Annotated in this window: 43 protein-coding genes and 2 riboswitches (1 of these 45 only partly in view); of the genes, 25 read left to right on the top strand and 18 right to left on the bottom strand. The window is 39.3% G+C overall.

Translation table 11 applies throughout. The features are described from left to right. Positions 1 to 43: 43 nt before the first annotated feature. A complete protein-coding gene (ubiK, locus tag DK865_RS16995; protein WP_109392408.1) occupies positions 44 to 364 on the bottom strand; it encodes a ubiquinone biosynthesis accessory factor UbiK in 321 nt (106 codons plus the stop codon). Between the two features lie 202 nt (positions 365 to 566). Further along, positions 567 to 726: riboswitch (FMN riboswitch) on the top strand. 124 nt (positions 727 to 850) lie between these two features. Here ubiK and ribB point away from each other — a divergent pair. The 3 genes from ribB (at position 851) to DK865_RS18980 (ending at position 2,873) form a co-directional block, all read left to right on the top strand. Beyond that, positions 851 to 1,504: a 3,4-dihydroxy-2-butanone-4-phosphate synthase gene (gene ribB, locus DK865_RS16990; RefSeq protein ID WP_023582768.1), complete on the top strand. Its 654-nt coding sequence runs from the start codon at positions 851 to 853 to the stop codon at positions 1,502 to 1,504. Positions 1,505 to 1,680: 176 nt separating this feature from the next. Continuing rightward, positions 1,681 to 2,466, top strand: a complete 786-nt coding sequence (ygiD, locus tag DK865_RS16985) for a 4,5-DOPA-extradiol-dioxygenase (protein WP_023582767.1) — start codon at positions 1,681 to 1,683, stop codon at positions 2,464 to 2,466. A 284-nt stretch (positions 2,467 to 2,750) separates the two neighbouring features. Next, the gene (locus DK865_RS18980) at positions 2,751 to 2,873 is read left to right on the top strand and encodes a hypothetical protein (protein ID WP_267128450.1); all 123 of its coding nucleotides are present in this window, start codon (positions 2,751 to 2,753) and stop codon (positions 2,871 to 2,873) included. Positions 2,874 to 2,970: 97 nt separating this feature from the next. Here the strand turns inward: DK865_RS18980 and DK865_RS16980 are convergent, their stop codons facing one another. From DK865_RS16980 to tolC, 3 genes are all read right to left on the bottom strand, one after another. Beyond that, the gene (locus DK865_RS16980) at positions 2,971 to 4,134 is read right to left on the bottom strand and encodes a glutathionylspermidine synthase family protein (protein ID WP_023582766.1); all 1,164 of its coding nucleotides are present in this window, start codon (positions 4,132 to 4,134) and stop codon (positions 2,971 to 2,973) included. 8 nt (positions 4,135 to 4,142) lie between these two features. Next, on the bottom strand, positions 4,143 to 4,871 hold the full coding sequence (locus DK865_RS16975) for a DUF1190 family protein (RefSeq protein ID WP_036913841.1): 729 nt from the start codon (positions 4,869 to 4,871) through the stop codon (positions 4,143 to 4,145). 330 nt (positions 4,872 to 5,201) lie between these two features. Further along, positions 5,202 to 6,599 carry an outer membrane channel protein TolC gene (gene tolC / locus DK865_RS16970; protein ID WP_023582764.1) on the bottom strand — a complete coding sequence of 466 codons (1,398 nt, stop codon included), beginning with the start codon at positions 6,597 to 6,599 and terminating at the stop codon, positions 5,202 to 5,204. Between the two features lie 213 nt (positions 6,600 to 6,812). Here tolC and nudF point away from each other — a divergent pair, with 213 nt between their 5' ends. From nudF to DK865_RS16925, 9 genes are all read left to right on the top strand, one after another. Further along, the gene (nudF, locus tag DK865_RS16965; RefSeq protein ID WP_023582763.1) at positions 6,813 to 7,448 is read left to right on the top strand and encodes an ADP-ribose diphosphatase; all 636 of its coding nucleotides are present in this window, start codon (positions 6,813 to 6,815) and stop codon (positions 7,446 to 7,448) included. A gap of 226 nt (positions 7,449 to 7,674) precedes the next feature. Then, positions 7,675 to 8,514: a 3',5'-cyclic-AMP phosphodiesterase gene (gene cpdA, locus DK865_RS16960; protein ID WP_109392407.1), complete on the top strand. Its 840-nt coding sequence runs from the start codon at positions 7,675 to 7,677 to the stop codon at positions 8,512 to 8,514. Positions 8,515 to 8,517: 3 nt separating this feature from the next. Further along, complete coding sequence (gene yqiA, locus DK865_RS16955) at positions 8,518 to 9,093, top strand: esterase YqiA (protein ID WP_109392406.1); 576 nt, start codon at positions 8,518 to 8,520, stop codon at positions 9,091 to 9,093. A gap of 124 nt (positions 9,094 to 9,217) precedes the next feature. Then, complete coding sequence (parE, locus tag DK865_RS16950) at positions 9,218 to 11,113, top strand: DNA topoisomerase IV subunit B (protein WP_023582761.1); 1,896 nt, start codon at positions 9,218 to 9,220, stop codon at positions 11,111 to 11,113. 31 nt (positions 11,114 to 11,144) lie between these two features. Beyond that, entirely contained in the window at positions 11,145 to 14,102 is a 2,958-nt protein-coding gene (parC, locus tag DK865_RS16945; RefSeq protein WP_109392405.1) for a DNA topoisomerase IV subunit A, read from the top strand. Between the two features lie 64 nt (positions 14,103 to 14,166). Beyond that, positions 14,167 to 14,916, top strand: a complete 750-nt coding sequence (locus DK865_RS16940; RefSeq protein WP_109392404.1) for a 1-acylglycerol-3-phosphate O-acyltransferase — start codon at positions 14,167 to 14,169, stop codon at positions 14,914 to 14,916. Between the two features lie 384 nt (positions 14,917 to 15,300). After that, on the top strand, positions 15,301 to 16,722 hold the full coding sequence (gene ftsP / locus DK865_RS16935; protein ID WP_109392403.1) for a cell division protein FtsP: 1,422 nt from the start codon (positions 15,301 to 15,303) through the stop codon (positions 16,720 to 16,722). A gap of 453 nt (positions 16,723 to 17,175) precedes the next feature. Further along, on the top strand, positions 17,176 to 20,406 hold the full coding sequence (gene pta, locus DK865_RS16930; protein WP_109392402.1) for an autotransporter Pta: 3,231 nt from the start codon (positions 17,176 to 17,178) through the stop codon (positions 20,404 to 20,406). Between the two features lie 108 nt (positions 20,407 to 20,514). Next, the gene (locus DK865_RS16925; RefSeq protein ID WP_109392401.1) at positions 20,515 to 21,657 is read left to right on the top strand and encodes a hypothetical protein; all 1,143 of its coding nucleotides are present in this window, start codon (positions 20,515 to 20,517) and stop codon (positions 21,655 to 21,657) included. A gap of 44 nt (positions 21,658 to 21,701) precedes the next feature. Here the strand turns inward: DK865_RS16925 and DK865_RS16920 are convergent, their stop codons facing one another. Beyond that, the gene (locus DK865_RS16920; RefSeq protein WP_023582755.1) at positions 21,702 to 22,316 is read right to left on the bottom strand and encodes a LysE family translocator; all 615 of its coding nucleotides are present in this window, start codon (positions 22,314 to 22,316) and stop codon (positions 21,702 to 21,704) included. 174 nt (positions 22,317 to 22,490) lie between these two features. Between DK865_RS16920 and folA the strand changes: the two genes are divergently transcribed. Further along, positions 22,491 to 22,976, top strand: a complete 486-nt coding sequence (gene folA, locus DK865_RS16915) for a type 3 dihydrofolate reductase (RefSeq protein ID WP_023582754.1) — start codon at positions 22,491 to 22,493, stop codon at positions 22,974 to 22,976. A gap of 439 nt (positions 22,977 to 23,415) precedes the next feature. Here the strand turns inward: folA and apaH are convergent, their stop codons facing one another. From apaH to lptD, 6 genes are read right to left on the bottom strand one after another with little or no spacing between them, the layout of a single operon-like run. Continuing rightward, positions 23,416 to 24,237, bottom strand: coding sequence for a bis(5'-nucleosyl)-tetraphosphatase (symmetrical) ApaH (gene apaH, locus DK865_RS16910; RefSeq protein WP_109392400.1), 822 nt, complete (start codon positions 24,235 to 24,237; stop codon positions 23,416 to 23,418). A gap of 2 nt (positions 24,238 to 24,239) precedes the next feature. Further along, entirely contained in the window at positions 24,240 to 24,617 is a 378-nt protein-coding gene (gene apaG / locus DK865_RS16905; protein ID WP_006535978.1) for a Co2+/Mg2+ efflux protein ApaG, read from the bottom strand. Between the two features lie 25 nt (positions 24,618 to 24,642). Next, a complete protein-coding gene (rsmA, locus tag DK865_RS16900; RefSeq protein ID WP_023582752.1) occupies positions 24,643 to 25,461 on the bottom strand; it encodes a 16S rRNA (adenine(1518)-N(6)/adenine(1519)-N(6))-dimethyltransferase RsmA in 819 nt (272 codons plus the stop codon). Further along, complete coding sequence (pdxA, locus tag DK865_RS16895; RefSeq protein WP_109392399.1) at positions 25,454 to 26,452, bottom strand: 4-hydroxythreonine-4-phosphate dehydrogenase PdxA; 999 nt, start codon at positions 26,450 to 26,452, stop codon at positions 25,454 to 25,456. The genes rsmA and pdxA overlap by 8 nt, the downstream gene beginning before the upstream one ends. Beyond that, entirely contained in the window at positions 26,442 to 27,779 is a 1,338-nt protein-coding gene (gene surA / locus DK865_RS16890) for a peptidylprolyl isomerase SurA (RefSeq protein WP_023582750.1), read from the bottom strand. The genes pdxA and surA overlap by 11 nt, the downstream gene beginning before the upstream one ends. A 50-nt stretch (positions 27,780 to 27,829) precedes the next feature. Beyond that, a complete protein-coding gene (lptD, locus tag DK865_RS16885; RefSeq protein WP_023582749.1) occupies positions 27,830 to 30,202 on the bottom strand; it encodes an LPS assembly protein LptD in 2,373 nt (790 codons plus the stop codon). A gap of 8 nt (positions 30,203 to 30,210) precedes the next feature. Between lptD and DK865_RS18685 the strand changes: the two genes are divergently transcribed. Continuing rightward, a complete protein-coding gene (locus tag DK865_RS18685) occupies positions 30,211 to 30,360 on the top strand; it encodes a hypothetical protein (RefSeq protein ID WP_162556638.1) in 150 nt (49 codons plus the stop codon). Between the two features lie 272 nt (positions 30,361 to 30,632). After that, positions 30,633 to 31,433, top strand: coding sequence for a co-chaperone DjlA (gene djlA / locus DK865_RS16880; RefSeq protein ID WP_023582748.1), 801 nt, complete (start codon positions 30,633 to 30,635; stop codon positions 31,431 to 31,433). Between the two features lie 246 nt (positions 31,434 to 31,679). Here the strand turns inward: djlA and rluA are convergent, their stop codons facing one another. The 6 genes from rluA to thiB all read right to left on the bottom strand — a co-directional run bounded on the left by rluA (position 31,680) and on the right by thiB (position 41,157). Further along, positions 31,680 to 32,333, bottom strand: coding sequence for a bifunctional tRNA pseudouridine(32) synthase/23S rRNA pseudouridine(746) synthase RluA (gene rluA, locus DK865_RS16875; protein WP_023582747.1), 654 nt, complete (start codon positions 32,331 to 32,333; stop codon positions 31,680 to 31,682). Positions 32,334 to 32,388: 55 nt separating this feature from the next. Next, on the bottom strand, positions 32,389 to 35,292 hold the full coding sequence (gene rapA, locus DK865_RS16870; RefSeq protein ID WP_109392398.1) for an RNA polymerase-associated protein RapA: 2,904 nt from the start codon (positions 35,290 to 35,292) through the stop codon (positions 32,389 to 32,391). Positions 35,293 to 35,477: 185 nt separating this feature from the next. Further along, positions 35,478 to 37,832, bottom strand: a complete 2,355-nt coding sequence (locus DK865_RS16865; protein WP_109392397.1) for a DNA polymerase II — start codon at positions 37,830 to 37,832, stop codon at positions 35,478 to 35,480. Positions 37,833 to 37,920: 88 nt separating this feature from the next. Further along, entirely contained in the window at positions 37,921 to 38,622 is a 702-nt protein-coding gene (gene thiQ, locus DK865_RS16860; protein ID WP_109392396.1) for a thiamine ABC transporter ATP-binding protein ThiQ, read from the bottom strand. Beyond that, positions 38,615 to 40,195 carry a thiamine/thiamine pyrophosphate ABC transporter permease ThiP gene (gene thiP, locus DK865_RS16855; RefSeq protein WP_109392395.1) on the bottom strand — a complete coding sequence of 527 codons (1,581 nt, stop codon included), beginning with the start codon at positions 40,193 to 40,195 and terminating at the stop codon, positions 38,615 to 38,617. The genes thiQ and thiP overlap by 8 nt, the downstream gene beginning before the upstream one ends. Beyond that, positions 40,195 to 41,157: a thiamine ABC transporter substrate binding subunit gene (gene thiB / locus DK865_RS16850; RefSeq protein ID WP_196727766.1), complete on the bottom strand. Its 963-nt coding sequence runs from the start codon at positions 41,155 to 41,157 to the stop codon at positions 40,195 to 40,197. The genes thiP and thiB overlap by 1 nt, the downstream gene beginning before the upstream one ends. Before the next feature lie 115 nt (positions 41,158 to 41,272). Further along, positions 41,273 to 41,364: riboswitch (TPP riboswitch) on the bottom strand. Positions 41,365 to 41,476: 112 nt separating this feature from the next. On the opposite strand from thiB, the gene rppH reads away from it, so the two are divergent. The 7 genes from rppH (at position 41,477) to DK865_RS16815 (ending at position 47,963) form a co-directional block, all read left to right on the top strand. Next, positions 41,477 to 42,007, top strand: coding sequence for an RNA pyrophosphohydrolase (gene rppH / locus DK865_RS16845; RefSeq protein WP_036913829.1), 531 nt, complete (start codon positions 41,477 to 41,479; stop codon positions 42,005 to 42,007). A gap of 8 nt (positions 42,008 to 42,015) precedes the next feature. Then, the gene (gene ptsP / locus DK865_RS16840; RefSeq protein WP_109392393.1) at positions 42,016 to 44,262 is read left to right on the top strand and encodes a phosphoenolpyruvate--protein phosphotransferase; all 2,247 of its coding nucleotides are present in this window, start codon (positions 42,016 to 42,018) and stop codon (positions 44,260 to 44,262) included. 79 nt (positions 44,263 to 44,341) lie between these two features. Beyond that, positions 44,342 to 45,232: a prolipoprotein diacylglyceryl transferase gene (lgt, locus tag DK865_RS16835; RefSeq protein WP_006535954.1), complete on the top strand. Its 891-nt coding sequence runs from the start codon at positions 44,342 to 44,344 to the stop codon at positions 45,230 to 45,232. Positions 45,233 to 45,278: 46 nt separating this feature from the next. Further along, the gene (locus DK865_RS16830; protein WP_023582741.1) at positions 45,279 to 46,130 is read left to right on the top strand and encodes a thymidylate synthase; all 852 of its coding nucleotides are present in this window, start codon (positions 45,279 to 45,281) and stop codon (positions 46,128 to 46,130) included. Positions 46,131 to 46,357: 227 nt separating this feature from the next. Beyond that, a complete protein-coding gene (locus DK865_RS16825; protein ID WP_228407811.1) occupies positions 46,358 to 46,867 on the top strand; it encodes a potassium:proton antiporter in 510 nt (169 codons plus the stop codon). Further along, entirely contained in the window at positions 46,861 to 47,502 is a 642-nt protein-coding gene (locus tag DK865_RS16820) for a prepilin peptidase-dependent protein (RefSeq protein ID WP_109392392.1), read from the top strand. Before DK865_RS16825 ends, DK865_RS16820 begins: the two co-directional genes overlap by 7 nt. Next, positions 47,499 to 47,963 (top strand): DUF2509 family protein, encoded by a 465-nt coding sequence (locus tag DK865_RS16815; protein ID WP_228407810.1) that lies wholly within the window; start codon positions 47,499 to 47,501, stop codon positions 47,961 to 47,963. Before DK865_RS16820 ends, DK865_RS16815 begins: the two co-directional genes overlap by 4 nt. Positions 47,964 to 48,050: 87 nt before the next feature. On the opposite strand, the gene DK865_RS18975 is transcribed toward DK865_RS16815, so the two are convergent. Beyond that, positions 48,051 to 48,173 (bottom strand): hypothetical protein, encoded by a 123-nt coding sequence (locus DK865_RS18975; RefSeq protein WP_267128449.1) that lies wholly within the window; start codon positions 48,171 to 48,173, stop codon positions 48,051 to 48,053. Between the two features lie 134 nt (positions 48,174 to 48,307). Here DK865_RS18975 and recC point away from each other — a divergent pair, with 134 nt between their 5' ends. The 3 genes in view from recC to recB are tightly spaced (at most 15 nt apart) and all read left to right on the top strand, a layout consistent with a single transcriptional unit that may run on beyond the window. Next, positions 48,308 to 51,691 (top strand): exodeoxyribonuclease V subunit gamma, encoded by a 3,384-nt coding sequence (gene recC / locus DK865_RS16805; RefSeq protein WP_109392391.1) that lies wholly within the window; start codon positions 48,308 to 48,310, stop codon positions 51,689 to 51,691. A 15-nt stretch (positions 51,692 to 51,706) separates the two neighbouring features. After that, entirely contained in the window at positions 51,707 to 54,595 is a 2,889-nt protein-coding gene (ptrA, locus tag DK865_RS16800) for a pitrilysin (protein WP_109392390.1), read from the top strand. Continuing rightward, on the top strand, positions 54,592 to 57,671 hold the 5' portion of the coding sequence (recB, locus tag DK865_RS16795; protein ID WP_109392389.1) for an exodeoxyribonuclease V subunit beta. Its footprint extends 532 nt past the window's final position; 3,080 of the gene's 3,612 nt are visible here — the first part of the coding sequence; its start codon is at positions 54,592 to 54,594; its stop codon lies beyond the right edge, outside the window. The genes ptrA and recB overlap by 4 nt, the downstream gene beginning before the upstream one ends.

Raw genomic sequence — 57,671 nt, 5'->3', positions numbered from 1 at the left:
AGGGTTTTTGCTTTATGGCTTAAATAAGCAATAAAGTCATTGATTAAGCTTTATTTTCTGCTTGAGTTTCTACCACAATTTCAACGTCTTCAATTTGGGTAACTTCTGCTTGAGGTTTTACCTGCAGACCCGCTTCTAGCTCATTTAAACGTTGTTCTAAACGATTAAGTTTTTCACGAGTACGTAATAAGACCTGAGTTTGTACATCAAACTCTTCGCGATTGACTAAATCCAATTTGTTTAATTGAGATTGCAGAACAGTGCGGATTTTTTTATCAATATCATCACCCAAATCCTTAATGCCCTGTGGTAGAACGTTTTGGATTTGGCGCGCAACTTGTTCAAGTTTTTTCGGGTCCAACATGGGAAGTCCTCACAAATAAAATAGAAAGCTGAGGCTAAGTGTAATATGAGGACAGAGGGAATAAAACCAGATATCAAGATTATTGTTACTTTTTTATTATAAATCGTTAAATAACCGTATGTCATAAAATGATTATGTGATGAAACAACGATTGTCGCTGATTGATTATTGCCTCTTATAATTTTAAAGCGTATAGTTTCACTGTTAATCTCAGGGCGGGGTGAAAGTCCCCACCGGCGGTAGATACCTGAATACTTAGGTAAAGCCCGCGAGCGCTTTGTGTTGCCATTGTAATGCAAAGGTCAGCAGATCCAGTGTGATCCTGGAGCCGACAGTTAAAGTCTGGATGGGAGAGAATAAAATAGCATCAGTAGGATCATTGTATCCATTCCTGTTGTTTCTGCTTGTGTATTTGTTAAGCAGAGATCCACTCCTAAGACTGCCCTGATTCTGGTAACTTTCATTAATTATTGAGGTTTTTTTACCATGAATCAGACGCTACTTTCCGAATTTGGTAATCCATTTGAGCGTGTTGAACTTGCTCTAGAAGCCCTTCGTGCTGGTAAAGGCGTGATGGTGCTCGATGACGAGAACCGCGAAAATGAAGGCGATATGGTTTTCGCAGCAGAAACGATGACCACAGAACAAATGGCGATGTCTATTCGTCATGGTAGTGGCATTGTTTGTTTATGCATTACAGAAGAACGACGTCAACAACTTGATTTGCCTATGATGGTGGAAAATAACACCAGTCATTTCCATACGGCATTTACAGTAACCATTGAAGCAGCGCAAGGTGTAACAACAGGTGTTTCAGCATCTGACCGTTTAACGACCGTACGAGCCGCTGCCGCTGACAATGCAAAACCAAGTGATTTAAATCGCCCAGGTCACGTATTCCCATTACGTGCGCAACCTGGTGGTGTGTTAACGCGAGGTGGACACACTGAGGCATCGATTGATTTAGCAACGTTAGCCGGTTTTAAACCTGTTGCCGTGTTATGCGAATTAACGAATGATGATGGTACAATGGCAAGAGCACCCGAAGTGATTACTTTTGCTAAAAAGCACAATATGCCGGTGTTAACTATTGAAGATTTAGTGGCTTATCGTCTTCGTGAGGAGAAAAAAGCTGGCTGAAATTAACATGTTATAAACGACACTGAAAACACACACACACTTATACAAGCCACTTAAGGAAACTTAGGTGGCTTTTTTCATATTTTTTGAATAACTATTTCATGCTTCTTTGACTATATTTTAAGTAAGAAGGCAGTATGCTTATGTGATAAGAACACTTGCCATAAGAGGTGGTTATGGAAACAAAAATGATGCCAGCGCTGTTTATTGGGCATGGTAGTCCAATGAATGTATTAGAAGATAATACATATACTCGCCTCTGGTCAAAATTAGGGGAAACGCTTCCTCAGCCTAAAGCGATTTTAGTCATTTCAGCCCATTGGTATACCGATGGTACTTATGTAACGGCGATGTCGCAACCAAAGACAATTCATGATTTTTATGGATTTCCACCAGAATTGTATGCAATAGAATACCCCGCGCGAGGATCGATAAGTTTAGCTGCGTTGGTTGAAGATCTGATTGATCCGATTAAATTAAAACTCGATATGGATCAATGGGGATTAGATCATGGAAGTTGGGGAATACTTGAAAAAATGTATCCCAATGCGAATATTCCAGTGGTTCAATTAAGCATTGATGCACGTCAATCGGCACAATGGCACTATCAATTAGGGCAAAAGTTGGTTGAATTGCGTAAAGAAGGCGTCTTAATTATTGGTAGCGGTAATATTGTTCATAACTTAAGAATGATGGATTGGCAAAATAGTGATGCAACGCCTTATCCTTGGGCACTTTCATTTAGTGAAGCAATAGAAAGTAGCTTGCAAAGTGACAAAGAGCCAACTGATCTCTTTACGATTTTATCAACGGAAGAAGGGCGATTGTCCCATCCAACCGCAGAGCATTTTTTACCTGCGTTATACCTATTAGGTTTAAAACAAGAAGGTGAAAAAGTGACATTACTGAATAATGACATTGTCAATAAATCACTCAGTATGATGACATTTCAGATTGGATAAGATTGTTCAATAAAGCTAATTTATAATATCTAAAGGTCAAATTCACTTTTGTAGAATTTGACCTTTTTTATATTAAATATAATGTATCGACTCATTATATTTTCCTCATTGTTGCTCTTTCCAATTTTTTATATAGATATAATAAATACACTTAACCTTTTGTTTATATTGATTTTATTTTCATTTGAATAAATCTCTGATAAGTTTCATTACTATTCAATGAATACTTTTTATATTTCATTAAATAAATCGATATTGAAATAGATAATCAGAAATATGTTGTTATGACGAAATCTATAACCGTTGTAGCAAAGAATAAGTTAAGAACCGTTGATATCGTGTGTGTTAAACCTGAGATCCATACTGCGATTGTATCTGCTATGGATATGATTATTTCTGGAATATAGCCATATATTGAAATCATAAAATGAGAAGATTTTTGCAATAAAAAACACCTTACTGCTTATAAACAATAAGGTGCTCAATATAATTTTAAGATTTCTATTAATCTAAAATAATATGTGGATAGAAGCGGGAGAGATCTTGTGTGATTAACTCTCTATCTTCTCTGATACAAATACCCGCAGATTGATCATTCACTAACCAGCTACCGATTAAGGTGTAGCTATCGCCGAATTTTGGCAATGGATGGAAATCCTGAACAATAAAGCCTTCTTCACCATAAGGTCCATCTGCAACAGCAATATCTTTGCCGTTTTCAACAATGCGAATATTTGCACCTTCGCGTGAAAACAGTGGCTTGATAACATAACGTGATAATGAATCCGGCGCTTTGCCATCATAAAAATACGCAGGTAGTAGATTTGGGTGATTAGGGAACATCTCCCAAAGCATTGGCAGTAATGCTTTATTCGAAATAATACTCTTCCAAGAAGGTTCTAACCAACGAATGCCGGCATCAGCCAGCTTAGTTGAGAAGTCTTCACGGAACATAAATTCCCAAGGGTAAAGCTTAAACATATTGCTGATTATCTGATCTTGCAGATCAGTTAATTCACCCCGTTCACCGAGACCCAGATCTTCAATAAAGACAAAGTCAGTCGTGACTTCAGCTTCTTCAGCACAATCTTGTAGATATTGAACTGTACCACGATCTTCTTCCGTATCTTGGCAACAAGATACATGTAGATAACGCATTCCGTATTGATCACGAAGCTCTGCAAAACGATCAATTAACTTCTCTTGAATACTATTAAATTGATCAGAATTTTGTGGTAAACGGCCTGCATTAACTTGATCTTCAAGCCAGATCCATTGGAAAAAAGCAGATTCATACAGTGAAGTTGGCGTATCTGCATTATTTTCTAACAGTTTTGCCGGACTTTTACCGTCATACGCTAAATCAAGACGTGAATAGAGAGAAGGTTGGGAGGATTTCCATGAATCACGTACAAAATCCCAACAGTGACGAGGGATTTGAAAACGCGTCAGCAACTCTTCACTATTAGCCACTTTATCCGCGACTTGTAAGCACATCTGATGCAACTCTTCCGTTGTTTCTTCTAACGTTTCAACCTCTTCCATTGAGAATTGATAGTAAGCATCTTCAGACCAATAAGGCTCGCCATACATTGTATGAAAGTTAAAGCCAAATTCAGTTGCTTTTTCACGCCAATCCGGGCGTTCAATGATATTTTCGCGTTTCATGGTTTTAATTAACCACCTGAACGGTAAGAAGATGAACCGGTTGAGCTACGGTTATTATTCGTTGCACTGGTACGTTGAGCCGCTGCCTGTCTTGAAACCGTATTACCAAAGCCACCACGTGTTATCGTTGAGGTTGTTGATGGTTTTGGTGTCATGGCTGTTTTGGGGACGTTCATTTGACGACCACCCACCGCTGGACCATAGTTACGACCTGTTGCATCCACAAATTTACCATTTGCAGGGCTTGTTGGATTACGTGAACTAAACAGAGGTTGTGCTGGCGCACCGCCGCCCATTAGGCGACCCATCATATAACCCGCCATTAATGGCATAAAGAAGCTACCACCAGAGTTAGCTTGAGCCATTTGTGAGCTGTCTGGGCTTAAATTATTGGCATTTTCAGTACTGACAGGCTGTCCATCAATAGACGCTGTTTGTGTACATTGTGCATCACCGAATTCCGCTACACAGTCTTCTAATGTTGCGTATTTAGGTGCTGTACGCTGCGCTTCTTGCAATGCAGTACGATAAGAGTCTTCACACTGCGCTGCTTGTGAAGGATTTGCTTGAGCACATTCTTGTGCATTCATATACAGTGAAACTGTTTCATCGCTCTCTTCACATCCTGAAAGCGCGAATACAGCAGTGATGGCGATTGCAACAGGCGCCAGACGATAAGGACGAAATGCCTTACGGAAAGCATCACGATTAATCGATTTGGTACGTTTCATTGGCATATTGATAAGATCCATAAAAGGTAAAACGTTCAAAATAAAAGCTAGGATAGGTTAAATAGTCTAGAAAATAAATAAGAAACGCCTAATCATCAGGGATAACCAGAAATTTGTGATCTTTATAAGGTTAAGGGTAATGAAATTAGGTAAATCCTCTCTTTTTAACTTAATTGTAATTAAGGTATTTGTTAATACAAGAATATAGATATTGTTGAGATCTTAATTTAAGTCATAACACAATATCTTATGTGAAGAGGAAGTATAAAAAAAAACCGCTTATCAGTTTATCGCTGAGAGCGGTTTTTTATCAGTGACTAAATTCTTAATTTACGATCAAGGCGCAACGTTAAGAGCCGGGCTTGTTAACGGGCGAATAATACTATCTGGTGAAGTCGAAACTTCTTCGCCCAGTGTATTATTTAACTTAATCAAATCATTTTCATTTAATGTGCCACGGGCATATTCAATATTTAATTGGTTAATTAAATAGTCATAACGCGCGTTGGATAATTTTTGTTTTGCATCATAAAGTGTTGTTGTGGCATTTAACACATCAACAATAGTACGAGTCCCCACTTGATAACCCGCTTCAGTTGCATCTAATGAACTTTGCGCCGAAACTACAACTTGTTGATACGCTTTAATGCTACTGATTGATGCAGAGATATTGTTATAAGAAGAACGCGCTATTTGGACAATAGAACGATAAACCGATTCTAATTGTTCGCTTGCACTAGTAAAACCATATTGTGCTTGTTCAACTTGTGAGCTGGTTTTACCGCCGGTATACAGAGGAATGCTAACAGACAGACCAATACTATTTTGGCCACTGTAACTATTACGACTATTACCTGCTGTTGCTGGTGGTAATGCGCTGCCGTGACTATGGCTATTGGATACGCCAGTTGATGCATTTAAATCGACGGTTGGTAAGTGACCTGATTGCGCTAAACGGATATTCTCTCGCGCTAAATCTTGACCTAAACGTGCACTTAATAAACTTAAGTTACGTTCTTCAGCATCTTTTAGCAGTTTCTCAATAGAGTCGGGTGATGTGGTTGAAAAACGACCAATATTGAGAGATGCAAGATTAATGTAATAGATACCACTTACTTGGCGTAGTTTTTCTAATGCATTATCTAATTGATTTCGACCAGCCACTTCTTGTGCCAGTACGCTATCATAATTTGCACGCGCATTTTGCACGTCAGTAATAGCCACTAAACCTACGTTAAAACGTTGAGTTGTTTGATCTAACTGACGGTAAACTTGTTCTTTTTGCGCTTCAATAAATGATAAGGAGTCGATAGCACGTAAAACATCAAAGTAAGCGGTCGCGGTGTCTAAAATCAACTTTTGCTGACTTGTCTGGTAAGTTACGTCGCTCATACCCGCTGTTTTTTCTTGCATGTTTAATTGGCGCCATAAAGCCATGTTAAACACACTTTGAGTCAGCGTTAAACTTGCACCAATCGAATTGGATTCGGTATCTCTTGCATCACGGTAGCCGCTTTTATAATCTGCAGATGCGCCTAATCCTAATTGGGGTAATAATGAGCCACGAGCTTCATTAATTTTTTCAAAAGCTTGATTTCGTTCAGCTAATGACTTACGTAACTCAGGGTTACTGTCCTTTGCTTTTTGATAAACTTGAAGCAGATCCTCAGCCTGACTTGCAGTGCTGAATCCTGCCAAACTCATCGTGACCAAAAGAGAGAGCAGTTTTTTCATTTTAATTCCTTTTTGCAACAGTTTCGCTGAGTTGCCTCTGTTAATCTTGATTGGGGATAATTCTAGCAGATTGTTTCCCTAAGTAGGGGTAGCCATTTGTGCCATATCCTTTTATTTTAGATTAACTTTACATGAATTGTTGGCAAATTTCTTTAAATCTGTATTAAACGTAAGCAATAAAAAGACTCTTAAATGTAACTTAAGGAACATTGTATGAAGAAAAGGGAAAATACACCATTTTTATATGGTCGTGAAGATGTGAAATTGCTCAATCAAAGAGATTTATACAAAGGCTTTTTTCGCATGACTGAATATCGCTTTAAACATCGCCTTTTTGAAGGTGGATGGAGTGAAGAGGTTAAACGTGAGGTTTTTGAACGAGGTAATGCCGGTGTTTTGCTTGCTTACGATCCTAAACGTGATGAAGTGGTATTAATTGAACAAATTCGTATTCCTGCGTATGAAACCAGTGAGACACCTTGGTTGCTTGAAGTGGTTGCTGGCATGGTCGAACAAGGAGAAAGTCCGGAAGATGTTGTTAGACGTGAAGCTCAAGAAGAAGCGGGTGTGATTGTTGGACGATGTGAACCGATTGTAAGTTATCTTTCAAGCCCCGGTGGCACAAGCGAAAGAATGCATGTTTACGTCGGTGAAGTTGATGCAACAACCGCGAAAGGTATTCATGGACTAGCGTGTGAGAATGAAGATATTCGAGTGCATGTTGTCAGCAGAGAACAAGCCTATCTTTGGGTTGAAGAGGGGGTTATTGACAATGCTGCATCTGTTATCGCACTTCAATGGTTACAACTTCATCATATTGCATTAAGAAAGCGTTGGTCAGTAATTTAATACACTCATCAATCTTTAAAGGATGTTTTTAGTCATATTATCAAGTAGAGTAACTATCTCTAAGTGTACGATATCAAATGAATTAAATTGTAAAGTGAAGTGAAAAAAACGTGATTGAAAGCGAGAATATTTCTCACTAATCTTTTGAAATGTGTATTGGTTGGCAGATCTTTACTACGAAAATACGTTAACATAACGGCTAATAAGAGTGAAACAAGGAAACCTTTTGGAAAGCCAGCTTGAATTATCGGTGAAACACAAAAACACCGTAAGAATATTACAAATCACAGACACCCACCTCTTTGCTAATGTGGAAGATACTCTGCTGGGTATAAATACCTATCGTAGCTATCATGCGGTATTAAATGCGATTAGAGAGCAGGGTCTTGATGTTGACTTGATTGTTGCGACAGGTGATTTAGTTCAAGATCAAACCTTTGAGGCTTATCAGCATTTTGCTGATGGCATTGCGACGCTAACACCTCCTTGTGTGTGGTTGCCGGGTAATCATGACTATCAACCTGCGATGATTGATGCTTTAAATCAGGCAGGAATTTTGTCAGCTAAACAAGTGTTGATTGGTGATAATTGGCAACTGCTGTTATTAGATAGCCAAATTCAAGGCGTTCCTCATGGTGAGTTATCAGACTGTCAGTTAGATTGGCTAACTCGTTGCCTAGAAAGTCAAAAGCACAGAGAGACGATTATCTTGTTGCATCATCATCCTATGCCTTCAGGGTGTACATGGTTAGATCAACACAGTTTAAGAAATTCTCAAGAATTAGCAGAGCGTTTAAGAAATCACTCTCAAGTAAAAATGATGCTTTGTGGTCATATTCACCAAGAAATGGATGAAATGTGGAATGGTATTCGTTTGTTGGCGACGCCTTCTACATGCATTCAGTTTCGTCCTCATTGTACAAATTTTACATTAGATACGGTTTCTCCTGGCTGGCGTTATTTAGAAATGTCACTTTCGTCTGATGAAAAGGGCAAAATTGAAACACACGTTCATCGTTTAGCGGGGACTGAATTTTGTCCTGATCTTGATGCGGATGGTTATTAGGTTATGCCTCGTATTCTTTACTTACATGGCTTTAATAGCTCACCTAAATCAGCAAAGGCACAGGCTTTTCGCCAATGGCTTGAAGTAACACATCCTGAAATTGAATTGTTAGTTCCTCAATTGCCACCTTATCCTCAAGAAGCCGCTCAGCAAATTGAAACGTTAGTTAAAGAAAGTGCTGGTGATAAGCTCGGATTAATTGGTTCATCATTAGGTGGCTATTTATCTATTTGGTTATCTCAACGTTTTAATTTACCCGCTGTTGTTGTTAATCCTGCGATACGTCCTTTCGATCTTTTGCAAGATTTCTTGGGTGAGAATGAAAATCCTTATACACATCAAAAATATAAGTTAGAACCTCATCATATGGATGAGTTGCTTGCTTTGCGTATTCCCACAATCACATCACCGGAACTTATTTGGTTGCTTCAACAAACTGGAGATGAAATACTTGATTATCGTCAAGCTGTCTCATATCTTGGCGCGTGTAGGCAAACCATAGAATCGGATGGAAACCATGCTTTTGTCGGTTTTGAACGTTTTTTTCCGAAAATTATTCAATTTTTAAAGATAATTTAGCCTTTCGGTCGATTAACCTGTAAAACGTAGGTTGATGTATCTAGCCGAAAATTAATATCATATTGCCGCCAACACCTGTTATTATAAACAGTATTTTTCTAACAGCGAACCGCAGATTAAAACAATGACTCAATCAAGTTATAACGCAAAGGATATTGAGGTTCTTAATGGTCTAGAGCCTGTACGTCGCCGTCCGGGGATGTATACAGATACAACAAGACCGAACCATTTGGCACAGGAAGTGATAGATAATAGCGTGGACGAGGCGCTTGCGGGACACGCATCAAAGGTCGATGTTATTTTATACGCAGACCAATCTATCGAAGTTATCGATAATGGGCGAGGAATGCCTGTCGATATTCACCCTGAACTTAACGTTTCTGCTATCGAGTTAATCCTTGCTCACCTCCACGCCGGAGGAAAATTCTCTAATAAAAACTATCAATTTTCTGGCGGGTTGCATGGTGTGGGGATCTCGGTTGTTAACGCCCTCTCAAAGCGTATTGAAGTGACTGTTCGTCGTGAGGGTAAAATTTACCAAATTGCCTTTGAAAATGGCGATAAAGTTGAAGAGTTACATGAGATTGGCACCTGTGCAAAACGAGATACAGGAACGAGTGTGCATTTTTGGCCTGATGGCACCTATTTTGATGTTCCTCGTTTTTCTTCTAAAAGCTTATCTCACGTATTAAAAGCCAAAGCGGTACTGTGCCCCGGCGTTAATGTTTCTTTTATAGATAAAGTAAACAATACCCAAGAAAATTGGTGCTACGCTGATGGCTTAACCGATTATTTAAGTGAGGCTGTCGCTGAATTTGTTCGCCTTCCTGAAGAGCCTTTTACAGGTAAATTTGAAGGTGATAATGAAGCTGTTGAATGGGCGATGTTATGGCTACCTGAAGGTGGCGATCTACTCACTGAAAGCTATGTTAACTTAATTCCGACCGTTCAAGGTGGTACACACGTAAATGGTTTGCGCCAAGGTGTGTTAGATGCAATGCGTGAATTTTGTGAATTCCGTAATTTACTGCCAAGAGGCCTTAAATTAACCGCAGATGATACATGGGAGCGTTGTGCTTATGTGTTATCAGTGAAAATGCAAGATCCTCAATTTGCAGGGCAAACCAAAGAGCGACTCTCCTCAAGACAAACCAGTGCGTTTGTTGCAAATGCGGTAAAAAATGCGTTTAGCTTATGGCTAAATCAGAATGTTCAAGTCGGTGAATTACTTGCTGAAATGGCGATTAGCAGTGCTCAACGTCGTATGCGAGCAGCGAAAAAAGTGGTGAGAAAAAAACTCACTTCAGGGCCTGCATTGCCGGGTAAATTGGCTGATTGTACTTCTCAAGATTTACGTTACACCGAACTGTTTTTAGTTGAAGGGGACTCTGCGGGAGGCTCTGCTAAACAAGCTCGAGATCGTGAATATCAAGCGATTATGCCTCTGCGCGGTAAGATCCTAAATACATGGGAAGTTTCTTCAGATGAAGTGCTAGCGTCACAAGAAGTTCATGATATTTCAGTCGCAATCGGTATGGACCCTGATAGTGATGATTTAAGCCAATTGCGTTACGGTAAAGTGTGTATTCTTGCGGATGCGGACTCGGATGGTTTACATATCGCAACCTTATTGTGTGCTTTATTTGTGCGCCATTTCCCTGCTCTTGTTAAGGAAGGGCACGTTTATATGGCGATGCCACCACTTTACCGTATTGATTTAGGTAAAGAAGTTCATTATGCCCTTGATGAATCAGAAAAAAATGCCATTTTACAACGTTTAAGTCGTAAGAAAGGAAAGCCTAACGTACAGCGCTTTAAAGGTTTGGGGGAAATGAACCCACTTCAACTGCGTGAAACAACGCTTGATCCTAATACGCGTCGTTTAGTGCAATTGGTGATTGATGATGAGAATTATCAAGAAACCTTAGGCATGATGGATATGTTGTTAGCGAAGAAACGCTCTGAAGATCGCCGAAATTGGTTACAAGAGAAAGGCGATGAAGTTGACATCGAAGTGTAATGGATACCACAAGAGTCTGAGGAAAAATTGAATGAGTGAATTGACTCATGATGGTGTAGAGCGCCAACCGCTCCACTTATTTACAGAAAACGCCTATCTTAACTACTCCATGTACGTCATTATGGATCGTGCATTACCTTTTATTGGAGATGGGCTGAAACCCGTGCAACGTCGTATCGTCTATGCGATGTCAGAGCTTGGTTTAAGTAATAACGCTAAATTTAAAAAATCAGCTCGCACCGTGGGTGACGTGCTAGGTAAATATCACCCACATGGTGATAGTGCATGTTATGAAGCAATGGTACTTATGGCTCAGCCGTTCTCTTACCGTTATCCATTAATTGATGGACAAGGTAACTGGGGTGCGCCGGATGATCCAAAATCTTTCGCCGCGATGCGTTATACCGAATCACGCCTTTCTAAATATTCACAAACATTATTGAGTGAATTAGGGCATGGTACGGTAGATTGGATACCTAATTTTGACGGCACAATGCAAGAGCCGAAAATGTTGCCTGCACGCTTACCCAATATCGTGCTTAATGGCACAACGGGGATTGCTGTTGGGATGGCAACGGACATTCCACCGCACAATGCGCGTGAAATAGGACAAGCTTTAGTGATGCTTTTAGATAATCCTGATGCAGGGTTATCTGACGTGATGCAATATGTTCAAGGTCCTGATTATCCGACTGAAGCTGAAATTATTACCGCTCAAGACGATATCAAAAAGATTTATAAAACAGGGCGTGGCTCTGTCAGAATGAGAGCTGTATGGCAGAAAGAAGAAGGATGTGCGGTGATCACCGCATTACCTCATCAAGTGTCTGGCGCCAAAGTCCTTGAGCAAATAGCCGCATTGATGCGAGCAAAAAAACTGCCTTTAGTTGAAGATTTGCGTGATGAATCTGATCATGAAAATCCGACTAGACTTGTTATTGTTCCTCGTAGTAATCGTGTCGATTTAGAACAAGTGATGTACTACTTGTTTGTCAATACTGATTTGGAGAAAAGTTATCGCGTTAACCTAAATATGATTGGGTTAGATAACCGTCCAGCAGTAAAAGGATTACTGACGATTTTAAACGAATGGTTAGTTTATCGTCGCCAAACAGTAACAAACCGCTTAAATCATCGTTTAGAAAAAGTGTTACGTCGTTTAGAAATTCTCAAAGGTTTATTAATCGCTTATCTCAACATTGATGAAGTGATTGAAATTATTCGTCATGAAGATGAGCCAAAAGCAGAATTAATGCGTCGCTTTGAGTTATCCGATATTCAAGCAGAAGCTATTTTAGAGTTACGTTTACGTCATTTAGCCAAGCTTGAAGAGATGAAACTAAAAGGCGAAAGTGATGAACTTGAAAAAGAACGCGACAGCATTGAGAAATTGTTAAGTTCACCACGTCGTTTAAATACTTTACTAAAAAAAGAAATTGAAGCCGACGCGAAAGAATTTGGTGATGATCGTCGTTCACCGATCCACCCTCAAGAAGAGGCGAAAGTGGTCAATGAGCAAGATATGCTGCCATCAGAGCCCGTCACTATTGTGCTTTCTGAAATGGGCTGGGTACGTAATGCAAAAGGGCATGATATCGATCCGAGTGGCATGAGCTATCGCGCTGGGGATAGTTATCACAGTGCAGTACGAGGTATGAGTAATCAACCTGTTCTGTTCCTAGATTCCACAGGTCGAAGCTATACTTTAAGTCCAAATGATATGCCTTCAGGTCGTAGTCAAGGCGAACCATTAACGGGTAAATTGACTTTCCCACCTGAAGCTAGCGTGAAATACATGTTAGCGGGAAGTGCTGGACAAGAATATTTACTGGCAACAAAAGAAGGTTATGGCTCGGTTCTCTCTTACGATGAAATGGAAACGAAGAATAAGACAGGTAAAGGGTTACTAACCGTTCCTGAGGAGACTGAGTTATTAGCACCGCTCTTAGTTGATCCTCAAAAGAAAAATGAGCAACATTGGTTTATTATTATCACGGATAAAACACGTATTTTAGCCATTTCAGCCGAACAACTGAATGAAATGAATAAAAAAGGGCGTGGTACACGTCTTGTTGCTTTAGGAAAAGAGCAAGGTGATGTGATTGAACAAATGCTGTTTGCACCTAAAGATGAAGCATTAATCTTTACTGTTGATGGTCAGCAAGAAGTGCTTAAAGCAGAAGAGATCAACTATTTTAGCGGCAATGCTGGCGATGAACCTATTCCGTTAAAACATCTACATCCTGAAGCGGTTACTGTCATTATGTCTGAAAAAGGGCTCATTCGTTGCCAAAAAGGACATAATATAGATGCGAAATCGGCGGGTTTTAAATCGGGTGATGATTATTTTGATGCTGTTGAAGGGATGAGTAATCAACCGGTACACTTAATTGATACCACAGGTCAAAGTTATACCGTTGATGTTGATGCATTACCTTCTGGTCGTAGCAAAGGCGATGCGCTAACTGAACGATTAAAAGTTCAGAAAGGTGCACAATTACGTCATGTTGTTATGGGCGAAAGCACGGATAAGATCTTAATGGCATCTGATGCAGGTTATGGTTTTATCTGTCAGGTTGATGATTTAACTTCTAAAAATAAAGCAGGAAAATCACTACTGACTTTACCTGAAAATGCATTACCATTACCGCCGCAACGTTTGAATAATGAGCTTACTGATCTCATTATGATCATTACAAAAGGCGGTAGGATGCTGATTTTTGAAGCAGCAGAGCTACCAACTATGGTGAAAGGAAAGGGAAATCAGATGGTTTCTATTCCGGCATCACAAGCCGCAAGTGGTGAAGATAACGTTGCTTGGTTACGAGTATTACCTGAAAATGCCTCTGTTACCCTGCATTTTGGTAAACGTAAAATGACAATGTCGATGAATGAGCTAGTTAGCTTTAAAGCAAAACGTGGACGTCGAGGAACCTCTTTACCTCGGGGTGCTCAAGTTATCGATCATATTGATATTGAAACACATTAAATCTAATACTTAATTGATATTGAGTGGGTCTGTTGACCCACTTCTATTTAGGACGCTAAAACTTATGTTAGCCATTATTCGAGGCATCATTGTCATTCTTTACACCATTATTGTGGTGACATTTGGAATGATTTATTGCATGTTTTCACCAAGAAATCCTAAACATGTAATGACTTACGGTCGCTTATTCGGCAAGTTATCTACTGTTTTTGGTATCAAACTCGTTGAGCGTTTCCCAAAAGAAGCGAAAAGCTATGGCCCAAGTATTTATATCGGAAACCATCAAAACAATTTTGATATGGTGACGATGTCAAATGCGGTACAACCTAATACCGTAACAGTGGGTAAAAAAAGCTTAATTTTTATTCCTTTCTTTGGTCAATTGTATTGGATAACCGGTAATATTTTAATTGATAGAGCAAACCGCTCTAAAGCGCATGGCACTATTTCACAAGTTGCTGAGCAAATTAAATCGAAGAAGATTTCTGTTTGGATGTTCCCAGAGGGAACACGTAGTCGTGGTCGCGGTTTATTACCTTTTAAAACAGGGGCATTCCATGCAGCCATTCAAGCAGGCGTGCCTATTATTCCTGTTTGTGTTTCCACAACGCAGGATAAAATTAAGCTAAACCGTTGGAATAATGGTTATGTTATTGTTGAAATGTTGCCTCCAATTGATGTTTCAAAATACACCAAAGATCAAGTTCGAGAATTAGCAGAAGATTGTCGTCAAATTATGAAAGCGAAAATCGAAGAGCTAGATAAAGAAGTTGAAGAAATGAATCAACGTGATTTTCCCGGTAAATTAAATTAATACTTATTTAGTTTCTTTGTTAGTACGAATATAAGCCTGATCTTCATATACTCGTCATACTTCAAGGTGCAACGTTGTTGACTACGTTCATTCGCACTAGTCACATACTTATGTATGCTCCTAGCGACTCACTCACTTGTCTCCTAGTTGCACCTTGAATTATTTAGAGTATATATTTTTATGTATTCCCGTTGTTGCCTAGCGCATTTTGCATTATTTAGTGTGCGGGTTATCAACTATTTTTAGGATTTATGTCATATCCGCGCTATTATGCTCCCGTAATTTCATTTAAGTCCTTTTGTCTTTAAATCACAGCAGCTTTTTTCCTGTCACAGCATTTCTGATTAAACGATAGGAATATTTGTATTTTGTTGCGGAGAAAGTATGTCATTTAGTCGTCGCCAGTTTATTCAGGCTTCAGGCTTAGCGGTATGTCTGGGCTCTATATCTTCTTCTGTTCGTGCTGAATCAGTCAATGATAAACAATTACCTATACCGCCATTGTTGGAATCTCGTCGTGGTCAGCCGCTATTTTTGACTTTGCAAAATGTGCATTGGGCGTTTAATGGTACGCAAAAAGCGGAAGTTTGGGGGATCAATGGCTCAACTCCGGGACCGACAATCAAAGTCAAAAGTGGCGATGATATAAAACTTATTTATAGTAACCGCCTTAATGAAGCGGTATCAATGACGGTAAGTGGCTTATTAGTTCCGGGTACACAAGTCGGTGGTGCGGCAAGGTTAATGTCACCTGGTGCTTATTGGTCGCCAGTATTGCCCATTCGTCAAAAAGCAGCAACATGTTGGTATCACGCCAATACGCCCTTTAAAATGGCACCTCATGTTTATAATGGATTGGTGGGAATGTGGATTGTGGAAGATGAAGAGAGTAAATCTCTACCTTTACCAAAACATTATGGAGTGAATGACTTTCCGATCATTATTCAAGATAAACGGATTGATAATTTTGGTACGCCACAATACGACAAAGAAGCCGCTAGTGATGGTTTCTACGGTGATACACTGCTCGTCAATGGACGTGAAGATCCTTATATTGAAGTTTCTAGAGGCTGGGTCCGCTTACGTTTAGTCAATGCATCGAATGCTCGTCGTTATGAGCTAACCGCAAATGATGGTCGTTCACTTTACCTTATTGCTTCTGATCAGGGGTTATTAACAAGCCCCGTAGAGTTGAAATCAATTCCAATGGCTCCGGGGGAGCGACGGGAAATATTGGTTGATATGTCTGAAGGTGGTGAAGTCACCATTACTGCAGGGCAAAGTGCCGGCTTTATGGATAGGCTTCGTGGTATTTTTGAACCTTCTGATTTACTACGTAATGCCAATGTATTAACCATTAAACCAACCGGATTAATGTCATTAATGACAGACAAAGTACCTACGCAATTAGCGGTAGATGATACACAAATCACCACCTCTATTCAGCCTAGAACTATTCAACTGCATAACAGTCCTCCAGGAATAAATAATGCTCGCTGGGAGCTTTCAAGAATTGATTTAGTTGGTAAGCAAAATGGGTGGGAACGCTGGCTTGTAACAGTACCGACACCGCAGCCATTCCATATTGAAGGTGCCCGTTTTAAAGTGATTAACCATAATGGTCAGAAACCTACCCCCGCCGATTTTGGTTGGAAAGATACGGTTTGGATTGAGGATCAAAGTGAATTGCTAGTGGAACTAAAACAGCCTTCTTATTCGCATTTCCCTTTCTTGTATTATAGTCAATTATTAGAAAATGCAGATAAAGGTATAGTAGGGCAAATGGAAGTCACGCCTTTAGAATAGACACGATGTAGTAACACTAAATTAAAAGAAAAACAGTATTTTTAAAATAAAAATACTGTTTTTTTTTATATTAAAAATAATGTGGATTATATTTTTTAGACTAAAGTTAAATAGAGAAGACTATTCTCAAAAAAATTGTTAATCAATTTGATATTTTTGTTTATTTATTTAAGTTCTCTTTATTAAGTTGATTTAAATATTGTCACTCATGAGGTTAATATTGAAATAGGTTAATTTTGGTTGTTTGTAATATAATAACAAGTGATCTAATTTTGTTTAATCTATCTATTAATTTGTGATTATGTAGTCAATCTATCTATTTTTATGGCATGAAATCATATTTTTGAGATGTCCTTCAAGTAATTATTTCTCTGGAAACTAGAGAATCTTCGCGTCTTTTATTTTTGATCCTTAATTAATGTTATTAAATTTTAATATAACTGAAGGTACAGAATGAACAAAGAAATAGCTTTAAGTCATCATCACAAAATGAATAAAAAAAATAAAATAAATAAAAATATATTTCAACTTTCCATTGTTGCATCAGCACTGTTTTTTTCTGGATATTCCGTAGCATATTCAGAAGCTGGGCAATTAGGCGATACCAAAAGTTGGGAAAGCCAAGAGTATCAAAAAGACTGGGGGCTTGCTGCAATGAATGCTTCTAGTGCTTATGCACTTGGTTTTCATGGGCAAGGTGCCAAAATCGGTGTCATGGACTCAGGTGCATTATTATCACATCCAGAATTAAATGATGCACGTTTCCATGCAGTTAAAGCCAAAGGTCAATATGGTTCAACAGGCATGCGTTACCCTCAAGAAATGGGGGGGCATTATGAAAAAGGTCAAGCCTTTGATGTTGACGGTGGCTGGATCAAAGGGGTGAACGATACACACGGAACACACGTTACAGGCACGGTAGGCGCAAGCCGTGATGGTAATGGCATGCATGGGGTTGCATGGGGTGCTGATGTTTATTTAGGAAATACGGGTGCAACAGATAGCAATAACTACGGACCTTATCAAGATTACACCTATTTCTATACGGGTTGGAAAGCGATGGTCGATGCAGGCGCTCAGGTGATTAATAATAGCTGGGGAACCAACCCACGAATTATTAATACAGTTCCGACGAAAGGTCCTGATGGTGGTAATACCACCGTACATATGCCTGTAGATACGACTGCACAAACAGAATACGAATATTTCTACTTTAAAAAAATCTATGGTGATAAACCATCCTTTGTTGATGCTGCTTATGACGCAGTAAAAGGCACGAATGTTGTTCAAGTCTTTACAACGGGTAACCGCGATTTTGCCCAGCCTTATTATCGTCCTCTTTATCCTTACTTTAATCCTGAAGCAGAAAAACATTGGATTGCCGTTGCGGGTCTGAAACAGAATGCGGACAAATCGGGTTATGAATTAGAAAAAATCTTTAATGAAGCAGGAAATGCGAAATGGTGGACGGTGGTTGCACCAGGTCGTTACATTTATTCGTCAGTTGTTGATGAAGAGGGAAATGCAGGTTGGGATACCTTTAGCGGTACATCCATGGCTGCACCTCATGTGACTGGTGCGATGGGCGTACTGATGTCACGCTATGGATCTATGAATGCGATGCAAGTACGTGATGTGATGTTTACAACGGCTAATCATCGTAACCCAGATGGATCTTTATATGATAGTTGGACTGCCGCTGAAGGTACGCCAGATGTACGTTATGGTTGGGGGACTCCTGATTTAGATAAAGGGATGTATGGTCCTGGTCAATTCTTAGGGAAGTTTGAATACAACCTAAGCATGACGCCACTTGATGTTTGGACAAATGATATTTCACAAACTGCATTAGATTTACGTGAACAAGAAGATCTCGCATGGTTGAAGGAATATACAGATAAAGGCATTGCTGCTGGTGGTGATTATGTTTTAGGAACGGATTTTGTTATCAACGATGGTAACCCAGATCCAACCTCACACATTGTCAGCAAAGAAGATGCTGAAAAATGGCGTAAAGAGTATTACCAAAAACGTGCTGATGCTATTCAAGCGAAAATTGACGCTGGGTTATATGATGGCGCTTTAGTCAAGAAAGGCGAAGGTACATTAGTGATGACTGGCGATAATACTTATCGTGGCGGTACAACAGTCGAACAAGGTACTTTATATGGTTTTACAGAATCATTTGGTACAGAAGCGGTCAATGTGAATGGCGGTAAATTAAGTGTTATTGATCGCTATAACGATACCTTTACACAACAAGGCCAATTAGCATCAAATGAGAGTCATAAAGCCAATATTAATATCAACGATAAAGGCACGTATTTAGTGACGGTAGGACATGATGTTAATGTCGGCGATATGACCTTAAATAAAGGCGCAAGTTTAGATATTGGTGCTGATAGTGAAGGTCAATTAAAAGATATCTACCTTAATAACACAGTTGCGACAGGTACTGTTAATGCAGACAATTTAGTTGATAATCGCACTAAAACAAAAATGTTAGCGAATAACAATGTGGCTTCAAATAGTGATTATGCATTATTTGATAAAAATGTTTCTGTAAAAGACAACACTATTACAGGCACATTAAGTAAGAAAGAAAATACCTCGTTGGCAACTTTCGCAAATAATGAAAATGGCCGTTCTATTGCGAATGCTTTAGATAATTCAGGTGGTGGTGATTTATTTAATGCTGTACTTCCTATGAATGAAAGAGATCTGAATAAGACCTACGGATCATTAGGCAGTGATATGTATTTAAATGCAAACAGCGCGAGTGTCGTAAATGTTTTAGGATTAACTCGTACTGTGAAAGATCAAGCCATGGGGATTGGTCAAGGTCGTTATGCTACATTGGATAACAGTAACGCACGTATTTGGATGACAGGCATTGGTCAATGGGGTAATGCTGACTATGGTCACAGCAATATGGATGTTGATTTCTATGTCGGCTTATTAGGCGCAGAAATTGATGTGACTGAAAATACTAAAGCGGGTCTCTTCTTTGGTGCAGGTTCAACTAAATATAAAGGTAATGAACACGGTAAAATAGACAGCAACGATATCCATATTGGTGCTTATGGTGTGTCTAATTTGTATGATGTGGCTTCATTAAACTATGGCTTCACACATACTAACCAAGATAGAGATGCAAAAAGAACACTTTGGGTGGGACAAAATGCAGGTTATAACTCTACAAGTTATGATGCAAAAATTACTCAAATCTTCTTAGAAGGTGCTTATACTCAATTTAATACTAATCAATACACTATTGAGCCATATGCTGGATTTAGCTGGTTGCGTGTATCAACAGATGATATCAATGAAAATGTCGGTAATATGAAATTTACCACTAAGACTGATTCACAAGATATTCAAGTCGGTACTATTGGTTTACGTGGTGGATATCCATTTATGGCGGGTAACGTTAATATGGCATTAAAAGGCGATATTTCTGCTAGCCATTTATTTGGTGACAATCGCCCTGAATCACGCCTATTCTTATCAAATTCCGGTGATGCAACATTACGTGGTGGTAAGCTGGATAATTTATTTGGTGTTGGCTTAGGTGTTGATGCACAATTAAGTAAATCAACCACTTTCGGCGTTTCTTACCAAGGTCAATATAACAGCGATGTAAGCTCAAGTGGTATTAATGCAACATTGAAAATTAATTTCTAATTTAAATTAGGTTGTTTTCTATTAAAAGCCCTTAGTCATAAGGGCTTTTTTTTGTATGAAAATATAGGCATTTAAAGGATTATTATTTCTATGAAATAAGGAGCCATTATGCATGTAAACGATACTAAATTTAAAATTACTCAAGTAGACGGTTTTAATATAAACAAAAAAGAAAAATACAAAATAAAAAATGAAATTAATAGTATATTAAACGTTTTTAGTCGTTTTTATGTAGCTGAGAGAAATAAAAGTTTTTCATCTAAGTTATCCTTTTTTATAAAGAAAATATTTAATTTAAAAACGGGCATTATTTTTATATTAGATAAGGTTCAACATAATAAGTTGAATGACTTATCCACGCTTTTTGCAAAAGGAGATAGAATAAAATTTAATAATTGTAAATTAATAAACTCTCACTTTGTGAGTTTTAAGCGTGAGTTGTTAGATTCGTTCTTTTTAAGTTTAAATACGGCAATAAAAAATGATTGTCATGATAATGTTAAAAATTTAATAAAAAAATATCTCTATGAAAAATCTCAAACAAAAGGAGACTTTCTCACTATAATGAACATCTCTCTAGATGTGATTCATCATTATAGGAAAGAGGAAATTGAGCCATTAAATAGATATAATTCGGAATGCATTAATATATTAAATTACATTAACTTTAACTCTATGAAATGCATTGATACTTTAATGCATTATGCTTGTGAAGAGTCTGATAGAAGAACATTTAATAAAATGGGTAATTCAATAATGTATTTGGTTAATACAATGCATGATATTTACTCGATAGAAATGGAAAAGAATTTTATTGTTAATATAACTAAGTGTTTTATTGATAAAGTAGTGAAGTATAATGTTGGGAATTATAACAATGAGTTTTTTAAAAAATCGATATTAAATCTTCTAATAAATAAATTAAAAAATAATGAAGGTGTCAAGGAGTTTGTAGACAATATGCTTGGGTCTGGCGTGTTAGAATACGAGGACATTATTAAAGAAAAAGAAAAAACAGCAGAGGATGAATATTTTATATCTGATTATAATCGAAAAATAAAGAATATTTTTAGTGAAAATATAAACAGTGATGAAATGAAAAACAATATAGCGAAATTTATTAGAGATAATTATCAGTTTATTTTAAGCCAAATGAAAAATAAGTCTAATTATCTTGAGAACGAAAGGGTTTTATTGGATATTATTGATTGTTTAAAGAGTGATAATGATTGGCATTTAAATTTATTATAAATGAGTTATACCTCTCTAATAAATCCTATTAAAGAGGTTTTTATTTAACTCAATGCCACTTTAATCCCCAAACCAATCAATACTACACCAAGTACTTTATCAATACTTTTTTGGATTTTGTTGAGTACTTTTCTTACTGGTGCACTTTGAATCAATAAGACGAGCAAAGGCCAATAAACGACCGCTAATCCCCAAATAATAAAGGCATACCACAATTTTTCACCGATGCTTGAATCAACACTTAATACTTGAGTGAAAACGGCAAGAAAGAACAAAGTGGCTTTAGGATTGAGTAAATTACAGAGAAAACCCTGCATAAAAGCTTTCTTAAAACTAATTTGTGAATGTTGTGTGGCTTTTTCATCAATCGAATGATTAGATTTTGAGAGCAAACTCTGAAAGCCAATCCATAACAAATAAACAGCACCTGCATATTTCAAAATGGAAAAAAGCCAAGGTGTTGTTGTGATAAGAACAGCAATACCTGCAACACAATATGACATATGCACAAGTAATGCAGCCACAATTCCCATTGCAGTCATCATTGCTGCAGATCGTTGATAACGTGCCGCATTTTTTACAACGAGAAAAAAGTCAGGACCTGGTGAGATCATACCGAGTAAAGCAATTGTAAAAACAACTAAAGAAGTTTCAAGCATAATAGCGCCTTGTATATAACAATATTATAATGATTGAATCTTATATGATTAAGTTAACACTTCGAGTATAAAGCAATTATTTATTATCAAGGAAGCATAATTTGTATCGACTCGGGTTTTAGCTTTACGTATAGTGTGGACAGTTTTTTCCCATCTTTACCCGTAGGTGTGTAAATGAATATTAGTTTAATCGCAGCATTAGCGATGGATCGCATTATTGGTATGGAAAAGGCAATGCCTTGGACATTACCAGGTGACCTCGCATGGTTTAAAAAGAATACGCTAAATAAACCCGTTATTATGGGGCGGGTGACTTATGAGTCTATTGGGCGTCCTTTACCGAATCGTCTTAATATTGTTTTAAGTAGTCACCCTGGAACAGATAGTGACGTTGTTTGGGTTAAATCTGTAGAAGAGGCTTTGCAAGCTGCTGAAAATCATGATGAAATCATGGTTATCGGGGGTGGAAAAGTGTATGAGCAATTTCTGCCTATGGCAAATACACTCTATCTAACTCACATCGATGCTGAAGTTATCGGTGATACAACATTCCCAGATTATGAGCCTGATGAGTGGGATTCTACCTTTATGGAATACCATGAAGCTGATGAAAATAACTCACATAACTACTGCTTCGAAATATTAAAAAGAAGAAAATAACAAGAATTAAATAAAAAGGGAGATTAAATATCTCCCTTTTTATTATTCCTATTTTATTTATATAAAAATAATAAGAAGTAAGATTTATTATTCTAGTTAAATATTCACTTTTATAAAAAGAGCCTTATTTTAAACTAACCCTTATTTATATTTTAATAATCTCATTTTATAAGAATAAAATATAAAATATTAATCAATATAGAGATTTTTTATTCTCAATATTGTGTTTTTTCGTACTTATTTTTCTATGAAAAAAAATAACTTATTGATTATTAATGATTAAATTTATAAATTTCTTAAGGTGTTCGTTTTTGTATATAAAACGTTCTCTTTAGAATAAAAAAGAGTCATTTAGGTAATATATGAGGGTAAAACCCATATCGCGCAAAAGGCAATGTCGCCATTTTTGCGCTTTAAGAAGAAGGGGATAATAAGTGAATTATTTGGGAGCTGATAGGCTAGATTGCGTGAAATACTGTTTGTCTTCCCAACGTAAACAAGTGAGATTTCCCCCCCAACAACATCCTGTATCTAGTGCATAAACATTATCAGGAGTACCTTTACCTTCAAGCGATGCCCAATGCCCAAATATAATGCTATAACCGTTAGATAATTGGCTTGGTAAATCAAACCAAGGCTTTAATGGTGCGGGCGCGTCTTGTGGTTTATCTTTGCAAATCATATCAAGCTGACCATTAGGAAAGCAGTAACGCATACGTGTGAGTGCATTTGTGCTAAAGCGTAATCGTGCTAGCCCCGAAAGTTCTGGTGACCAGTTGTTTGGTAAATCACCATACATTGAGTTAATAAACAAAGGGTAGCTATCACTACTTAAAATAGCTTCGACTTCACGAGCACACATTTTGGCTGTTTCTAAATCCCATTGTGGTGTGATCCCTGCGTGCGCCATGATGATTTTCTTGTCTTCATCAACTTGCAACACAGGTTGGCGTCTTAACCAATTAATTAATTCATCTGCATCAGGCGCATTAAGTAAATCATTCAGCTTATCTCTTGGTTTATTGCGACTAATTTTTGCAAAGACACCTAAAAGATGAAGATCATGATTGCCCAAGACGAGTTTAAGTGAAGAGCCTAAGCTTTTTACAAAACGAAGTACTTCAAGCGAGTCAGGGCCTCGTGCAACAAGATCGCCCGTTAGCCATAATGTGTCTTGCGCAGGATCAAAGCTGACTTTATCAAGAAGGTGGCGCAGTTCATGGTAACAGCCATGAATATCACCAATTAAATAAGTTGCCATAGTTAGTTTATCAATGTTGGAAGTGCAAGGCGGAAAACAGGGATCTCTATTTGAAATAATCGACCATCAGTGTCTATCATTTCATAATGACCTTCCATTGTTCCCATTGGTGTTTCAAGAACGGCACCACTGGTATAGCGGTATTGTGTGCCAGGTTCAATAAGTGGCTGTTCGCCAACAACACCTTCACCTCGAACTTCAGTGGTATTACCTTGTGCATTGGTGATCAACCAATAGCGACGCAGGAGGCGAATTGCACATTTATTCAAATTATGAATTGATATGGTATAAGCAAAAACATATCGCTCGTCTTCAGGAGAAGATTGGCTTTCAATGTAAACGCTTTGTACCTGTATCGCCACTTTTGATGAGGTGAACATAGTGCCTCCTGTCTCTGGCTTTATCTTATACTTGTGGATCTTGTTTTTGCGATAACCAGTTTGCCACTTTGCAGTATTGCTCAACAGAAATATTTTCAGCTCTTGCCGTTGGATCGATATCAAGTGCTATCATATCTTCTGCTGTGAGTAATCCACCTAAGCTATTACGTAATGTTTTACGGCGTTGATTGAATGCTTGAGCGGTAATACGGCTAAGCATTGCAATATCTGTTACTGGGTATGGTTTTTCTTTGTAAGGGATCAAGCGAACAACCGCTGAATCAACTTTAGGTGCTGGTTTAAATGAAGTGGGTGGAACTTCAAGTACAGGGATGATTTGGCAATAATATTGCGCCATCACACTTAAGCGACCATAAGTTTTGCTACCGTGACCAGCAACAAGCCGATTAACCACTTCTTTTTGCAACATAAATGTCATATCAGAAATTGCATCAGCAAAACTGAATAAGTGAAACATAAGTGGTGTAGAAATGTTATAAGGCAAGTTACCAAAAACACGCAGAGGCTGCTGGCGCTCTTTTGCTAATTGCGCAAAATCGATCGTCATTGCATCTTGCTGAATAATGGTCAGCTTGTCTTTTAATGTAGGATGAACTTCTAAACGAGCGGCTAAATCACGGTCAATTTCGACAACCGTCATTTTATCCATTCTTGCGCCTACTGGCTCTGTAATTGCACCTAAACCAGGACCAATTTCAACAATGGCTTCACCTGGTTGAGGGTAAATGGATTCAACAATACTTTCAATAATATAGCTGTCTGTTAAAAAGTTCTGCCCGAAGCGTTTGCGGGCAAAGTGCCCCTGATGGACTCTATTATTCATTACAATTTTGTATCATATTAATGGCTAAATTTAATGCGGTGCAAAAACTGCCAGCATCTGCGCTTTTCGTACCTGCCAGCTCAAGGGCGGTGCCATGATCAACAGAAGTACGGATAAAAGGAAGACCGAGAGTGATATTCACGGCACGACCGAAACCTTCATATTTTAGCACAGGTAATCCCTGATCGTGATACATCGCAAGTACCGCATCAGCATGCGTTAAATATTTAGGTTGGAATAATGTATCAGCAGGATAAGGACCATGAAGATGAATACCTTGCTGACGTAATTGTGTTAATGCGGGCTCAATAATATCAATTTCTTCACGTCCCATATGACCGCTTTCTCCTGCGTGAGGATTTAGGCCACAAACGTAAATTTGAGGGTCTGATATACCAAATTTGGTTTTTAAATCATGGTGTAAAATGGTGATAATTTCATGCAACAGCTCACCTGTAATTGCATCTGCCACATCTCGTAATGGTAAATGCGTGGTTGCCAATGCGACTCTTAATGTGTCTGTCGCCAACATCATAACAACACGTTCACAGTGGCTACGATCAGCAAAAAATTCGGTGTGCCCTGTAAAGTGCACACCGGCATCATTGATAATACCTTTATGAACGGGCCCCGTCACGAGTGCTGAAAATTCACCATTTAGGCAACCATCACAAGCACGAGCTAATGTTTCTACAACGTATAATCCATTGCGCGCATCTAATGTACTTGGAATGACATTAGTGTGAAGTGTGATTGGGAGTACACAAATTTGACTTGGTGTGTGTGTTTGAGGTGGCGTGGTAGGATCGTATTCAACTAACGAAAGAGGCAGATTTAACAACTCTGCTCTCGCTTTAAGTAACTGAGGATCAGCACAAACAACCCAAGGTAAATCCCAACTCATTTGTGCTAATGAGATAATAAGGTCAGGACCAACCCCGGCGGGTTCGCCGGGGGTGATAACAAGTGGTTTTATTTGCTTAGTTTGCATTATTCTCGTTCATTATTTTCACATAAGCCCCTGCTCGTAGCTCTTGCATCCAGTTTTGCACCTCTTCATTAAATTTACGGTTGAAGAGTAAACGGTATGCTTGTTCTTTATTCGCGGCATCTGTTTTATCAACACTACGTGTGTCTTCTAATTCAATTAAATGCCAGCCGAAGTTTGAGCGGACAGGTTGGCTTAATTCGTTTTTATTTAAGCGCATTAACGCATCACGGAATGCTGGATCGTAAACATCAGGCATTGACCATCCTAACTCACCGCCGCGTAATGCTGAACCTGGATCTTCAGAGTACTCTTTTGCGGCATCAGCAAAGGTTATTTTACCACTGCGAATATCGGCAGAGATCTGCTGTAACTTAGCATAGGCTTGCTCATCATTCATGATTGGTGAGCTTTTTAGCAGAATATGACGGCTTTTCACTTCCGTAACAGAAAGGGTATTAGAACCACCTCGAATATCGTTTACTTTAATAATGTGTAAGCCAACGCCCGAGTGAAGTGGTCCTACGATTTGACCTTTCTGTGCATTTGCTAACTCTTTTGCAAATAATGTTGGTAATTCATCAATAGATGCCCAACCCATATTACCGCCATTTAAAGCTTGTGGATCAGCAGAATAAGTGGCCGCTAATTTACCGAAATCGGCGCCATTTTTAAGCTGATTCATAATGCGAGTAATAACTTGCTTTGCTTTTTCCATTTCTGCGGGCGCAGGATTTTCTGATAATGGAATTAAGATGTGGCTCAGGTTTAGATCAATACTTTGGCTTGCTTGACCTTCAATTTGCTTAGCAAGAGAATCAACTTCTTGAGGCAAAATAGTAACACGACGACGCACTTCATTGTTACGAACTTCGGCTAACATCATCTCTTTACGAATATCTTGGCGATAATCGTTGTAAGAAATTCCATCAGCGGCGAGACGTTTTTTCAGCTGCTCAAGAGAGAGTTTATTTTCAGCAGCAATACCCTGAATTGTCGATTCTACTGCGGCATCAGGAATATCAATTTGCATTTGTTGTGCCATTTGCAAAATGATGTTATCCATCACCAAACGTTCTAGAATTTGTTGGCGAAGAACTTGCTCATCAGGCATCTCTTGTCCTGCATTTTTTGCGTTCATTTTGACTGTTTGTAACATTCTATTGACGTCACTTTCTAGAACGACACCGTTATTGACGATAGCCGATACACGGTTTAATTCTTGAGCAGCAAATGTTGTTGAGCTGGTAGCTGCACCGACCGTGATCATTAAGCCGATAAACAGCGTTTTCCAATTTTTCATAAGTTTCCCATTATGTATTTTCCGCATCTTATTGCGGGGTGACATATTTATTCAGCCAATTCCGTAGTCTGATTAAATCAGAATGCTCTTTGATAAGGTAAGATACCGCGTTCAAGCATTTTCTGGCTACCCAAACTATGATTGTTACTTAGGCCTCTGAGTTCCACATTGACAGACCATTTATTATCAATATCGCTGTGGTCAACTTTCCAGCCAACAATTTTCCGTTCATAACCCACATTTACAGCCCAGCAACAGGTGTTGTATTGCAGACCAACCATTTGGCTAACAGGCTCTGATTCTTTGGTATCAAAGTAATAAGCACCCACAAGTCCCCAACGCTCTGCTAATGGCCAACTTCCTACGACACCGACTTGTGAAATACCTTTTTGGTATTCAGGAAGTTTATTAATACCACCATCATAAGGACGAACACGTGTTGCTTGGATATAGTCACGATCTACATAGCGATAACTTAACTGTAGAAGATGATCGCTATCAGCGCGATACTCCATAATTGCATCGCCCATTGAGACGCTACCTAAGCGACGGTCATATTGTAAACCACCACGCATACCGACAGTATCTGTGATCCGCCAGTAAGCATCACCCGCCCATACCATTGAACCTGTTTCATCTGTGCTATTGATAATTTCGTTACCAACAGAAGATGGACCTGTTCTTGGGCGCTCAAAGAAGTAGATTTGACCTATGGAAACGTTAAAACGTTCAACTAATTCGCTATCATAAAAACGCGAAGTAACACCTGTGGTTAATTGGTTTGCTGAAGCAATGCGGTCTAGACCACCGTACATTCTATCGCGGAATAACCCGCCATAGTTTGACTGTAATAATGCCGAGTCAAAGTTGTTGATGTTAGATTGGTCTTTATAAGGGACATAAAGGTATTGCACGCGAGGTTCAAGGGTCTGTGTAATATCATTGGTTTGATATTGGCGCTCAAAAACCACTTTCATATCCGATTTAAACTGTGGCAATACACGATTAACGCTATCATTTAACTGATTAGGGTTCTTTTTCTCATAAGCATCAGGGATATCCTGATCGTAATGAGTTGCCATAAGTTTTAATTCATTATTGAAGCTAGCCCAACCGGTTGATAAAGGTAGGGATACTGTAGGCTCAATATGGAAACGATTTGCTTCTGGTGTATTATCACCTACGCTGGTAAAACGAACAAATTGAGCGTAAGTACGGAAATCAAACGGCCCGACATCATTCTTATAATAATTGAGATCAAGTTGTGGCTCGGCACGATAAGCCCTTGCGTCTTTATTATCAGAGAAGACTTGGAACTGTTTAGTCGTTAATGTGGCATTCCAGTTCTGTTGTGCATAACCCGTACTAAATTTCTGAGTTGCATAACCATCAGTGGTGTTACCATATTGAGAAGTGAAATCAGTGAAGTATTTGTTATCACTTACTTTTGTGTAGTCGATATTAAATCGCCACACATTGTTCATAACGCCACTATGTCCCCAATAGAATAACCAACGATTAGCAGTATCACGAGGAAGATAACCTGCTTTATTTTCGTCTTTATCTTTATTGTATTGGCTATCATGATTAATCCAATCTACTGCGATTGTACCGCGCCCTGGTGTGGTTAAGTAACGGAATTCATTATCTAATTTTAAACCACGACGACTGATATAGTTGGTACTGATGGTTGCATCATAATTAGGGGCGATGTTCCAGTAATAAGGCAGTAAGAAATCAAAGCCTGAACTACGGGAATAGCTTCCGTTAGGAATTAAGAAACCAGAACGGCGTTTGTCACCAATCGGTAATTGAAGGTAAGGACTATAAAAGATAGGCACATTGGCGACACGAAAACGTGCATTCCAAATTTCAGCGACTTGTTCTTCACGGTCTAAAATAACCTCTGAGCCGACAACGCTCCAGCTATCATCTCCTGGTAAACAAGACGTGAACATGCCTTTATCCATAATGGTATAGCGGTTTTCACCACGCAGTTGCATTTTATCCGCGTAACCACGACCTTGACGGCCAACCATTTGGTAATCACCTTGCTCGATATCCGTATCTTTATTATTAAGATTAGACCAAGCACGAGGGCCTTTTAAGATGATTTGAGGATCATCGTAAGACACATTTCCCGTTGCTGTGACCATTCTTAATGGCGTTTCTCCCTCTGTCTGTGTCAGTTCAACACTGTCGGCACTTAAGGTTTGGTTTCCCTGTTTAATATCAACATCACCTTTATATTTGATCATGCGAGGGTATTCACCTTGCATATCAGTTGCAGTGATGGTGACGGGCAAGCTGTTAGGATCGCCTTGTACTAATGGTTTGTTATAAACAGGAACTCCCAGTAAACATTGGGAGGCAAGATCAGCATAAGCAGGCTGACCGTATATTGTGGCCCAAACTAGGGTGGCCAGCAGTGTGGGATAACTTTTTTTCATAAGTATTTATGTGCTTCCGTCATCAGTGGCTTCGTGCTGATAAACAGCTAGAAACTAACGCAGGGAGTTATGCAACACCAGCCCAACGTTCTGAACATTGTTCTAACGGTAACCGAAAAATAGGCGTAAGCCTCATTTTTTCGATGTTTCTGTGTTGAAATAGGGTTATAGCCTTATTAGAAACAAAAAAACACCGCGCTGATGCGGTATTTCGTGCTGTATAACAACGCTAAAGGTATTCGTTTGGTCACTCATTTTACTTTAACACAATTTAAACGAAAACAGCATTACCTCTGTCCAAAGAGAAACAGTAAATCTCTTCATTTTAAGAAAAAGTCTAGTTAGAGGTTGCTTGGTGTTAGGTGTGCAAGCAAATGAATAGTATGATAATGCAAAATTGCAGTCAGAGCATTGAAGATTTGAGGAGTCTATGCGCTATTGGGGAAAATTATTAGGTCTTACCATTGGTAGTTTTGCAGGAATAGGCTTTTGGGGAATTGTTATTGGTGTTTTTCTTGGGCACCTTTATGACATGCAACGAAGTAAATTAGGAAGTGGTGGGCGCTATACGCGTGATAGACAAGCTTTTTTCTTTGCTGCGACCTTTCAAGTTTTAGGTCACCTGACAAAATCTAAAGGGCGAGTGACTCAAACCGATATCTCTCTTGCCAGTGAATTAATGGATCGCATGAATCTGCATGGTGTTGGTCGCCAAGCCGCGCAACAAGCTTTTAGAGAAGGCAAATCGCCTGATTTTCCATTAAGAGCCACATTGCAACGTGTTCGACAAATTTGTGTTGGGCGTCGTGACTTACTTCAGATGTTTCTGGAAATCCAATTACAAGCTGCTTTTGCGGATGGTCAACTGCATCCAAATGAAAGAAAAATGCTGTTTATCATTATTGATGAGCTAGGTTTTTCTCGTGCGCATTTTGAACATATATTAGCAATGATGCAGGCTGGTCAAAATTTTCATTATCAAAATGGACAGGGTTATCAGCCCCAACCTCAAGGCCCAACGCTCTCTGATGCGTGTAAGGTACTCGGTGTCGATGAGAATGATGATGTTAAAACTATAAAAAGGGCTTATAGAAAACTAATGGGAGAACATCATCCAGATAAACTTGTTGCGAAAGGTTTGCCACCAGAAATGATGGAAATTGCAAAACAAAAAGCACAGTCTATACAAGTTGCTTACGATTTGATTAAAAAAGAAAAAGGATTTCGTTAACATCTTGTAAAAGAAGATGAGAAAAGAGAGAATTATTCCGTGATAGAGATAACTTAGACTAAGTTGAGTTTATTATTTATCTCGGTAAAATATAAGTGAAATTTAATTATTTCATTCTCTCTTCTCTTAAAAAAGGAACTATATCCATGTCAAACGTCCGTGTTCTTGTTGGGGTTATGGGATTAGCGCTTTGCCTGCTCCTTGCTTCATTGAGTTCAGTGACTGTTTTAGTGTCATAAGGCGACACTAAAAATCGGCAAGGCATTCGAAATGTATTGGGGATCGGAAAGCAGGATGCGTAATAAATAATTCCTGAGCATGTAACTGCAGGCGAGGTGCCATCGCTCTTGCCTGTGGGTGTGCATAAAAGCGATCCCCTAAAATAGGATGCCCCAACGCTAGCATATGTACCCGCAATTGATGTGATCGCCCAGTAATTGGTGAAAGTTTCACTCTTGTCGCATTCGCTTCGTATTCCAACACTTCATAAAAAGTTTGCGCTGCTTTCCCGGTTTCATGACAGACTTTTTGTTTTGGTCGATTAGGCCAATCACAAATCAAAGGTAAATCAACTAATCCTTCTTCTTTTTCGATATGTCCCCAAACGCGTGCGATATAGGTTTTTTTGGGTTCACGTTCACGAAACTGACGCTTTAATTCACGTTCTGCTTCTTTATTTAGTGCAACAACGATAACGCCACTGGTCGCCATATCAAGACGATGCACACACTCAGCATTAGGAAATTCTGCTTTAATGCGCGACATAATACTGTCGTTATGCTCTGGCGCTTTGCCCGGCACAGACAGTAATCCGCTGGGTTTATTGACGGCAATAATATGCTCATCTTGATATAAAACATGTAACCAAGGATCAGTCGGCGGGTTATACACTTCCATCATGGTGGATATCTCATCAAAACAACGGGGAGTAAAAGACTCCCCGCTTTAACGGTGATTATTGGTGGGTAACAACAATGAGGCGAATGGAATCTAAACGCCACGTTGCTTCATCTAAATGGTTAAGAATATGAGCACGTTCGTTCTCAATGGCTTCAACTTCATCATCACGAATATTTGGGTTTACCGCCCGTAACGCTTCTAAGCGCGATAATTCATGAGTTAGCACGCGATCGGCTTCTTCTTTCGCCGTTTGGATAAGTCCTTTCGCTTCAACTTCCATTAACGGTTCAGAGGCTTTAAGTACATGGTGGACTTCACTTTGTACCGCATTAACCAGTTTGCTTGATGTATGGCGATTAACCGCATTTAATTGGCGGTTAAAACTTTCAAACTCAACTTGAGAGGCAAGATTATTACCTTTCAGATCAAGTAATAAGCGAACGGGTGTTGCTGGTAAGAAACGACTTAAATGAAGATGTTTAGGCGCTTGTGCTTCTACGACATAAATCAGTTCAACTAACAGCGTTCCCACAGGCAAGGCTTTATTTTTTAATAAAGAAACGGCACAACTTCCTGTATCGCCAGATAAAATTAAATCTAAGCCATTACGGATAATTGGATGTTCCCAACTGATAAATTGGGTATCTTCACGAGATAGCGCTTGCTCTCTATCAAATGTGATAGTGCAACCATCTTGCGGTAATCCTGGGAAATCAGGCACTAACATATGATCGGACGGCGTTAAAATAATTAAGCTATCACTGCGATCTTCTTGATTAATACCGACGATATCAAACAAATTCAGTGCAAAGTTCACTAACTCAGGATCGTTATCTTGAGCCGCTATTTCACCCGCTAATGCAACGCCAACTTCACCGCCATTAGAATGCATTTCTAATAGGCGGTCACGACCTTGCTCCAGTTTGAGTTTCATTTCATCATGCTGTTTACGGCAAGCAACAATAAACTCATCAAAATCAGCTAATTCATTAGGTTGCGCAAGGTAAGTGATGAGAGCATCATATTTACTATCATAAATAGTACGACCTGTTGGACAAGTATGCTCAAAGGCATCTAAGCCTTCATGATACCAGCGCAATAATACGGATTGAGCAGTGCCTTCAAGATAAGGAATGCTAATATCAATGTCGCGATTTTGACCAATACGATCGAGACGACCAATACGCTGTTCGAGTAAATCTGGGTTAAATGGCAGATCAAACATCACCAGTTGATTAGCAAACTGGAAGTTGCGTCCTTCTGAGCCAATTTCTGAACATAGTAGAACTTGTGCGCCTTCTTCTTCAGAAGCAAAATAAGCCGCTGCGCGATCGCGTTCAAGTAATGACATCCCTTCGTGGAAGACAGCGGCACGAATACCTTCACGCTCACGTAAAACTTGTTCTAGTTGCAGCGCTGTTGCTGCTTGAGCACAAATCACCAGGACTTTTTCATGACGATTTGCCGTTAAGAAACCCAGTAGCCATTCAACACGAGGGTCAAAGTTCCACCATGTTGCGTTTTCACCTTCAAATTCTTGGTAAATACGTTCAGGGTAGAGCATCTCTTTTGCACGAACTTCGAGGCTCTTTTTCGCTGCCATAATCTCAGCCACTTTAATTGCAGTTTGATATTGTGTTGGCAGTGGCATTTTTATCGCGTGAAGTACGCGATTTGGGAAACCTTTAACACCAGAACGTGTGTTACGGAATAACAAACGCCCCGTTCCGTGTCTGTCCATTAACATATGGATAAGTTCTTGGCGAGATTTAGTCCGTTCTTCACCTTGAGTATTTGCCGCTTTCAGTAATGGTTCAACATCTTGCTCGCTGATCATTTCACTGATGATATTTTGTTGTTCGGTGTTTAAATCATCTTCTGATAGCAAAATAGTAACGGCATCGGCAACAGGGCGATATTTTTGTTGCTCATTAATAAATTCGTTATAGTCATGGAAACGGCTTGGATCAAGCAGACGTAAACGAGCAAAGTGGCTTTCTTGACCCAATTGCTCTGGGGTTGCCGTTAATAGCAATACAGATGGAATAGATTCAGCTAACGCTTCAATCACTTGATATTCACGGCTTGGTGCATCTTCACTCCAAACAAGGTGATGGGCTTCATCGACAACCAACATATCCCATGTTGCTTCAACCAAGTGTTCAAAACGTTGCTTGTTTTTACGCACAAAATCTAAAGAGCAGATGATCATCTGTTCTGTTTCAAATGGATTATCGCTATCTAATAAAGATTCGCTATAACGGCTATCATCAAACAGCGAGAAACGTAGGTTGAAACGGCGTAACATTTCAACTAACCACTGATGTTGCAAGCTTTCAGGCACAATAATCAACACTCGCTCAGCACGACCATCCATTAATTGCTGGTGGATAATCATACCGGCTTCAATCGTTTTACCTAAACCAACTTCATCCGCTAATAATACGCGAGGGTTATGACGTTTACCCACTTCATTGGCGATATAAAGTTGATGAGGAATAAGACTTGCACGAATACCACGTAAACCACTTTGTGCTTGTTTAAACTGCTCGCTCATAAACTTACGAGCGCGGTAGCGTAATGCAAAGCGATCCATACGGTCGATTTGACCGGCAAAGAGGCGATCTTGAGGTTTATTAAAAGTGAGTTTGTTATCTAAGAAGACTTCACGTAATTGTGCAGGTTCTTCAGTGTCTAAACGTACACCATGATAGATAAGTAGGCCGTTATCTTCTACAACGTTATCAATGGCGAGTTTCCAGCCTTCGTGACTGGTGACGGTATCCCCTGCATTAAACATCACCCGCGTTATTGGCGCATCATGGCGGGAGTAAAGGCGGTTTTCGCCACAGGCAGGAAAAAGTAAGGTGACCATGCGGGCATCAACTGCCACAACAGTACCCAGTCCAAGCTCGCTTTCAGTATCGCTAATCCAACGTTGACCAAGAGTAAAAGGCATATATATAAACTCAGCTCTCAAATATATAATTTAGGAATTATTAATGAATGCAGTATCGCGGTGTTGTCATTAAAATCTGCGGGATAAAAATGGCTTGTTCCTTGACCAAAGAAAAGCTAATTATCACCAAAGGGGCGTTATGTTAATAGATGCAAAGCAAACCGTCACCTGCAAAATGACACAACTTAAAATGAGAGTGTCATTTGCCCATTTAACAAGGTCGAAAAATCATCTTGTATAAAAGGTAGAATTGCATCTGCAATGGGCATTAATTGCTTATTGATATAGTGCTCATAATCAGGTGCAGTGGTAATGTGCTCCAACGGCTCAGGCCCCAAGAGAGTAATTATATAACTAATCCAACCGCCTTGCTGGTATTGTTGAGGCCTATTTTGGGATAAATTATATTCATCCGCCTTACGTGCTGCTTTGACATGAGGAGGGACGTGGTGCTGATATTCTGATAATTTCCGACGTAACCGTTTACGATACACCAATCTCTCATCATATTTACCTGCAAGTGTATCCGCGACATAATCACGAATAAACTGCTGATAAGGTTGCTGATAAAAAATGCGTGTATAAAGTTCCTGCTGAAATTTTTGAGCGAGGGGAGTCCAATCTGTTCTGACGGTTTCTAATCCTTTAAATACCATTTTATCATTACTGAGTCCGGCGTAGCGTTTCTTGCTACCCGTTTCCATACCCCGGATAGTGGGCATTAAAAACCGACGATAATGGGTTTCGTATTCTAGTTCTAATTTGCAATCTAGTTGGTATTTTTCAAAGAGGTGTGTTTTCCACCATTGATTTACGTCTTGTACTAATTGGTATCCAATCTGTTGTGCTTGTTGTTCTGTGTGAGGTGATTTTAGCCAAACAAAGGTTGAATCCGTATCGCCATAAATAACTTGATAACCTTTGGCTTCAATTAATTCTCGTGTTTTTTTCATAATTTCATGACCTCGTAGCGTAATAGAAGACGCTAGACGAGGATCAAAAAAGCGACACCCCACAGACCCTAAAACACCATAAAAAGCATTCATAATAATTTTGAGAGCTTGAGAGAGCGGCGCATTTTTATGTAATTTTGCATTATCTCTTGCATGCCAAATTTGTGAAACGATAGCAGGCAAACAGTGTAGCTCTCGTGAAAATCGAGCTTGGCGAAATCCAGAAATAGAAAACTGTTCATCGGGTTGGTGCATTCCTTCAATCATTCCTACTGGATCAATTAAAAAAGTACGAATAATAGAGGGGTAAAGGCTTTTGTAATCAAGCACAACAACTGAATCATATAAGCCGGGTGCTGAATCCATGACAAAGCCTCCGGGGCTATGTTCTTCGGGTTTTTCACCTTGGTTCGGTGCAACATATCCAATGCGATGCATTGAAGGAAGATAGAGGTGGGTAAATGCAGCCACAGATCCTCCGCTTCTATCAACGGAAAGCCCTGTAACACAAGCTCTCTCTAATAAGAATGCCATAAGCGATGTTGCATCAAAGATACGGTTTACTAAGATACAATCTTGCCAATTATAATAAGCTAGTGCGGGTTTATCTTCTTTAAAGCGACGGTTAATTTCATCCATTCTGGCGTAAGGCGTATCAATGGCTTTACCTTCACCTAACAGTGTTTGAGCTACAGATTCGAGGCTAAAAGAGGGGAAATTCCATGTTGCCATTTTCAACGCATCGATCCCATCGATAATTAAACGCCCTTGAGCTGAAGCAAAAAAATGACCTTTTTTAAATCCATGCTCTCGCCACTCTAATGGGTTATTTTGACGACCTAATAATAAACTGATGCCATATCGTTGGGCGTGTGTGTACAAAATACGCAGATCGAATTGAATTAAATTCCAACCGATAATCGCATCAGGATCGTAATATTGTATCCACTCATTCAGCTTTTCAATTAAACGCAATCGACTACTGACATAACATAAGCGATAGCCTTGAGGTTGCTGACTTTCACACTCTGTGGGTAACTCATCAGTAAGCATAAACACCACATTATCACCACAGCCTGCAAGCCCAATAGAGTAAAGCTCACCAAATTCACTGGTTTCAATATCTAAAGAGACAGCTCGAAGCGTTGGACGATAATCAGATGCTGGTTTTAATGTAGCAAGATTATTTTGTTGATAACGAAACCAGACCGGCGCGGTGATAAAACGCTCCATCATATAACGTTCATGCGGGCGGATATCCGCTTCATAAAGGCGGATGTGGTGCTCTTTAAGTTGTTGCTCAAGTTGGGTAAGTTGGCGATATTGTTTGCAATAAACACCAAAAACGGGCTGTCTTTCGAAATCTTTTAAATCGAGAGGGCGAATTTCAATATCAGGATTTTTATTAATGAGTGCGCGTAAAACAGTTTCATGTTGGCGGGCTACAAAACCGATAGCGCGTTGCATAGGCACAGTAACTTTGCGTGGACCATTATCCGTTGCCAGCCAATAAGAGACGACAATACCTTTTGGTGTGTCGCTCCAGTGGCGAGTAAGAATAAAGCCTTGTTCCGTATGACCTATCATGAGCACCCAATAAACACAAATAATTCACTAAAGATGTGTTTATTATAGTCAATGTAGTGGTTATTTATACAGTTAATTTTGGCTGAGATTAATTAAACGGAATACCTAAAATAAGTGATTGATCCACTTCACCATTTATTAGTGATTGCGTATTTCCATCATACACAATCATACCATTATCAATCACAATCGCTCTTGAGGCGATTTTTGCGGCATCTTCTAAGCTATGTGAGACCATCAATAAAGTTAACGCTTTCTCATCACAAAGTTGCTCAAGTAGTGCTAGCATTTCAATGCGTAAAGCGGGATCTAATGCAGAAAAAGGTTCATCGAGTAATAAAATCGGCTGTTCACGTACCAAACAACGTGCAATTGCGACACGTTGACGCTGACCACCTGATAATTGAGACGGTAAGCGTTCAAGATATTCACTAAGCGCCACTTGTTCAGCCCGACTCTCTAAGAGCGCTTGTTGGTCTCTAGTCAGTTTTAGCCCCGGATTTAACCCTAAACCAATATTTTGTCTTACCGTTAAATGGGGGAATAGATTATTATCTTGAAATAACATGGAGATAGGACGTTTAGCCGGGACGGTTTTAGTGTGATTTTCGCCATTGAGAAACAGGCTTCCCTTTTCTGAGGGTAAAAAACCAGCGATTAAACTGAGCAATGTACTTTTACCTGCACCACTTGGTCCCAATACAGCAATGCGTTCTCCTGCATTAACCGTTAGATTAAATAAGAGATGTTGGTGTTCATAAGTGTAAGCAAGGTGCTCTAATTTAATCATGAGATTTTCCAGCTAATCGTTCTATTAGGCTAAAAAGAGTGAAGCAAAGTAGCAATAAGATCATGGCGGTTACAGCCCCATCTTGTGTGTGATAAGCGCCAATTTGCTGATAAAGATAGAAAGGCAATGTTCTAAATGTTTCATTACCAAAGAGGGCAACAATACCAAAATCACCAATAGAAATGACACAAGCAAAGGCAAGTGCTTGGGAGATGGGTTTTTTTAATGCACGTAGTTCTATCCAACGGAGTCGGTTTATTCCTTGTAAATTTAGCGACTGACACAAAAGACCATAACGTGAAGCGATATCATTCATTGGATTTTCAAGCACTTTTAAGGCATAGGGAATGGCAATTAATGCGTTGGTCAATATCACTAAAAGATAAGGTGATTCAGGCAATCCAATTGTATTGTTGAATAGAAGGAAAAAACCTGTCGCCAATACAATCCCTGGCATCGCCAGAATAATCAAACCACTCATTTCCATGGCCTGACCTGCTTTTTTAAAATGGCGTAAGCGAAGTTCTCGGCTACTCCATAGCAACATCATTGTTAATACAACACAAACAATACCCGCACCAACAGCAATAATCAGTGAGGTTGTAAAAGCTTGCCAAAGTACAGGCTGTTGTATGACACGAAGAAATTGGCTATTAAGACCATCAGTTATGACGGCTAAAATAGGGGGCACTAAAAAGAGGATCGCCAGGAGGATAATGAGACCATCGGTTATTTTGCTAAAGATAGGATCATAGGGATCACGCCAATGTCGCTTTTGACTGTTTCCCACAAAAAGAGCGCCTTTTAGCTTTTGGCTAATAAGCACTAAACCTAAACAACAAAAAAGCTGGATCAAGGCTAACAGTGCAGCACGATGTAAATCGTAGTCATAGCTTAACGCTTGATAAATCGCGAGTTCAACAGTCGTTGCCGCAGGACCTCCGCCTAATGCCAATACAGTGGCAAAGCTTGCAAAGCAGAGCATAAAAATCAGTGATGCGGTGGGGAGCATTTGGCGCCATAAATAGGGAAGCTCTAGAAAGCGAAAACGTTGCCAACCATTCATGCCTAATTGAGACGCTAACTGGCGTTGCTCTGATGAGATGCTTTCTAATGCTTGTAATAGCATTCGGGTTGCTAATGGCATATTGAAAAAGAGGTGAGCTAATAAAATACCTTGCAAACCATAAGGGGTAAATGGGTAGTCGATCCCTAGCCATTCACAAATTTGAGCAATCCATCCCGCTCTGCCATAAACCGTTAAAATACCAAAAAGTGCAACCAGAACAGGTAATACCAGACTCATGGCGCATAGGCGTAAAAACAGTGTTCGCCCTTTGAATTGGCGTCGATAGAGGGCTTTGGCGAGCCAAATAGCAGGTAATATCGAAAAGAGTGCAGATAAAAAGGCTTGCCAGAAAGTAAAGTGGACGACATGCCATAAATATTCATCAGCAAAAATGGAGGACAGCTCACCACTTGGCGCATTAAACCACAATGCACCAAATGACAATAGCGCGACAATAAGCAGTAAACCCGAGGCACATAGCCCCGGGATAAGCCATCTTGCCATTAGCGACTAACCGCAGATTGCCAATGACGAGTCCATGTTTGACGCTCTTTTGCGACAACATCTGCATCGAATTGCAATGATTTTTCGGGTTTTGGCATCAAAGAATAGACATCGGGCAATGGCATATCGATAACAGGATACATCCAATTGGTCGTCGGTATGGTTTCTTGGAATGCAGGAGTCAACATAAACTGCATAAATTGCTGGGCTAATTCAGGTTGTTTGCTCGACTTAAGTTTTGCAGCAACCTCGACTTGTAAGTAGTGTCCTTCATCAAAAATCGCCGCCGCATAGTTATCTTTTTTATCCGCTAAAATGTGATACCCCGGAGAGGATGTGTAGCTAAGTACGAAATCACCTTCGCCTTTTAAGAATAAGCCATAAGATTCACTCCAACCTTTAGTGACTGTTAGTGTTTTCTCTGACAATTTTTTCCATTCAGTCGCCGTGTTTTCAGGATAAAGCGACTGCATCCAGAGCATTAAACCTAAGCCTGGGGTACTGGTGCGAGGATCTTGATAGAGGATTTTCCATTTCTCTTGACTGTTTAATAGTTCAGTCATGCTTTTAGGCGGGTTCTGGACACGGTTTTTATCATAAATAAAAGCAAAGTAACCGTAGTCATAAGGCACAAAGGTATCGTCAGTCCATTTTTCAGGTAAAGTGAGTTTGGATGTATCGATATTACTTGGTGCGAACAGTCCCGTTTCTTTTGCTGCGTGGATCAGATTGTTATCTAATCCTAAAATAATATCTGCCTTACTTTTATCACCTTCCATTCGTAAGCGATTAAGTAGAGACACGCCATCAGACAGAGCAACCAGTTTTAGTTCACAATGACATTGTTGTTCAAACGCTTTTTTTATTGCAGGTCCGGGGCCCCAATCTGCGGTAAATGAATCATAAGTGTATACAGTGAGCGTAGGTTTTTGTGCTAAGGCTTGAGTTGAAAAAGCACTCATAATACCCAGTGCACCGATAAGAAAAGTAAAACGAAGCGATTTAGTTAACACGTTTAGTTCCTCAGTAAAAGTCAGGTAGGATCTGAGGAGTGAGGATGGCAAACCAATGAATATTGCAACATCCTGACTCAAATCCCTACGCCAGTATTAGCTGGATCAGGTTCCACGAGTTTTTCTCAGCCTAACAAGGCACCCCGTTGAGACTTTCCCATTGTAGATAAATACGCGCGTTGTGCAAAGTCTGTTGATAGAGGTTTACCGTTTGTGGGGAGTATGAAACAATGAGTTATCTTTCAAATTTGGTTATTGAGGTAGTCTAGTGATTGATGATGATGGCTACCGCCCGAATGTAGGGATTGTAATTTGTAATCGGCAAGGGCAAGTGCTTTGGGCTCGTCGCTATGGGCAACATTCATGGCAGTTTCCTCAAGGGGGAATTAATCCTGGAGAATCGCCAGAGCAGGCAATGTACCGAGAGTTGTTCGAAGAAGTTGGGTTAAGTCGCAAGGATGTCAAAATTCTTGCCTCCACACGTAACTGGTTACGTTACAAGTTACCTAAGCGTTTGGTGCGTTGGGACACAAAACCTGTTTGTATTGGACAAAAACAGCGTTGGTTCCTTTTGCAGTTAACAAGTAATGATAAAGACATTAATGTTCAACAAAGCAAAACGCCAGAATTTGATGGCTGGCGTTGGGTGAGTTATTGGTATCCAGTTCGACAAGTCGTCTCTTTTAAACGCGATGTTTACCGACGTGTAATGAAAGAGTTCGCACCAGTAGTCATGCCATTGCAAGAACAAGTGTTTTTACCACGTCCATCGTATGGATATCGGCGTAAAAGGTATTAGATAACACTATGCTGACACGTTTGCGAGAAATTGTAGAAAAAGTGGCTATGGCAGCAGGGCTTCCAGAAGCGCTTGAACTCTTAGTCAAGGAAACGTGTCAGGCAATGCACACGGATGTGTGTTCTATTTATCTTGCTGATAAACAACGTAGTTGTTTTTATCTTATGGCGACCAAAGGGCTAAAAAAACCTAGAGGGAGAGCCGTTAGCCTTTCATTTGATGAAGGCGTTGTGGGGGAAGTAGGGCGTCTTTCTGAGCTTATCAACCTCGCTGATATTCGCGAACATCCTAGTTTTAAATACCTTCCTCAAGTTAAAGAAGATGATCTTCGTGCTTTCCTTGGCGTTCCTATTGTCTATCGCCGTCAACTCCTTGGTGTGCTAGTCGTTCAGCAAAAAGAGCGTCGCTTATTTAATGAAAGCGAAGAATCTTTTATGGTGACGTTGGCGACACAGCTTGGTGCTACATTATCGCAAGTACAAACTAAAGGGCTTTTTGGTCAATATCGCCAAAGTCGGATCAAAGCACTTTCAGTTTCGACTGGCGTCGTTATGGCTTATGGTTGGCAAGAAGTCTCTCAACCTATCCTTGAAAATGTCTTTAAAGCCAGTGCTCTTGATATAAAAGCAGAATTACATCGACTTACGGTAGCGTTAGAAGATGCTACCGCAGAATGTCGTCGTTTTAGTAAGCGATTTATGGCGAATGCACAAAAAGAGAGTGCTGCCATATTCGATCTCTACTCGCATTTACTCAATGATCCGCAACTTAAACATAAAATGACTGCAATCATTACACAAGGGTATGTTGCGGAATGGGCAGTTAAAGTGGTGGTTGAGAAAGTGGCTGCCCAATTTTCTAGCCTAAAAGATGGTTATATGCGAGAGAGAGCCTCTGATCTTAAAGCATTAGGGCGCCGTTTATTATTCCATCTAGATGATGATCTAAGCTCAACCAATATTTGGCCAGAGCGTTTTATTTTGGTTGCTGATGAATTAAGTGCAAGTCTATTGGCAGAGTTACCCGAGCAGCAACTTGCTGGTGTCATTGTTCGAGATGGCGCAACTCACTCGCATTCTGCCATTCTTGTTAGAGCAATGGGAATACCTGCGATTATGGGGGCAGATATTCAACCTGAGCTTTTACATAATCGCATGCTTATTCTGGATGGTTATCGTGGTGAAATATTTATTGAGCCAGAGCCTTTTATTACCCAAGAATACAAACAAATTATTGATGAAGAGAGCGTATTAAGCCAAATTGCAGAAGAGCAGCTCGAACAGCAAGCGGTTTTAAAAAATGGCGAGGCAGTTAGCGTTCAATTGAATGCTGGATTAAATATAAAGTATGAGCAACGCATTAGTGTGGGAATTGATGGCGTTGGTTTATATCGTACTGAAATCCCTTTTATGCTACAAAGCGGCTTTCCATCTGAAGATGAACAGAAAAATCGCTACCGCGAAATACTCTCTTTTTTCCCGGATAAACCGGTTGTATTGCGAGCTTTAGATATTGGTGCTGATAAGCAACTTCCTTATATGCCAATTAATGAGGAAAATCCCTGTTTAGGTTGGCGAGGGATCAGAATATTACTTGATCAACCTGAGATCTTCCTTATTCAGCTACGCGCAATGCTAAAAGCAAACCTCGAATTTAAAAATTTGAAAATTTTGTTGCCGATGGTGACAAGTATTGATGAAATTGACGAAGCAAGAACATTGCTACTACGAGCATGTGATGAAGTGAGTCGAGAGCTAAACTGTGAATGTGTCCCACCTCCGCTGGGTATTATGCTTGAAGTACCTTCATTGGTCTTTATGCTGTCACAATTAGCTAATCGGGTCGATTTTATCTCAGTGGGAACAAACGATCTGACGCAATACTTGCTTGCGGTCGATCGTAATAATACCCATGTAGCATCACTCTATGATAATTTGCATCCTGCCTTATTGCGTTCACTGAATTTGATTGCAACACAATGCCAATATTATCAGTTACCCGTAAGTGTTTGTGGCGAAATGGCGGGTACGCCAATAGGGGCATTGCTATTAATAGGGCTCGGTTTTAGGCAGTTAAGCATGAGTGGTCGTAGTTTACCTAGGGTAAAATACTTATTGCGCCATCTTGATCCTGTGATGTTACAGTCTTTTATGCAACAGGTGTTGCAAGCTGAAACGGCAACAGAAATCAAAAAATTGTCTTCTGAATTTATGGAACGGCAAGGATTAGGTGGATTAATTCGCGGAGGTATTTAGTCGACCTTCGTATAAGCCTTTTCTATGTTGGTAATAAATAACCAGCACAGAAATTATTGATTAAATGAAGTAGGGAATAATGAGTATAAGCTACCTTAAATTTCCAGAGATTGATCCCGTTATGTTCTCTATCGGACCCGTGTCATTACACTGGTACGGTATGATGTATTTAGTTGGGTTTGTCTTTGCCTTATGGCTTGCAAATCGTCGAGCGGCAAAACCGAATAGTGGTTGGAATAAAAATGAAGTTGAAACATTACTTTATGTTGGTTTTGTCGGTGTGTTTATCGGTGGTCGTTTAGGTTATGTTTTATTCTATAACCTACCTGTCTTTTTAAATGATCCTCTTTATCTCTTTAAAGTGTGGGATGGCGGTATGTCGTTCCATGGTGGTTTAATTGGGGTCATTTGTGCCATGATTTGGTTTGCTAAACGCACTAAACGTAAATTTTTCCAAGTGGCTGATTTTGTGGCACCTTTAATTCCATTTGGTTTAGGCTTAGGTCGTATTGGTAATTTTATTAATGGTGAATTATGGGGACGCGTCACATTAGATACGCCTTGGGCCTTCTTATTCCCAAGCTCTCGTTCTGAAGATCTCCAGCTTGTTGCTCAAGATCCAACAACACTACTGCCGATTATTCAAGAATATGGCGTTTTACCTCGTCATCCCTCACAGCTTTATGAAATGCTGTTAGAAGGTGTGGTGCTATTTATTATCCTGAATATCTTTGTACGTAAAAGTCGCCCTGTAGGTAGTGTGTCAGGCTTGTTCCTGATCGGTTATGGTGCATTCCGTATTATTGTTGAATTCTTCCGTCAACCAGACGCACAACTAGGATTATTTGGTGGTGTGAGTATGGGACAAATACTTTCAATTCCAATGATTTTGTTGGGTATTATTTTTATGGTATGGGCTTATCGTCAAGATAAAAAGACACCACAGAATCCAACACCTACTCACAAATAGTGTGAGATAAATTTTTTTATTATTAGCTAATTACAAGAGAGACAACATGAAGCAGTATCTGGCATTGTGTCAACGCATTATCGATGAAGGGCAATGGATTGATAATAAACGGACAGGAACCCGTTGTTTAACGGTGATTAATGCCGATCTGGAATATGATGTTGCGAATAACCAATTTCCGCTGATAACGACACGTAAAAGTTTCTATAAAGCCGCAATTGCAGAATTGTTAGGGTATTTACGTGGTTACAACAACGCAGCTCAATTTCGTGAAATTGGTTGTAATACATGGAATGCAAACGCAAATGAAAATGAGGCATGGCTAAACAACCCACATCGTAAAGGTGAAGACGATATGGGGCGTGTTTATGGTGTTCAAGGACGCCAATGGCAACGCCCTGATGGCTCCCATTTTGATCAACTACGTAAAGTGGTAGATAACCTGACTAAAGGTATAGATGATCGGGGGGAGATCGTAACGTTCTATAACCCAGGCGAAACCGAGCTAGGTTGTTTGCGCCCTTGTATGCATACACACACATTTTCATTAGTGGGTGATACGCTTTACTTAACGTCTTATCAACGTAGCTGTGATGTGCCATTGGGTTTAAATTTCAACCAAATACAGTGCTTTGTTTTATTAGCGCTGGTGGCTCAAATTACAGGCCATAAGCCAGGTAAAGCTTTTCATAAGATAATCAATGCACATATCTATGAAAACCAATTACCACTTATGCGAGATGTACAACTAAAAAGAGAGCCATTACCGTTACCTACATTACATATCAATCCAAAAATTAAAACGTTGGAAGATATCGAAACGTGGGTAACAACGGATGACTTTACTGTTGAAGGTTATCAATGCCATGAAGCGATAAAATATCCATTTACGGTTTGATCTTTCCTTTATGTTTTAAAGCCTCTGTTTAGTGATAAACAGAGGCTTTTTTATTTTCTATCATTAAATTCAATAGAATAAGTTTAATTCTAGCCTTATCGAAGACTACTTTTTGTGTTTGTTCTGAAAATATTGTTCCTGCGGCATTGTTCGAAAAAAACACTCTCTTTTATTTACCTTACAAAGGTTTAGCTGCATCTTTATTGCAGGCGCTAAAGGAGAACAGAATGAACAGTAATATGGAAATAAGCCTAAACAGTAAACTTGAGCAAGAGAGTGAATTTGGAATAAGCCTATTCGAAATGCTGGTTGTCATGATGATAGCCTCAATTTTAAGTTACTTATCAATCACGACCTATCAGCAATTTACTCATCAACGTCAATTGATACATAGTGTGCGAGAAACCATTGCTTTTCTTTCTTATCAGCGACAACAAGCGCTACTGTTTAATATAAAAATTAAAATATCATTTCATTTATCACCCAGTAATCAAGTCGTCGCTACGCCTTTTCCTCTACCGTATTCAAATGAAAAACAAACTATTTTTCAATTATCTACGGGTGTTCAACTTAAACAATCAACAGTCTCAAATTTTACGTTTGGGCGTGTTCGTCAAACCTTAAGACCAATGAATTTTGTGCTTCAAAGCTCAGAGGGTGAAGTGAAAATTATTATTTCCTCTTTAGGCAGAATACGAGCATGTAGCCAGAAAATTAAGGTGTTTTCGCCATGTTAAAGCGATCAATATTTTCCTTTTCATCTGGCATGATGTTAATGGAATGCCTTTTTGCCATGGTCATGAGCGGTGTGCTATTTCTTTGTATTAGTCGGGCTTATCCTCAACTAATGAATACTCTGCTCCATTCTTACCAACAGCATCAGTTAGATATCTTTTTAAGAGAAAGATTATTGGTACTAGAAGCACAACTCAGGCGAACTGGATATTGCCAAGGTGATTGTGCCGATATATCGCAGTTAAAGGAGCCACACACTTCCCCATTAAAAATAGGGCAGTATTCTTATCAAGAAAAAAACACCTGCATTATTTTTGCTTATGACGTAAATGGCAATGGTCGATGGGATGCTCCCTCTTCAAAAGAGAGCGATTATTTTGGCTACCGGCTTAAAAATGGGCAATTAGAACAATTAAGAGGAGTACAAAATTGTACTTCTTCAGGATGGCAACGATTTTTTGAAAGCCATGAGATTGAAGTGACTGAGTTTATTTTACGCCCTTACTCAAGACAACATCTTATCAAAGAGAAACCCTCTTTTTATCTTTCAGTTTCTTTAAAATGCCATTTAAAACAAAATACTACAGTAAAGTTGCATTATAAAAATGACATTCGGTTAAGGAATGTGACTGCATGATGAGTATTGATTCAATTCACAATAAAAGTGAGCAAGGATTTGCCAGTTTACTTGTCGTAATGGGGTTTATTGTTATGTGTTTATCGGCGCTTGGGAATTTTGCTTATCATTACAGGCAGTCTCAACAAATCGTGATGCAAGAGTTACAAGCACGACAGGCTTTTTTATTTGCTGAATCTGCATTAGCGTGGGGAATAAAACTGAATTGGGAAATTTTATCGCCACAGTTAAATAAATGGCAATGTCGCCATTTTCATGCAAACCCAAAAATAAAAAGCTGTTTATTTTTGATTTCTTTAGAAAAGGGCTTATTGCAAGGACAAGCAGAAAGCGTAAATGGTTATAAAATATATCATTATCAATGGGTTGATTTTTTGAAGGACAAGAATAAATCCATTGTTGCGCATCAAAATGGATGGCTAGATTATTGCCCATTAGTGCATAGGGAGTGTGTGTTATAGATAACATTCAAAATAAATCAGAAAGCGGCTCTATTTTACTTAATACAATGTTTATATTACTGTTTTTTAATATTAGTTTTGTCGCTATTATAGGGTATAGTCAATCATTAAAAGCTGACTTTCAGCGGTTAATTCAAATTCAGCAGGCAGGGCAGGAACTTTTTGTTTTATTTGAACAAATATCTGATAAATCACCTGACTATTCCGCATTTAACCCCAAAATAATGACACGTTCACTTTTACAGTCTGAAGGTTGTCTGCAAATAGAAGGTTATGTTGCTAATAATGTATTACCCGAAATAAGGCTGTATTACTGGTCATGCTATTAATAAGATGAGGATCTGATGTTTCATATATATCACTCAAATCAATTGTCATTACTAAAGTCACTTATGGTGCACTTTATGCAGACCAGACCACTTTCTTCTCCGTTTGAACAAGAAGTGATCCTTGTACAAAGCCCCGGCATGTCTCAGTGGCTGCAAATTCAGCTTGCAGAAAGCTTGGGTATTGCTGCTAATATCCGTTACCCATTACCCGCAACTTTTATTTGGGAAATGTTTACGCGGGTATTATCAGGTATACCTAAAGAAAGCGCTTTTTCTAAAGATGCCATGACATGGAAATTAATGGCATTACTCCCTGAATTTTTGCCTCATGAAGAATTTAAGCCCTTACTGCATTACCTTGATGATGATGAAGACAAACGTAAACTTCACCAGCTAGCAGGGCGTGTCGCTGACTTATTTGACCAATATTTAGTGTATCGTTCTGATTGGTTAGCTTCGTGGGAAAAAGATGAATTAATCGAAGGGTTGAGTGAAAACCAACGCTGGCAAAAAATATTGTGGGTAGCATTACAACAATACACAAAAGATCTTAATCAGCCCCAATGGCACCGCTCTAATCTTTATCAGCAATTTATTTCGACATTAAATAATGCAAAAGAAGGGGAGCTTCAGCACTGTTTTCCACCCCGTATTTTTATTTGTGGGATTTCAGCGCTACCGCAAGTTTACTTGCAGGCATTACAAGCGATAGGGCGTCATACCGAAATTTATTTACTCTTTACCAATCCTTGCCGTTATTATTGGGGAGATATTCAAGATCCTAAATTTCTCTCTCGTCTTAATAGCCGAAAACCACGCCATTATAAGCAATTACATGAATTACCTTGGTTTAAAGACGAAAAAAATGCATCGTCGTTATTTAATGACGAGGGGGAGCAAAATATCGGTAATCCGCTATTAGCGTCATGGGGAAAACTGGGTAAAGATAACCTTTATTTCCTCTCTGAACTTGAATATACCGATGTGTTAGATGCGTTTGTTGAGATTTCAAGAGACAATTTACTTCATCAATTGCAAGCAGACATTCTTGATTTAGAAGATTTTTCGCAATTAGGTACAACACTTGAAACTTATGAGTGTAGTGAAAATAAACGAGTGATTTCGCCAGATGATCATTCACTGACTTTTCATGCCAGTCATAGCCCACAGCGCGAAGTGGAAGTGTTACAAGATCAATTACTGCATTTACTAGAGCAAGATCCTGAATTGTTACCGCGTGATATTATTGTGATGGTTGCGGATATTGATAGTTATACTCCTTATATTCAAGCAGTGTTTGGTAATGCGCCTTCGGAACGTTATCTTCCTTTTGCTATTTCAGATAGAAAAGCTCGTCAAGCGCACCCTGTATTACAGGCTTTTATTACGTTGTTAGAGCTTCCTCAAAGTCGTTTTACTGCCGAGCAAGTCTTAGCGCTGCTTGAAGTTCCTGCTTTAGCGGGGCATTTTTCTATTTTTGAAAATGAACTAAAACTACTACGTCGTTGGGTTGATGAGTCAGGCATACGCTGGGGATTAGATGATGAGAATGTGGCTTCATTCTTATTACCCATTACGGGGAAAAATACGTGGGAGTTTGGCTTACTGCGTATGTTGCTTGGCTATGCGATGGAAAGTGAAAATGGGCCTTGGAAAGGTGTTCTTCCTTACGATGAATCCAGTGGATTAGTTGCTGAACTTGCAGGACATCTTGCTGATTTTCTTTATACATTAAGTGATTGGCGTACACGTTTGAGTGAAACCCGTTCATTAGAAGCATGGCTAGAAGTTGGACAACAATTAGTGGATGCCTTTTTTGAGTCTGATGAGGAAACAGAATTAGTCTTAGCGCTGATTATCCAACAATGGCAAAAAGTGATTGAAAATGGGTTGAAAGCACAATATCAACATGAAATTCCGTTAGTCCTTATTCGTGATGAATTAACAGTACGATTCGATGATGAAAAAATCAGTCAACGTTTCTTAGCGGGTAGCATTAATTTCTGCACATTAATGCCTATGCGTTCTATTCCCTTTAAAGCAGTGTGTTTATTAGGCATGAACGATGGTATTTATCCTCGTAATATTCAGCCGTTAGGATTTGATTTAATGGCTGAAAAACGCCGTCGAGGTGATAGAAAACGTCGTGATGATGACCGCTATTTATTTCTTGAAGCGCTTAGTTCAGCTGAAAAATACCTTTATATCAGTTATATCGGGAAATCAATACGTGACGATCGAGAATGTAATCCATCAGTTTTAATCAAAGAGTTACAAGATTATATTGGTCAAAATTTCCGTTTACCGGAGGATGGTGAACTCAATGTCGATGACAGTGCGAACCGTATAAATCAGCATTTATTCACACAGCATAGCCGAGTTCCTTTTGCTCAAGAAAATTTCCGAATAGACGCTTCCTTTCGTTCTTATGCCGCTGAATGGCTACCTGCTGCCAGTGGACAAGGGGAGGTACATCAAAGTTTTACGGAAGCACTTAATGATGATGACACAATAGATAATGTCTCTGTTGATGCGCTTGCTCGTTTTTATCGTCACCCTATTCGTGCTTTCTTCCAACAAAGATTAAAAACAAACTTTGTTATTGAAGAAACAGAATTACCTGAAGAAGAGCCATTTGTAATAAATGCACTTCAACGTTATCTATTGAATCAATGGTTATTAAAAGCATTGATTGATCAAACCTCAACAGAAGCTTTGTTTGAGCGCATCAAAGCAGCGGGACAACTTCCTGCGAGTGCATTTGGTCAGATTTATTGGGAGCAACAAATAGAAGAATTACTTCCTTTAGCTGAAAAGATAAGAAGTGAACGATCGGCAACACATTCTGTCACATTAGAGCAAAGCTTTAGTGCAATGCCATTGATTGGTCGTTTAAATGAGGTACAAGCTGATGGTTTATTACGTTGGCGACCAGCTAGCTTAACCGCTAATGACTTGTTGCAGCTTTGGATTGAGCACTTAGTTTATTGTTTGAAAGAGGGCACGGGCGAGAGCCGTTTTTATGGTAGAAAAGAGACTCAATGGTGTTTATTACCAGTTGATCCTGACGTTGCCTATTCAATATTGGACAAATTAATCAGTGATTATAAACAAGGGCTAAACAGTCCATTAGCGCTATTTGCGAAAAGTGGCTGGGCTTGGTTACAAGCTTGCTATGATAAAAAATCACAAGCATTTTTACTTGATGATGAAGAGACACTTGAGAAAGCAGAATTAGTACTGATGCAACATTTAACGGATAGCTATAATCGAGAGGGTGAAATGAGTGATATGTATGTTCAGCGTGCTTTCTCTCAATTAGACGAGCCTTTTTTACAAACAGTCAAAGAGACGGCATTAACAATATTTAAACCAATAATTCCATTTCTGAAAAAATAAGGGAGCTCATATCAGATGAGAAAATACTGCTCGCAACTATGGATCATGTTGCTATTGATGCTAGTGAGTATCAACAGCTTTGCTGCTGATCCACTCTGGCAAGTATTGCCTGATAGCATTGAAAAAAGTGAGAGCGATCCACGGCAATATCAAGCAATTAAACTACCTAATGAAATGACCGTATTACTGGTTTCTGATGAAAAAGCCGTTAAATCATTAACGGCGGTTGCATTGCCTGTTGGCGCATTAGAAGATCCAGATAGTCAGCAAGGTCTTGCACACTATTTAGAACATATGGTGCTAATGGGATCGGTGAAATACCCTCAATCAGGCAGTATGTCTGAATTCTTACAAAAGAATGGTGGCTCTCATAATGCGAGTACAACGACTTATCGCACCGCATTCTATTTAGAAGTGGAAAATAGTGCTATTAATGAAGCAGTTGATCGCCTTGCTGATGCTTTAGCAGAACCTTTACTTGATCCTAAAAATGCAGATCGTGAACGTAATGCGGTTAATGCTGAATTAACAATGGCACGTGCGCGCGATGGTATGCGTTTTTGGCAAGTCAGGGCTGAAACTTTAAACCCATCACATCCAAGTTCTCGCTTTATGGGCGGTAATTTAGAGACATTAAGTGATAAACCAAATAGTAAACTTCAGGATGAATTGATCAAATTCTATCAAAAATACTATTCTGGCAACTTAATGAATGGAGTGATTTATAGTAATAAATCACTCGATGAATTATCTAAATTAGCCGCAGACACTTTCGCTCGTATCCCGAATAAAAAGGCTGATGTGCCTGTCACCACAGTACCGGCTATGACGGATAAAGAAAAAGGGCTAATGATCCATCTGGTACCCGCTTTACCACAAAAAACTTTACAGATTGAATTTGGGATTGATAATAATGTCGCCGATTTTCGCAGTAAATCTGATGAATATATTGGTTATTTAATTGGTAATCGTAGCGCGGGTACATTGGCAACATGGCTACAAGATCAAGGCTTAGCTGAAAGTATTAGTGCATTTTCAGAACCTTATATCGACCGTAACCAAGGCTCATTTACGATTTATGTTGCGTTGACGGATAAAGGTTTAGCGCAAAAAGACAAAGTGATTTCCGCTATATTTTCGTATATTCGTTTAATCCAAACCGAAGGTATTAGTCCGCGTTACTTTAATGAAATTGCGAATGTATTAGATCTCTCATTCCGTTATGGCTCTATTGTAAGAGATATGAATTACATAGAAGGCATTTCGGATATGATGTTGCGTTATCCAATCAAAAATATCCTAGATGCAGACTATATTGCTGATAATTATGAACCTTCAGCTATCCTTTCTCGTCTTGATTCTCTTACACCAGAGAAAGCGCGTATTTGGGTAATAAGCCCTAATGAACCGTCTAACAAACAAGCCTACTTTGTTAATGCTCCTTATCAGGTCGATAAAATCACAGATAAGCAATTAAAAACATGGCAAACATTATCGGATGATATTTCATTATCACTGCCAGCACTTAATCCTTATATTCCTGATAACCTTTCTTTGATCGATGCGGATAACAAAATCATCAAACCAGAATTGTTGTGGCAGGATAAAAGCGCTCGCTTGTTTTATATGCCATCGCACTATTTTTCTGATGAGCCCAAAGCCAGTGTGACATTAAGTTTAGTAAATAAGAAATCAGACATTACTGTTAAGCAACAAGTGACACAAACCTTAACGGACTATCTTGCTGGTTTAGCATTAAGTGAATTATCTTACCAAGCTTCTGTTGCTGGAATGAATATTTCATCCTCATCAGGACAAGGTATTGATTTTACAATGAATGGTTATACACAGCATTTACCAGAACTCGTTAATGCGACACTGAAAAACTATATGCGCTTTGAATCAACTCAAGAAGAGCTCGATCAAGCTAAATCTTGGTATCGTGAACAACTTGAAGTGACTCATAACTTAAAAGCCTTTGAAGCAGCTATGCTGCCAGCTCGTCGATTAAATACGATCCCGTACTATGAAGAAGCTGACAAACTCAAAGCATTAGCGTCAATTACACTGCAAGATATTATTGATAATCGCCGTGAAGTCATTAAAAACGCGGCACTTCAAGCATTGATTATTGGTAACTTAACGCCAGAGCAAAGTCGCGATATTGCGAAATCTGCACACGAATTATTAGGTAATCAAGGCACAGAATATTGGATCGGTGAAACACTGGTATTCAATAAATTAGATGCAGTTGAATTCCAAAATAAATCGAAGAGCACAGATAACGCATTAGGTGAGCTTTATATCCCAACAGGTTACAGTCGCCTTGAAGGTCAGGCAATTTCTTCAGTGTTAGCATCTGTTATCAAGCCTTGGTTCTATGATCAATTAAGAACAGAAGAGCAGTTAGGTTACGCTGTATTTGCTTATCAAGGCACTATGGGTGAGCAATCAGGTCTCGGCTTTTTACTGCAAAGTAATGCGAAACCGCCTGTCTACTTAAATGAGCGTTATAACGCCTTTTATCAACAGGCTTACGAGCGTTTGAAAAAAATGAACGAAGCTGATTTTAATCAGTATAAACAGGCGATGATTACTGAAATTAAACAGCCACCTCAAACGTTCTATGAAGAAGTTTCTCTTTATCGAAATGACTTCCATCGCAACAATTTAAAATATGATGGACGTGAAAAATTCTTAGCTGAACTTAATAAAGTAACGTTAAAACAAGCCATTGAATTTTATGAAAAAGCAATTATAAAACCGAATGGATTTATTTTTGTCTCACAAGTGATTGGTAAAGATGGCAAAGAGACTGATTATGCCGAAAATAAACAATGGAAACGTTATGCTACGGTAAGTGAATTACAGAAAACCTTACCTATTGAGGAAATTAAAGAGTGAGTGAAGTGATACAGGCACAGCCATTAAACCCGTATACACTTCCTCTGTACCAAAGACGCCTCATTGAGGCGTCAGCAGGAACAGGGAAAACTTATACAATAGGGTTGTTGTATTTACGGTTGCTTCTTGGATTAGGCGGAGAGTCTGCATTCTACCGTCCTCTCAATGTTGAAGAGATTTTAGTGGTGACATTCACGGATGCGGCGACAGATGAATTACGAGCCCGTATACGTAAAAATATCCATGAACTAAGACTTGCCTGTATCCGTCATAATGTTGAAAGTAGCGATGAGACTTACGATGAGTTACTGAAACAGATCCCTAATAAAGCGCTAGCTGCACAGTGGTTGTTAGAAGCAGAACGACAAATGGATGAAGCGGCTATTTATACCATTCATGGCTTTTGTCAGCGTATGTTGGCAAACAATGCATTTGAATCAGGCGTCTTGTTTGAACAAGTCTTGATCCAAGATGAATATGAGCTCAAGAAACGAGTATGTGCTGACTTCTGGCGCCGTCATTGTTATCCGCTTTCTTATGATGTTGCTAATGCCGTCAGTCAGATTTGGTCTGGTCCTGAACAACTGCTTTATGAAATACAGCCTTATTTACAAGGTGAAATGCCTGAAATCGAAGGTGTGGCATTAGACAGTGAAAATGAATCAGTAAAAGAGCGTCATCAAGCGGTTATTGAAGCTATTAACAAGGTGAAAGCCCGTTGGCATGAACATCATCATGAAGTTGAAACGTGGATAACTGCTTCAGGCGTTGATAAACGTAGTTATAGCAGTCGTTTCTTACCCAAATGGATTGAGGAAATTACTCTGTGGGCAGCAACATTAGAAACGAAAAGCTATCAATTACCTGATTGTTTAGTTCGTTTTTCTCAAGAAACGCTGAATGAGAAGAGCACTAAAGGCCCAGCACCAGAGCATATTCTTTTTGTTGAAATTGAACAATTAACAAAGCAGAGTCTCACTCTGCGAGATGTTATTTTGGTTAATGCGATCCCTGAAATACGCCAAGGCATTGAAAATGAAAAAATGCGTCGTGGTGAAATGGGATTTGATGATTTATTAACACGTTTAGATAGAGCATTAAAACGTGAAGGTGGTGAAGCTTTAGCGCAAGCTATTCGTGAACGCTACCCAGTTGCAATGATTGATGAATTTCAAGATACCGATCCCCAACAATATCGTATTTTTGATGCGATTTATGGTGAGCATGAAAATAGCGGGTTGTTGTTTATCGGTGATCCCAAACAGGCAATTTATGCTTTCCGTGGTGCAGATATTTTTACTTATATTCAAGCACGAAAACAGACATCTCATCACTATACACTAAATACTAACTGGCGTTCTGCACCAGGTATGGTGAATGCCGTTAACAAGCTTTTTATGCGTTCCAATGCTCCCTTTTTATTTGAGCATATCCCTTTTATTGAAGTCAGTTCGGCTGAAAAAAACCAAGACATGGCCTTTATTTACCATGATAAACCGATTTCGCCTTTTAATTTTTGGCTTGCTGATGGCGAAAGTGTTTCTACGGGAAATTATGAGCAAATCATGGCAGCGCAATGTGCCGCACAAATTCGTGATTGGTTATCAGCAGGGGATCAGCAACAGGCTTGGCTGATTGAGCAAGGGACAAAAAAAGCGGTTACGTCTGCTGATATTATGGTATTGGTGCGTAGCCGTAGAGAAGCGATACTGATCCGTGATGCATTGAATTTGCTTTCAATACAATCCGTGTTCTTATCCAATCGTGAAAGTGTATTTGAAACTCATGAAGCTAAAGATCTACTTTGGTTATTACAAGCCGTTGTAACACCCGAAAAAGAACGTGTTTTAAGGGCATCTTTAGCTAGCCGATTATTTGGTTTTAGTGCAAAGCAAATTGATGATCTGAATCACAGCGAAGCGAGCTGGAATAGCTACGTGGAGAAATTTGCTGATTACTATGTACTATGGCAAAAGCGTGGTGTTCTACCCATGTTGCGTAAGATCATGATGGATAATCAAATTGCGGAGAATTTACTCGCAAGTATTGATGGTGAGCGCCGACTTACAGATATCATGCATATTGGTGAATTATTACAAGAAACATCATTACAACTCGACAGTGAACATGCCCTTATTCGTTGGTTAGCACAACAGATTTCTCATCCTGATGCACAATCAGAAAGCCAACAAATGCGCTTGGAAAGTGATCGGAATCTTGTACGAATTTGTACTATCCATAAATCTAAAGGTCTTGAATATCCTATTGTGTGCTTACCTTTTGCTTGTAATTACCAAGAACAAAAAGGGGCGCTTTATCATGATAGAGAGAAATTTTACGCAAAATTAGATATTTTTAGCCGACCTGAAAGTTTACGTTTAGCGGATGAAGAGCGCTTAGCGGAAGATTTACGCTTACTTTATGTGGCATTAACACGCTCTAAATTCTGTTGTTATGTTGGTGTTGCTCCTCTGGTTAAAGGAAATAAACGTAAAACAGGGCTTACCGATCTGCATAAAAATGCTTTAGGGTATTTATTACAGCAAGGTGAAGAGGGCAATAGTGAATTATTGCATCAATCAATCCATGCTTTATTAGATGATAATATCAGTGTAACAACGCTTGATACTATATCAGCACATCGTTATCAGCCTCAATTAAAGGCTGAAACAAAACTTGAAGCCGCTATATTTAAACGTCAGATCCATGATAATTGGCGTATAACGAGCTATTCAGGATTAACCTATCAGCATTCACATCGTCATTATCATTTTGATTTAGGTGATATTGAAGCATTGGTGCAATCTATTGCTCCGGGGCTTGATACAGATGCTAAAGGCGAGAAGCAACAGGGAGAGGTTGATGAAAATTCTATTCATCATTTTCCTCGAGGTGCAGTGGCAGGAACCTTCTTACACAGTTTGCTGGAAGTATTAGATTTTTCGCAACCTATTGATGAACTGTGGATGCAAGGGCAATTGACTGCTCAAGGCTTTGATGAAAAGTGGGCTCCTCTTTTAGTGACCTGGATGGAAACGCTGTTTCATACACCGCTTAATTCTCAAGGATTGTGCCT

The organism is Proteus cibi (genome assembly GCF_003144405.1).
GTDB lineage: Bacteria > Pseudomonadota > Gammaproteobacteria > Enterobacterales > Enterobacteriaceae > Proteus > Proteus cibi.
This window is presented reverse-complemented; position numbering and strand designations above follow the sequence as displayed.

Coding starts and splice junctions, on each gene's coding strand:
- folA (WP_023582754.1), top strand. CDS start 22,491: ATGAATATTAGTTTAATCGCAGCATTAGCGATGGATCGCATTATTGGT.
- DK865_RS16975 (WP_036913841.1), bottom strand. CDS start 4,871: ATGCCAATGAAACGTACCAAATCGATTAATCGTGATGCTTTCCGTAAG.
- pta (WP_109392402.1), top strand. CDS start 17,176: ATGAACAAAGAAATAGCTTTAAGTCATCATCACAAAATGAATAAAAAA.
- apaG (WP_006535978.1), bottom strand. CDS start 24,617: ATGTTCACCTCATCAAAAGTGGCGATACAGGTACAAAGCGTTTACATT.
- rsmA (WP_023582752.1), bottom strand. CDS start 25,461: ATGAATAATAGAGTCCATCAGGGGCACTTTGCCCGCAAACGCTTCGGG.
- DK865_RS16830 (WP_023582741.1), top strand. CDS start 45,279: ATGAAGCAGTATCTGGCATTGTGTCAACGCATTATCGATGAAGGGCAA.
- lptD (WP_023582749.1), bottom strand. CDS start 30,202: ATGAAAAAAAGTTATCCCACACTGCTGGCCACCCTAGTTTGGGCCACA.
- DK865_RS16820 (WP_109392392.1), top strand. CDS start 46,861: ATGTTAAAGCGATCAATATTTTCCTTTTCATCTGGCATGATGTTAATG.
- DK865_RS18685 (WP_162556638.1), top strand. CDS start 30,211: ATGTGCTTCCGTCATCAGTGGCTTCGTGCTGATAAACAGCTAGAAACT.
- pdxA (WP_109392399.1), bottom strand. CDS start 26,452: ATGCAAACTAAGCAAATAAAACCACTTGTTATCACCCCCGGCGAACCC.
- DK865_RS16920 (WP_023582755.1), bottom strand. CDS start 22,316: ATGCTTGAAACTTCTTTAGTTGTTTTTACAATTGCTTTACTCGGTATG.
- DK865_RS16865 (WP_109392397.1), bottom strand. CDS start 37,832: ATGATAGGTCATACGGAACAAGGCTTTATTCTTACTCGCCACTGGAGC.
- DK865_RS16925 (WP_109392401.1), top strand. CDS start 20,515: ATGCATGTAAACGATACTAAATTTAAAATTACTCAAGTAGACGGTTTT.
- apaH (WP_109392400.1), bottom strand. CDS start 24,237: ATGGCAACTTATTTAATTGGTGATATTCATGGCTGTTACCATGAACTG.
- ygiD (WP_023582767.1), top strand. CDS start 1,681: ATGGAAACAAAAATGATGCCAGCGCTGTTTATTGGGCATGGTAGTCCA.
- ptsP (WP_109392393.1), top strand. CDS start 42,016: ATGCTGACACGTTTGCGAGAAATTGTAGAAAAAGTGGCTATGGCAGCA.
- ftsP (WP_109392403.1), top strand. CDS start 15,301: ATGTCATTTAGTCGTCGCCAGTTTATTCAGGCTTCAGGCTTAGCGGTA.
- ubiK (WP_109392408.1), bottom strand. CDS start 364: ATGTTGGACCCGAAAAAACTTGAACAAGTTGCGCGCCAAATCCAAAAC.
- tolC (WP_023582764.1), bottom strand. CDS start 6,599: ATGAAAAAACTGCTCTCTCTTTTGGTCACGATGAGTTTGGCAGGATTC.
- parC (WP_109392405.1), top strand. CDS start 11,145: ATGAGTGAATTGACTCATGATGGTGTAGAGCGCCAACCGCTCCACTTA.
- ribB (WP_023582768.1), top strand. CDS start 851: ATGAATCAGACGCTACTTTCCGAATTTGGTAATCCATTTGAGCGTGTT.
- recC (WP_109392391.1), top strand. CDS start 48,308: ATGTTTCATATATATCACTCAAATCAATTGTCATTACTAAAGTCACTT.
- DK865_RS16980 (WP_023582766.1), bottom strand. CDS start 4,134: ATGAAACGCGAAAATATCATTGAACGCCCGGATTGGCGTGAAAAAGCA.
- rluA (WP_023582747.1), bottom strand. CDS start 32,333: ATGATGGAAGTGTATAACCCGCCGACTGATCCTTGGTTACATGTTTTA.
- surA (WP_023582750.1), bottom strand. CDS start 27,779: ATGCGGAAAATACATAATGGGAAACTTATGAAAAATTGGAAAACGCTG.
- DK865_RS18975 (WP_267128449.1), bottom strand. CDS start 48,173: ATGCGGAATAGTCAGGTGATTTATCAGATATTTGTTCAAATAAAACAA.
- DK865_RS16940 (WP_109392404.1), top strand. CDS start 14,167: ATGTTAGCCATTATTCGAGGCATCATTGTCATTCTTTACACCATTATT.
- DK865_RS16815 (WP_228407810.1), top strand. CDS start 47,499: ATGATGAGTATTGATTCAATTCACAATAAAAGTGAGCAAGGATTTGCC.
- parE (WP_023582761.1), top strand. CDS start 9,218: ATGACTCAATCAAGTTATAACGCAAAGGATATTGAGGTTCTTAATGGT.
- lgt (WP_006535954.1), top strand. CDS start 44,342: ATGAGTATAAGCTACCTTAAATTTCCAGAGATTGATCCCGTTATGTTC.
- thiB (WP_196727766.1), bottom strand. CDS start 41,157: ATGAGTGCTTTTTCAACTCAAGCCTTAGCACAAAAACCTACGCTCACT.
- djlA (WP_023582748.1), top strand. CDS start 30,633: ATGCGCTATTGGGGAAAATTATTAGGTCTTACCATTGGTAGTTTTGCA.
- nudF (WP_023582763.1), top strand. CDS start 6,813: ATGAAGAAAAGGGAAAATACACCATTTTTATATGGTCGTGAAGATGTG.
- ptrA (WP_109392390.1), top strand. CDS start 51,707: ATGAGAAAATACTGCTCGCAACTATGGATCATGTTGCTATTGATGCTA.
- DK865_RS16825 (WP_228407811.1), top strand. CDS start 46,358: ATGAACAGTAATATGGAAATAAGCCTAAACAGTAAACTTGAGCAAGAG.
- thiQ (WP_109392396.1), bottom strand. CDS start 38,622: ATGATTAAATTAGAGCACCTTGCTTACACTTATGAACACCAACATCTC.
- yqiA (WP_109392406.1), top strand. CDS start 8,518: ATGCCTCGTATTCTTTACTTACATGGCTTTAATAGCTCACCTAAATCA.
- DK865_RS18980 (WP_267128450.1), top strand. CDS start 2,751: ATGACGAAATCTATAACCGTTGTAGCAAAGAATAAGTTAAGAACCGTT.
- thiP (WP_109392395.1), bottom strand. CDS start 40,195: ATGGCAAGATGGCTTATCCCGGGGCTATGTGCCTCGGGTTTACTGCTT.
- rapA (WP_109392398.1), bottom strand. CDS start 35,292: ATGCCTTTTACTCTTGGTCAACGTTGGATTAGCGATACTGAAAGCGAG.